24 protein-coding genes are annotated in these 49,422 nt (G+C 60.0%); 19 read left to right on the top strand and 5 right to left on the bottom strand.

Features of this window, described 5'->3' with window-relative positions; genetic code table 11:
• The coding region (locus tag HYZ49_03785; protein MBI3241395.1) for a hypothetical protein at window positions 1-3,242 on the top strand (3,242 nt) is incomplete at its 5' end.
• A gap of 25 nt (window positions 3,243-3,267) precedes the next feature.
• Here the strand turns inward: HYZ49_03785 and HYZ49_03780 are convergent.
• From HYZ49_03780 to ugpC, 3 genes are all read right to left on the bottom strand, one after another.
• Window positions 3,268-4,131 (bottom strand): arginase family protein, encoded by an 864-nt coding sequence (locus HYZ49_03780; protein ID MBI3241394.1) that lies wholly within the window; start codon window positions 4,129-4,131, stop codon window positions 3,268-3,270.
• A gap of 6 nt (window positions 4,132-4,137) precedes the next feature.
• Window positions 4,138-4,887 carry a 2,3-diphosphoglycerate-dependent phosphoglycerate mutase gene (gpmA, locus tag HYZ49_03775; protein MBI3241393.1) on the bottom strand — a complete coding sequence of 250 codons (750 nt, stop codon included), beginning with the start codon at window positions 4,885-4,887 and terminating at the stop codon, window positions 4,138-4,140.
• 99 nt (window positions 4,888-4,986) lie between these two features.
• The gene (gene ugpC, locus HYZ49_03770; GenBank protein MBI3241392.1) at window positions 4,987-6,087 is read right to left on the bottom strand and encodes a sn-glycerol-3-phosphate ABC transporter ATP-binding protein UgpC; all 1,101 of its coding nucleotides are present in this window, start codon (window positions 6,085-6,087) and stop codon (window positions 4,987-4,989) included.
• Window positions 6,088-6,246: 159 nt separating this feature from the next.
• Between ugpC and HYZ49_03765 the strand changes: the two genes are divergently transcribed.
• The 3 genes from HYZ49_03765 (at window position 6,247) to HYZ49_03755 (ending at window position 9,893) form a co-directional block, all read left to right on the top strand.
• Complete coding sequence (locus HYZ49_03765; GenBank protein ID MBI3241391.1) at window positions 6,247-7,518, top strand: YvcK family protein; 1,272 nt, start codon at window positions 6,247-6,249, stop codon at window positions 7,516-7,518.
• A gap of 87 nt (window positions 7,519-7,605) precedes the next feature.
• Complete coding sequence (gap, locus tag HYZ49_03760; GenBank protein ID MBI3241390.1) at window positions 7,606-8,619, top strand: type I glyceraldehyde-3-phosphate dehydrogenase; 1,014 nt, start codon at window positions 7,606-7,608, stop codon at window positions 8,617-8,619.
• Between the two features lie 77 nt (window positions 8,620-8,696).
• Entirely contained in the window at window positions 8,697-9,893 is a 1,197-nt protein-coding gene (locus tag HYZ49_03755; GenBank protein ID MBI3241389.1) for a phosphoglycerate kinase, read from the top strand.
• A gap of 5 nt (window positions 9,894-9,898) precedes the next feature.
• Here the strand turns inward: HYZ49_03755 and HYZ49_03750 are convergent, their stop codons facing one another.
• The gene (locus tag HYZ49_03750; protein MBI3241388.1) at window positions 9,899-10,546 is read right to left on the bottom strand and encodes a response regulator transcription factor; all 648 of its coding nucleotides are present in this window, start codon (window positions 10,544-10,546) and stop codon (window positions 9,899-9,901) included.
• Window positions 10,543-11,919: a sensor histidine kinase gene (locus HYZ49_03745; GenBank protein ID MBI3241387.1), complete on the bottom strand. Its 1,377-nt coding sequence runs from the start codon at window positions 11,917-11,919 to the stop codon at window positions 10,543-10,545. Before HYZ49_03745 ends, HYZ49_03750 begins: the two co-directional genes overlap by 4 nt.
• Window positions 11,920-12,640: 721 nt before the next feature.
• Here HYZ49_03745 and HYZ49_03740 point away from each other — a divergent pair.
• From HYZ49_03740 to HYZ49_03670, 15 genes are all read left to right on the top strand, one after another.
• Window positions 12,641-13,057, top strand: a complete 417-nt coding sequence (locus HYZ49_03740) for a hypothetical protein (GenBank protein MBI3241386.1) — start codon at window positions 12,641-12,643, stop codon at window positions 13,055-13,057.
• Window positions 13,058-13,278: 221 nt separating this feature from the next.
• Window positions 13,279-18,786, top strand: a complete 5,508-nt coding sequence (locus HYZ49_03735) for a choice-of-anchor D domain-containing protein (GenBank protein MBI3241385.1) — start codon at window positions 13,279-13,281, stop codon at window positions 18,784-18,786.
• A gap of 499 nt (window positions 18,787-19,285) precedes the next feature.
• Window positions 19,286-19,945 (top strand): hypothetical protein, encoded by a 660-nt coding sequence (locus HYZ49_03730; GenBank protein MBI3241384.1) that lies wholly within the window; start codon window positions 19,286-19,288, stop codon window positions 19,943-19,945.
• Between the two features lie 54 nt (window positions 19,946-19,999).
• Window positions 20,000-25,648: an IPT/TIG domain-containing protein gene (locus tag HYZ49_03725; protein ID MBI3241383.1), complete on the top strand. Its 5,649-nt coding sequence runs from the start codon at window positions 20,000-20,002 to the stop codon at window positions 25,646-25,648.
• Between the two features lie 244 nt (window positions 25,649-25,892).
• On the top strand, window positions 25,893-27,839 hold the full coding sequence (locus HYZ49_03720) for a GAF domain-containing protein (protein MBI3241382.1): 1,947 nt from the start codon (window positions 25,893-25,895) through the stop codon (window positions 27,837-27,839).
• Between the two features lie 48 nt (window positions 27,840-27,887).
• Window positions 27,888-28,544: a response regulator transcription factor gene (locus HYZ49_03715; GenBank protein MBI3241381.1), complete on the top strand. Its 657-nt coding sequence runs from the start codon at window positions 27,888-27,890 to the stop codon at window positions 28,542-28,544.
• A 442-nt stretch (window positions 28,545-28,986) separates the two neighbouring features.
• The gene (locus tag HYZ49_03710; protein ID MBI3241380.1) at window positions 28,987-29,307 is read left to right on the top strand and encodes a hypothetical protein; all 321 of its coding nucleotides are present in this window, start codon (window positions 28,987-28,989) and stop codon (window positions 29,305-29,307) included.
• Between the two features lie 238 nt (window positions 29,308-29,545).
• Window positions 29,546-30,103, top strand: coding sequence for a hypothetical protein (locus tag HYZ49_03705; GenBank protein MBI3241379.1), 558 nt, complete (start codon window positions 29,546-29,548; stop codon window positions 30,101-30,103).
• A 47-nt stretch (window positions 30,104-30,150) separates the two neighbouring features.
• Complete coding sequence (locus HYZ49_03700) at window positions 30,151-37,797, top strand: chitobiase/beta-hexosaminidase C-terminal domain-containing protein (GenBank protein MBI3241378.1); 7,647 nt, start codon at window positions 30,151-30,153, stop codon at window positions 37,795-37,797.
• Window positions 37,798-37,934: 137 nt separating this feature from the next.
• Window positions 37,935-40,064 carry a multicopper oxidase domain-containing protein gene (locus tag HYZ49_03695; GenBank protein MBI3241377.1) on the top strand — a complete coding sequence of 710 codons (2,130 nt, stop codon included), beginning with the start codon at window positions 37,935-37,937 and terminating at the stop codon, window positions 40,062-40,064.
• A gap of 47 nt (window positions 40,065-40,111) precedes the next feature.
• On the top strand, window positions 40,112-40,798 hold the full coding sequence (locus tag HYZ49_03690) for a hypothetical protein (protein MBI3241376.1): 687 nt from the start codon (window positions 40,112-40,114) through the stop codon (window positions 40,796-40,798).
• 38 nt (window positions 40,799-40,836) lie between these two features.
• A complete protein-coding gene (locus tag HYZ49_03685) occupies window positions 40,837-41,415 on the top strand; it encodes an SCO family protein (GenBank protein MBI3241375.1) in 579 nt (192 codons plus the stop codon).
• Between the two features lie 498 nt (window positions 41,416-41,913).
• Window positions 41,914-46,458 (top strand): choice-of-anchor D domain-containing protein, encoded by a 4,545-nt coding sequence (locus HYZ49_03680; protein MBI3241374.1) that lies wholly within the window; start codon window positions 41,914-41,916, stop codon window positions 46,456-46,458.
• 228 nt (window positions 46,459-46,686) lie between these two features.
• Entirely contained in the window at window positions 46,687-48,501 is a 1,815-nt protein-coding gene (locus HYZ49_03675) for a protein kinase (GenBank protein MBI3241373.1), read from the top strand.
• Window positions 48,498-49,277: a triose-phosphate isomerase gene (locus HYZ49_03670; protein MBI3241372.1), complete on the top strand. Its 780-nt coding sequence runs from the start codon at window positions 48,498-48,500 to the stop codon at window positions 49,275-49,277. Before HYZ49_03675 ends, HYZ49_03670 begins: the two co-directional genes overlap by 4 nt.
• Window positions 49,278-49,422: the final 145 nt, after the last annotated feature.

The raw sequence follows: 49,422 nt of genomic DNA, 5'->3' as shown, positions 1-49,422 counted from the left end.
TCCACCAGGATTTCGCCTACTACGAAGAGCGCGGCGCTGGGCACTGGTGGGGTAAGCCTGCCCTCCTGCCCGCGCTTGAAATGTTGCGCTACACAGCCCGCGCCGCCCTGAGCTACGAAGAAGCCTCGCGCTGGAGCCTGCCGCCGCTTGGCCTGGCCGGAATGATCAGCCCGCTTGTCTTCGGGCGTGGCGCGCGCGACTTCTGGCCGCCCTGGGATCGCGTCGAGTTCGGCTACATGGGCCTCACCACGCTTGCCATTCTCCTTCACCTCCGAAAACTCAGGAATTGGCCTTTTGGGATTTGGCTCTTGGGATTTGGGCTTTTTTCCCTCTTCATCGCCTTCGGCAAATACACGCCCGCCCACTTCCTCCTCTACAAATTCATCCCCGGCTTCGCCTCCCTCCGCGTCCCGGCCCGTTTCGTCCTCCTCACCAACTTCGCCCTCGCCGTGCTTGCCGGTTACGCATTGAGCAAGAGATTAGACGCTTCGCGTAGTAATTGGAGATTTGGGATTTGGCTTTTGGGATTTGGGATTTTGAGCGCCTCCCTCGCCCCTCTCGTCTTTGGCCGCCAACCTGCCTGGGCCGCCCTGTTCATCCCACTCGCCGTCCTCATCGCCGCCCTCATTCTCTTTCAACGCGCGCCGCGCCTCTTGCCCTTGCTCCTCTTCCTCGAACTCTTCGCCTTCGGCGGCTTCGTTGAAGTAGATCGCGCCGACCCGAGCGCCGGATACAAACATGGCCCCGCCGTAGATTATCTTCTCGCCCAGCCCGGCCCGACTCGCATTGACCTCGCCACCTCCAAATGGCAACCCGACGCGCCCGCCGTCTTCGGCCTAGAGTCGATCACCGGCCTCGCCAACCCGCTTGCTTTGGCTTACTACGACCGCTACTACTGGTCGGTTGGCTATCGTGGCTCGCCGCAATACAACTTCCTCAACGCCCAATTCGTCGTCGCCGACAAAGACTCGCCGCCCGCCGACTCCACCTTCGTTCCCGTCTTCAACGAAGACCCGGACGTGGACATCTACCTCAACACCAACGCCATGCCCCGCGTCCATTTGATCTACGATCCCGTCTTCGTCGAAGACCCCGCCGCCGCCTTTGCCGCCATCCATGCCGACGGTTTCAACCCCGCCTCCCAGGTCGTCATCGAACCTTCGCCTAACTACCTAACCACCAAACCACCTAACTCGCCATCCAACCTCTTCTACACCGACTACCAGCCCGGCCACTTCACCGTCGTCGCTCAAACGCCCGAATCCGCCTATCTCGTCATGAAGCCGCCTCAATCTCTACGCTCCGCGTCCAATTCTCTAATCTCTAATTACCAATTACTCTTCATCCTCGCCCTCGCCGCCCTCCTCCGCCTCGGCTGGCCCGGCCTCACCGAGTTCAAAGCCGACGAAGCCCGCCTGTTGGCCCTCGCCCTCGACATGGCCGAGTTCAAAGGCCTTGCCTTGCGCGGCATCGGCTCCTCGGTCGGCTTCCCCAACTTTCCAATGTCGGTCTGGCTGTATTCGATTCCGCTGTTTCTTTGGAAACATCCTTACTCAGCCACATTTTTTCTTGCCGGACTCAACACCCTGGCCGTTTACGTGACCTACCGCCTCACGCGCCGATACTGGGGTGAAGCCGCCGCCCTCGTAGCAACTTTGTTCTTCGCCGTCAGCCCCTGGGCCGTCATCTACTCGCGCAAAATCTGGGCCCAGAATCTTTTGCCGCTGTTCGTTCTGCTCTACATCGGCTCGGCCCTCGCGGCCTTTGTAGACAAGCGCCGTCACTTTTTACTTCTTCACTTTGTCAGTCTCGCCGTCGTCGTGCAAATTCACCTATCCGGCCTGGCCTTCATTCCACTCACCGGCCTGCTCCTCATCATCTTCTGGCGGCGAACACGCGAAGCCTGGCGCGAAATCGTATTAGGTCTTGCCGCCGCCGCCCTCACGGCAATTCCTTTTGGTATTTGGGTGCTCTCTCACGCCGACGACAATAACCAATTACTAATAACCGATCTCCTCTCCCGCCCAGCCCTTCTCGATTTCGATTCCCTACGTTTCACCTGGCTGGTGCTGACCGGCGGCGACATTCACTCGCTGGCCGGGCCAAAGGCGTTTCAAGACTATCTCAACTCGGTTCCCGACATCACCCTGATCCGCTGGCTGTGGGGCGGGCTGGCCGCCGCCGGGTTGTTCACCGCCCTTCGCCGCCGCCGCCCCGCCGACTTGATTCTCGCCCTGTGGCTCATCGTCCCCGTCCTCTTTTTCATTCGGCATTCCACGCCCGTCTTCCCTCACTACTTCATCCTCACCCTGCCTGCTGGCTACATTCTTGCGGGCGATTTCGTTCAGGCTGTCAACGATTTTTTCACCGCGAAGACGCAAAGACCGCGAAGATTTTTTTTGTTCTCTTTGCGCCCGCCTGCCCCGCTTCTTTTTGCGGGGTCGCGCCTTCGCGGTTCGATTATTGCCGGGGTGATCGTCATCTCTGCCGTCGCGCAGGCCAGTGCCTGGCTGGTCCTGCTGTTTTTCATCGGCTCGCACAACACACCGGGCGGGTTTGGCACGCCGCTCGGCCTGCTCCTCAACGCCGTGGACGGGGCCAGGCAGATGCAGGCCTCGCTGGCCGCCCCTGAGATTCTGGTGGTGGGGGGTGGCGACGACCCGGCAGTGGACGAGTTCCCGGCGGTGATGGATGCCTTGTTTCGCGGGACACCACACCGATTTGTAGACGGCAACGAAGCGGCGGTTTTTCCGCAGGGCGGGGCGGTGGCGATCATCCAGCCCGGCGAGTTCCGGGCGCGCGGACGCTATGAAGACTGCGCCGAGACCGAAGCCTGCATGGTTCTGCGCGACGGCGAATTGGGCATTGAACTGGTCGGTCTTGCAGCGAACACGGAAGTGGCAATCGCCAACCCGTTCCCCGAGCCGCGAACGCTGGCGAACGGAGTTGAATTGCTGGGCTGGGAATCACAACCGGCCTGGGCGGTGATCTGGCGCGTGGGCTATGTGCCCGCCGCCACCGACTATCACTTCTTCAATCACGCCGAAGGCGCGCAGGTTGATGGCGCGGGTTATCCGTCACGTTACTGGCTCGAGGATGATCTGGTGATCAGCTTCTTCGATTTATCGGCGTATGGTTTTCCGGTCCGGGTGGGAATGTACGAATACCCGTCGGTGGTGAATGTGCCGGTGATGGATGTGGCGGGGGAACCGTTTTCGGATGCGGTGACGGCGAGACCGTAAAACGACAAACGTAAAACGACAGCCTTCACGTTTCACGTTTGTCGTTTGCCAGGATTTCCAATAGCACCTTCATCCCCGTTTCAACCGTCTTGCCACTGGCGTCAAGAGTCGGGTCAACGGCGCTCAGGGTGAAAGCCAGCAAGGGCTTGGCGGCGATCAGGTCGCGAGCGATGCGAATCGCTTCGTCACTGCTCAGGCCGCCGGGGGCCGGGTAGTTCACGCCCGGCGCTTCATTCAAGTCCAACACGTCCACGTCGAAGTGAAGATAGAGGACGTCAGCGCCGGCCAGGGCGTGCAAAGCAGATGCGTGGCTTTGGCGAATCTGTTCGGTTGTCAGCACAGTGACGGTTGTGGTATCGAGCAAGGCCTTTTCGGGCGGGTCGAGGTCGCGCGCGCCGAGCAGAGCGCAGTGTTTGGTAGCAGCGGGTTTTGTAAGTCCGGCGTCGCGGCGCAGGGCAGCGTTGCCATAGCCGCAAATGGCGGCGTAAGGCATCCCGCCGATGTAACCGGAGAGGGTGGTCTCTTCAGTGTTCCAGTCGCCGTGCGCGTCGAACCAGGCCACGCCCACTTTCAAGTTGGATCGGGCGCGAGCGATGCCGCTCCACATACCGATGGCGTTGCAACAGTCGCCGCCGAGGATGACGGGTGTGTGGCCGTCACTCAAGGCCTGGGCCACCGAGTCGGCCACCCCGGCCTGGAGGCGGCCCAACCGGGTGAGCATGTCGCCTTCGCCCCAAACGTCAGCCAGAGTCACATCGCGGGCCACGCGCAGGCCGCGTTCGGCCAGTCGCGCCAGCAGGCCGGCCGAGCGTAGTGCGCCCGGCGCCTGGCCCATGCCGCGCAAATGTTGATCCTGGCTGAAGGGGACGGAGATGAGGGAGAGGGTCATATCCGGCTACTTCGCTTGGCCCTGCGCCGCCACTGCCTCTGCCGCTTTCTTCACCGCTTCGGCATCGCCCAGATAGTAATTCTTGAGCGGCTTCAAAGAGTCGTCGAGTTCGTAGACGAGCGGGATGCCGGTGGGGATGTTGAGTTCGGGGATGGCCTCGTCTGAAATGTTGTCGAGATACTTAACGAGGGCGCGGATGCTGTTGCCGTGAGCGGCGATGAGCACTCGCTGGCCGGATTTAATCGCCGGGGCCAGCGTGCTGTGCCAGTACGGCAAGACGCGGCCTAGAGTCTCTTTGAGCGATTCGGTGCGCGGCAGTTCGTCCGGTGTGAGGGCCGCATAGCGGCGGTCGTGGGCTGGGTGGCGCTCGTCGCTGAGGTCGAGCGGCGGCGGCGGCGTGTCGTAACTTCGCCGCCAAATCTTCACCTGCGCCTCGCCGTATTGCTCGGCCATCTCGGCCTTGTTCAGGCCCTGCAGAGCGCCATAATGCCGCTCGTTGAGTTGCCAGGCCCGGTAAACCGGAATCCATTCCAGTTCCATCGCCTCTAAAACGATCCACAGTGTTTTGATGGCGCGCTTGAGGACGGATGTGTAGGCCACGTCGAAGGTGTAGCCGCCGTCGCGTAAAAGCTGGCCGCCGTTCCGGGCCTCCGTCCGACCCAGGCCGGTTAAATCCACGTCGGTCCAACCGGTGAAACGGTTTTCCAGATTCCAATCGCTTTGTCCGTGACGGATGAGGACGAGTTTGTAGGTCATAAGGAAATTGATGGAAAGAGGGAAAGAAAGGAAACAGGTACACAAGTGTGCCGCAACCTGTGTACCTGTTTACTGTTTACTGCTTACCAATCACTGCATTTACCGAATCGCCCGCTCAGTCGCCTTATCGAACAGGTGCATGTTGTCCAGGTTTAGAGTCACCTGCAACTTGTCGCCGATGCGGGCCTTGCTGCGCGGGTCCACCCGGCCCACAAAGTTCTTGTCGCCGACGACGAGGTAAAGGAAGACTTCGTTGCCCATCAACTCGGTCACGTCCACCCTGGCCTCCACCGGGGCCTGATGAATGCCGGGCGGGGCGTAGTTGGGGTCGTGGATGTCTTCGGGGCGGACGCCCATGATCACGTCTTTGCCGACGTGAGACTTGTAAGGCCCATCCCGGCCTTCGGGCACGGTGACGTGGAACGCGCCGCAGTCCACCACCATTTTGCCATTATCCGACTTCACGCGGGCGTCGAAGAAGTTCATGGATGGCGACCCGATGAACCCGGCCACGAAAACGTTGTCGGGCCGGTCGTAGAGGTTTTGCGGGCTGTCAATCTGCTGGAGGACGCCGTCCTTCATCACGGCGATGCGGCTGGCCATCGTCATCGCTTCCACTTGATCGTGGGTGACGTAAATGAAAGTCGTGCCGAGTTGCTGGTGAAGCTTGGAGATTTCGGCGCGGGTCTGCACCCGGAGTTTGGCGTCCAGGTTGGAGAGTGGCTCGTCGAAGAGGAAGACGGCCGGGTTGCGGACGATGGCCCGGCCTACGGCCACGCGCTGGCGCTGGCCGCCGGAGAGTTGCTTGGGCTTGCGGTTGAGCAGTTGGCCGATGCTCAGAATGTCCGCCGCCTTCTTCACCCGGGTGTCAATCTCGGCTTTGGGCATCTTGCGAAGCTTGAGGCCGAAGGCCATGTTGTCGTACACGCTCATGTGCGGGTAAAGCGCGTAAGACTGGAACACCATGGCGATGTCGCGATCCTTCGGGGCCACGTCGTTGACGACGCGGTCGCCGATGCGGATCTCGCCGCCGGTGATCTCTTCCAGCCCGGCCAACATGCGGAGGGCGGTAGACTTGCCGCACCCCGAAGGCCCGACTAGCACCAGAAATTCCTTGTCGGCTACTGAAATGTTCAAATCGTTGATGGCGGTCACCTCGCCGAATTTCTTGGTGACATGGTCGTACGTTACACTTGCCATGTTTTCCTCTCTTTCTTCGCGAATATAGTGGCTTGATTATAAAGTTGAGAGGGAGGCATGTCAATTTGTTCATACTACAAACGTTCTTTGCTCCGGCTTGGTTATTCTGCTATTATTGCCTGCGAAATGTTAGACAGGATCAGGCAAACACCAAAACGGTTGATCCAAACCTATCCCTGGCTCAGGTGGCTCAAGCTCGACCTGGGCGTGAAGCGCTGGGTGCTCCTGCTCTTCCTGGGCATGGTGGCCCTGGGGCTGGGTATGGCGTTTGTGCTGGTGGACGTTTATCGTGAGGGCGCTCTGCCGCCGGCCTTGCACGTGCTCACTTTGCAATTCCTGCCGCACTGGGCGCGGGCGGCCCTGCTGGGCGTGCTGGGCGCGGGCGCCGTCGTCGTTGCGCTCTGGCAACTTAGCGACACTCTGCTCTCGCCGTTCGCCGGCGGCCAGCCCATCGTCAAAATGGTGGCCGATCATCGCCGCAAACATCGCGGACCAAAGGTGGTCGTCATCGGCGGCGGAACCGGCATGGCCACCCTCCTGCGCGGGCTTAAGCGCCACACCTCCAACATCACCGCCATCGTCACCGTCGCCGACGACGGCGGCTCGTCGGGGCGGCTGCGGCGCTCGCTGGGCGTCCTGCCGCCCGGCGACTTTCGCAACTGCATCGCCGCCCTGGCCGACGACGAAGCCCTGATCACCCAACTCTTTCAATACCGTTTCGGCGCCGGCGACGGACTCGAAGGCCACTCGTTTGGCAACCTGTTCATCAGCGCCATGGCCGAAGTGACCGGCTCGTTTGAAAAGGCGCTGGTCGAATCGAGCCGGGTGCTGACGATCCAGGGGCGGGTGATCCCGGCGACGATTCACGACGTGACTCTGGTGGGCGACCTTCGTTCAACCGAGACGGTGTACCGCGTGGAAGGCGAGTCGGCCATTCCAGCCGCCACCGGTTCCATCGAGCGAGTCTTTCTACAGCCCGACGACGTGCCCGCCTATCCCGAAGCCATTCAGGCTATCCTGGCCGCCGACCTGATCGTGGCCGGGCCGGGCAGTTTGTATACCAGCATCATTCCTAATTTGCTGGTGCGCGACATCGCCGCCGCCGTGCGCGCCAGCCGGGCGCTCAAAGTGTACGTGTGTAATGTAGCTACCCAACCCGGCGAGACGGATGGCTACAGTGTGCTCGATCACCTTCGGGCGCTGGAACTTCATGCCGGCGAGAATTTGTTCCCGGTCGTTGTCGCCAATGATCGGCAGGAGGGCGATCTTCTGCCGGGCCTGGGGTGGGTGAAGCTTGATCCGCCCGTCAACGGCTCGCGCCGGTTGGTGGCCGCCGACGTGGCCCAGCCCGGCAAACCCTGGCGGCACGACTCGACCAAGCTGGCGAATTTGCTGATCAAGCTGATCGAAGAAAACCTGGTCGCACTGTAAACAATCAGGCCACGAATTACACCAATGAACACGAATTTTTAAATCATTTCGTGAAATTCGTGGCAAGAAAATTGAAGGAGACTTATCATGGCAAAAGTAAAAGTTGGTATCAACGGTTTTGGCCGCATCGGGCGGCAGACCCTGCGGACGATCAACGAACGGCATCCTGACGAGATCGAAGTGGTGGCGGTCAACGACTTGTTTGACCCGGCCACCAACGCCCACCTGTTCAAATACGACTCGACCTATGGCCGCTACCCCGGCACGGTGGAAGTGGTGGACGGGGCGCTGGTGGTGGACGGCAAGACGATCAAAGTGACGGCTGAACGCGATCCCGGCGCGATCAAATGGAAAGAGATGGGCGTGGAAATCGTCATCGAGTGCACCGGCCTCTTCACCGACGCCAACAAGGCCAAAGCCCACATCGAATCGGGCGGGGCGAAGAAGGTCATCATCTCGGCCCCGGCCAAGAACGAAGACCTGACGGTTGTGCTGGGCGTGAACTGGGACAAATACGATCCGGCCAAACACAACGTGATCTCAAATGCCTCTTGCACCACCAACGGCCTGGCTCCGGTGGCCAAAGTGTTGAACGACAAGTTCGGCATCCAGAAGGGCTTGCTGACCACAGTTCATGCTTACACCAACTCGCAAAAATTGCAGGACGTGGGCGCGAAGGACGTTCGCGACGCTCGCGCCGCCGCCCAAAACATTGTGCCGTCGGAGACGGGCGCGGCCAAAGCCGTCGGCCTCGTCATTCCGGAACTCAAAGGCAAGTTTGGCGGCATGGCCTTTCGTGTGCCGACTGCAACCGTCTCGGTCGTGGACTTCACCGCCGTGCTTGACAAAGAGGTGACCAAAGAGGAAGTGCGCGCCGCGATGAAAGAATATGCGGACGGGGCGATGAAAGGAGTGCTGGAGGTGACCGACGAGGCGCTGGTCTCCAGCGACCTGCGCGGCACGACGGCCTCTTCGGTGTTCAGCGCCATGGACACGCTGGTGCTGGGCAACATGGTCAAAGTGGTGGCCTGGTACGACAATGAGTGGGGCTATGCCTGCCGCGTGGCCGACCTGGTGGCGATGGTGGCGAGCAAATTGTAGTCAAGTAGTCAGGTAGTCAAATGGTCGAGTGGTCAAGGCAAGACTACCCGACTACTTGACTACTCGACTCACCGACCATGAACAAGAAAACAATCCGCGATATTGACTTGAAAGGCAAGCGCGTTCTCGTCCGCGTGGATTTCAACGTGCCGCTCTCAAAAGCGCCGCAGGCAGACGGCAGTTATGCGGTGACAGACGACACGCGCATTCGGGCCGCCCTACCGACGATCCAGTATTTGATGGCGCAGGGAGCAAAGCTGATTTTGTGCTCGCACCTGGGCCGGCCCAAGGCCGGGCCGGAACTTAAATCGTCGCTGGCCTCGGCGGCCAAACGCTTGGGCGAACTGCTGGGCAAGCCTGCCGCCCTCGCGCCTGACTGTGTTGGGCCGGAGGTTGAGAAGATGGCGGCGGCGTTGAAAGCCGGCGATGTGCTTCTACTTGAGAACGTGCGCTTCCATGCCGAAGAAGAAAAGAATGACGAGGCCTTTGCCAAACAACTGGCGGCCCTGGCCGAAGTTTACGTGAACGACGCCTTCGGCTCGGCGCACCGCGCCCATGCTTCAACCGAAGGTGTGGCGAAATTTCTCCCGGCGGTTGGCGGCTTCCTGATGGAAAAGGAATTGGAGTATCTGGCCGGGGCGGTGACAAACCCGGCTCACCCGTTTGTGGCGATTTTGGGCGGGGCAAAAATCTCCGACAAGATCGGCGTCATCGAAAACCTGCTGACGAAGGCCGATAAGATTCTAATCGGCGGCGGGATGGCGAACACGTTTTTCAAAGCCCAGGGTCTCGAGATGGCTGACTCGCTGGTGGAAGAGTCGAGTTTGGATATAGCTAAAGCGTTGATGGCCAAAGCCGGGCACAAGATCGTTTTGCCGGTGGATGCGGTGCTGGGCGACAAGTTCGACGAAGAGGCCGCCTCTCAAACAGTGGCGGTTGCCCCTGGAGTCCCGGCGGGTTGGCGCATTCTCGACATCGGGCCGAAGACGGTCGAACGATTCGGATCAGAACTCAACGGGGCAAAGCTGGTGGTCTGGAACGGACCGATGGGCGTGTTCGAGTTCCCCAAGTTTGCCGTTGGCACGAATGCCGTGGCGAAGCTGGTAGCCGAAAGCGGGGCGACGACGGTGATCGGCGGCGGCGAGTCGGTGGCGGCGGTGGAGGGGGCCGGGCTGGCCGATAAGATGAGCCACATTTCCACCGGCGGCGGCGCAAGTTTGGAACTGTTGGAAGGGAAAGTTCTGCCGGGCGTAGCGGCGTTGCTGGATAAGTGAGGCGACTATTGTTTCTGGGATAGCAGAGCCGCCTCGACGCGGTTGCGGACGTGAAGCTTTTGCAGAATGTTGGTCATGTAGTGCTTTACGGTCTTCTCGGTCAGGTGGAGTCTTTGCCCAATCTCTTTGTTGCTGAAACCTGCGGCAACCAGTTCAAGGATTTGATGTTCTCGTTCGGTGAGTTCGTCAAACTTGTTGGCCGCAGGTTTTTCTGTTGTAACCGTCTTGGCGGCTTTTGTTTCGGCCAGGAGGCTGGCGGCTAAAGCCGGCGTGACGTAGCTCTGGCCGGCGACGACGTCACGCATAATGCGGATCAACTCACGCGACCCGACCCCTTTGAGCACATAAGCAGACGCGCCCGCCTTGAGGGCCTTCACTACGTGGCCTTCTTCTTCTGAAACGGTGAGCATGATGATCCGGGTGGCCGGGCAGTCGGCGGCAATGGCTTCAACGGCAGATAGACCGCTCCCCGGCATGTCAATGTCCAGAATGATCACGTCGGGTATGAGGTTTTGCGCCAACCGGATTGCTTCACTGGCGTTGGCGGCCTGGCCGACGATTTCAAAGTCAGCCTCTTCTTTGAGAATCGAAGCGACGCCCTCCCGGAAAAGGGGATGGTCGTCGCTGAGAACAATGCTGATCTTGTCGGTCATTCTTTGATTTCTTCCGGACGAAGCAGGAGGCGGGCGATTACTCTTGTGCCTTGCCCCGGGGCGCTTTCGATCCGGAACATTCCCTCCAGGCTTTCAATTCTATCTCTCATCCCGGCCAATCCCAAGTGGTGTTCAAGGTTCTTGAGTTTAGTGATGTCGAAACCAGGCCCCTCATCACAGACCTCAACGCTGAGCAGGCCCACGTTGTATCTGGCCGTCACCTGCTGACCCGCCCCGCCGGCATGATAGAAGGCGTTGTTGAGCGCCTCCTGAATAAAACGATACACCGCAATTTTTATCGGCAGGGGCACTTGAGCCGGAAGGCGGTTCAGGTTCAGGTTCACACTGGTGCCGGTTTTGTGCTCGTGGGCGTGGACGGCGCGGGCCAGGGTGTCGGTAAGAGAGAGCGCGTCAATCTGCGGCAGGCCCAGGCCGGAGGCAGTGGCTCTCACTTCTTGCAGGGCATGTTGCAGGGAACGCTGGATCGTTGCCAAATCGCTATCAGTAGAGCCGTTTTTGGAGGCAGGGTCGGCCAGGTGTCCGGTAATTCGGTCGAGGCGCAGGAGGGCCAGGCTGATGTCTTGAGCCGGCCCGTCGTGCAACTCGGCCCCGATGCGGCGCAGGAAGTGTTCGTTGAGCATAGTGGCGTTGCTGGTGGCGCGGCGCACCCGGTCGTATAACTCTTCATTTTGCGCCAGGACGTTTGTCAACTGTGACACCCGATTGTTCAGTTCGCTTTGCTGGCGGTTGATGACGCGGTTGGCCCTGAACATGAAACCCACCAGAAGAAGATAGACGGTCGTCATCACAATGCCAACTGCCGCCCAGCTTCGGCGCTGAGCGGCGGCAATGTCTTTCTCAAGCTCATAGGGCGTGAAATAAACCTCAGCAGAGGCGATGACTTGACTGGCATGGTCGCGGAAGACGGGGATATAAATCTCGAATAGCCGCTTGTGGTCAATCCGTTCCAGTTGGTTTTCTTCCAGGCTTAAGTCGCTGATTTCAGCAGTTATATTACCTTGAAGAGAGCGGGCCAGGTCCTCTTCGACAGGGAAAATCCGGCCTATTAATGACGGCGCAGAGGCGTACAGAATGCGACCGTCAGTCCCCCACACCTTGAACGAAACAATTTGCCAACCCTGCACTTCAGTGTCCGACAGCTTGCCGAGTGTGGCAACGTGCTCCGGGGTCAGGGTCTGGCCATCGCCAAGTTCCTGAAGGGCTGGGCTGATAAAACTTTGTATATAAAGGGCGGTAGTGGCCCCCGCCTCTCGAATGACGCTTTCCCTTATTTGCTCCCCCACCCACCAGCCGATTCCTAACGACCCCAGAATCATCACAATCAGGCTGATGATTGAAAATCTTTGAGCCAAACCTGGGTTTTTCACAATAGATTTTGTTTCTGAAGGAAGAGTGGGATATTTGTCACCCGACTATTGTACTCAAATTTTGACTAATGTAATCAGACTTTAGTCAAATTTTAGTCATGACAATACTCATGTTTTCTTAATAAACCCCGGCTTGCCACCCCTCTGAAACTTTTGAGCATTTGTACTGGGCACGCGCAGTACACGATCACATTTTCGACGATCACGATGATCTGCAAAAGCACGTCATGCCGGCTTTGAGTTGATACACAAAGCCGGGCAGTTTTGTTGAACTCTGCTCATTTAGCTTAGCACGGCTTCCAGCCGCAACCAAAAGGCTTTAGGACGCAGACCCTTGCACCGCCCGCAAGGGCAGGTGTGAATGCGGACGCTTTGCGCCCTGGCAACTTCGCGGCTTCGCGTTAAAAAATCCTCGTTACACCCGGAAGAGCCAACATAGTTCAACCTCACATTGGCTTGCCAGTCTTAGTGCCTATCCGAATAACCAGAGGGACCCTTATGGTTTCCGAAACCCTAAGGGTCTTTCGGATAGGCTCTTAGCCTGTTATCAGACTAAAGTCTGAAAGTGCTTACTTTGGTCGTAGCCAAACACAAGACTATGGCTAGTTATGTAGGACCCTGCATTCTGATACTCTCTTTATTGGGAGTAATAAGATTGTATTGCTCCACAATTGGCGGCTACGTTTTGAAGTCCTGGAATTTGGGCATGCAAACGCATCTTACTTTGAACGGGTTGGCTCAGGCGGGAGCGGCATTGGAAAAAAAGACGAACCCGGGGGGACGACGGGTGCTTATTGTTGGAACAGGGTCAATGTTTGAGCACGGCGTGGAAAGCCTGCTCACCCGTGAAGCCAATGTTCAAGTCTCAGAAATTACGCATACCCGCGAAGACTCATTCATCCAGGATGTTTTGCGGGTGCAACCGGATGTGATCGTTTTTCACGAGATGGGGTCGTTCAATTCTGACCGGATTTTTGAGTTGCTCAAAGCCCTCCCAGAGATGAATACCCTGCGCGTGATCATTCTGCGTTCGGCCAATGCGGCGATTGACCTCTACGAAAAGAGGACGCTGACCGCAACCCAGGCTCAGGATTTCGTCAATCTTGTTTGCCGGTGGGCTTGATAGAGGAAAGGCAGGGCAGGATATTGAGGAAAAAATAGATTTCAAAACGAAGTTATGCCGGCGAGGCGGGCCGACAGGAGTGGAGCTCGACTGGCCCGGCAAATCAAGAAAGTCCTATCTGAGAAATTATCAACGGTGCCTGGCGCTTTGCGGGGAGAGCTTCAGCAAAGAGCCTGGCAGTGATATCCAATAATTTTCATGGGAAAGTGAGGAAGAAAGAAATGTTAGATAATATTCATCAAGGGCTTGCCCGTATTTCTCGTAAAACCTATCGGCAAGTCAAACCGGCAATGCGCGCCTCGGTGGCCATGCTGATGACGCTGGCGATTCTCATGTCGAGCGTCGGCGTAAGCCCCTCGCGGGCCGCGCCGGCCGCGGCCAACATCGTCGGAGCAGGGTTCGTAGTCACCCCCGCCGATCTGGCCTTCATCCTCAAGCAGATCAAGATCGCTGAGGCGCACGTCGCGGCAGGACCAGGCCCGTTAACGGATCCGGCCAATTGCCAAGCCATGATCGGGACCGGCCCGGACCAGATCGTGAACCCACTGCTCTCCTTCGGTCTGCGGACCGTGGACGGGTCGTGCAATAACTTGCAGATCGGCCAGGCGACCTACGGCGCGGCGGACCAGGCATTCCCGCGCCTGACCACCCCTGTGTTCAGGGATGCGGAAGACAATCTGTTCGCCCCGCCGGGAACCCCGACTTCTTACGCGCAGACATCTGGGATGGTCTTCGACTCCCAGCCGCGCGTAATCAGCAACCTGATTGTTGATCAGACCTCGACCAACCCGGCTGCAGTTCAAGCCGCTGGCTTCCCATTGCGCAGCCAGGGGGGGAACCCTGTCGTTCCGTGCGCGACGGTTCCTGGTTCTGACCCGCCGGTTGATATTTTCCCGGCGACCCCCGTGGGTTGCGTACCTGCGTTCCAAACCTTATTCATCGAGAACGTGACCACAGACGTCGGCCTCTCGCCGCCCTTCAACTCGATGTTCACGATCTTCGGGCAGTTCTTTGATCACGGCCTTGACAAGATCACCAACGGCGGTAATGGCGTGGTCTTCGTCCCGTTGAAGGATGACGACCCACTGGTTGCCGGACCCGATCACATCTTCGGCACCATCGATGACTTGGATCCCGGTTTGCGGTTCATGGTCCTGACACGGGGTACCATCATGACCGGTCCTGACGGTTTCCGCAGCGCACCCAACACCGACACTCCGTTCGTGGATCAAAGCCAGACCTACACCTCGCATTCGTCGCACCAGGTCTTCACCCGTGAATACGTGAATAACATCAATGGCGTGCCGGTTTCAACGGGTAAGTTCCTGTCCTCGCCCGATGGCGGCCTGCCTACCTGGGCGATGGTCAAGGCCCAGGCGGCGACCCTGCTCGGGCTCCAGTTGACCGACGCCAATGTCGGCAACATCCCGATGATTGCCGCCGATCAATACGGCAAGTTCATCCCCGGCCTGTTGCGCGGTCTTCCTCAGTACGTGACGGCTAGCGGTCTCGTCGAGGGCGACACAGCCGCTCCGGTTCCTGTGCCGGCGGATGCGTTCTTTATCAATACTGCCTTCTTGAACGACATCGCCCACAGCGCCGCCCCGACCTTCTCTCCTCCCGGCGTGCTGTTCCCTGACACGGACCTTGTGGTTGGATCGAGTTTGGCCACGACGGTCCCTGCAGGCTCCTACGATGATGAACTGCTCGACATCCATGCGATCTGCGGCGATGGCCGTTGCAACGAGAACATTGCGCTCCAGGCCGTCCACCAGATCTTCCACAACGAGCACGACCGTTTGATTGACAACATCAAGGGCGTGCTTGTCGCTGACACAAGCGGAGTTACCACCCTTGCCGACTGGCAAGACGCTCTTGGCGCGTCTGGCTGGAACGGCGAGCGCCTCTTCCAGGCGGCCCGCTTCGTCAACGAGATGGAGTACCAGCACCTGGTGTTCGAAGAGTTCGCCCGCAAGATCCAGCCTGGGATCAACCCCTTCCAGCCATTCGCCTTCAACCAGACGGACGTCAACCCGGCCATCGTGGCTGAGTTTGCCCATGCCGTCTACCGCTTCGGCCACTCAATGCTGACCGAAGACATCGCCCGCACCAACGCCGACGGGTCGCACAACGACATCCCCTTGCTCGACGGGTTCCTCAACCCGGCGGCCTATCACGATGGCGGCACTGCTGGCGTGCTCACCTCCCAGGAGGCCGCCGGCGCCATCATCATGGGCATGTCAGACCAGGCCGGCAACGAGATTGACGAGTTCGTGACTGAAACGCTTCGCAACAACCTGTTGGGCCTGCCTCTCGACCTGCCCACCATCAACATGACCCGCGCCCGCAGTGAAGGCATCCCGTCGCTGAACAACGTTCGCAAGCAGATTTTCGCGGCCACGAACGACGGTCAGTTGGCGCCCTACACGGAATGGGTGGACTGGGGCCAGGCGCTCAAGCACCCCGAGTCGCTGGTCAACTTCATTGCGGCCTATGGCCGGCATCCCAATATCACCGGGCTTGATCCGGACGGCGCAGGCCCAATCCTGGCCGGCGATCTAAAAGCCAGGCGTATGGCGGCTGACCAAATCGTCAATGGCACGGTTCTCCCCGGGCCGGATGGCATCCTCGGCCCCGATCCGAGCACTGCCCTTGACGATATCCCTGCCAATGGTGGGGCCGAGCATCCTTTCATCGGCGACGATCCCCTCACCCCCCTCTTCGATGAAAGCCTTGACGATACCCCTGCACTCCCCGGCCCTGATGGCATCCTCGGCCCCAATCCAGCCACAGCCGCTGATGACATCTTCCCGCCCACCGACAGCGCCGACTTCATGTTCAGCACTGGTGCCTGGGTGAACGCTCCGGGCAACGTGTCCATCACCGGGGTTGACGACATTGACCTGTGGGTCGGCGGCCTGGCCGAGCATACCAACCTGTTCGGCGGTTTGCTAGGCTCCACCTTCAACTACGTGTTCGAGAAACAACTGACCGATCTCCAGAACGGCGACCGGTTCTACTACCTGGCCCGCACCCCGGGCATGAACCTCCGGGCCCAGCTCGAAGGCAATTCGTTCGCCGAGCTGGTGATGCGCAACACAAATGCGCACACCCTGAAGGCTGACGCGTTCGCGACAGCCGACTGCAAGTTCGAGGTGGGCAATCTCCGCAGCCTCGGCTACCCGGCGGCCCCGGGCAGTTTCATCACCGGCCCGGGCTCGGTCAATGATGACCCGGCCTCGGACTGCGACGAAAACCGCCTGCTTCTCAACAGCCCAACCTGGGAGATCAGGTACCGCTTGATTAACTCGGTAGACCCGTCCGGTATCAACGGGCAGGCCGTCTACAACGGCACTGATGCTGTCGACCGCATCTTCGGCGGCGACGACAGCGACACCTTCTGGGGTGGCCTGGGTAATGACATCATCGAGGGCGGCGACGGCGCTGACGTACTGCTTGGCGGTGAAGGCAATGACATTTTCACCGATAATGCCGGCGACGACGTGATGAAGGGCGGCCCCGGCAACGACGCTATGGACGGCGGCCCCGGCCTCGACCTCCTCCTGGGCGGTGAGGGTAAGGACTTCACCAATGGTGGGGCCAATACCAACGAGACCTTCGGCGGACCAGGAGACGACTTCATGATCGCCGGCCAGGGTGAAGACGCCATCTTTGGCGACAGCGGCGATGACTGGGAAGAGGGCGGCGACCAGCCTGACCTCTTGATTGGCGACAGCTCCACCCTGTTCTTCGACGACCACAACCTGCCCGGCCACGACATCCTGATCGGTCAGGGCGGCGACGATGACTACGACATGGAAGGCGGTGACGACATTGGTGTGGCTGGCCCTGGCGTCGAGAAGGTAGCTGGCGCCTCCGGGTACGACTGGTTGATCGGCCTCGGCGATCCACAGCCCCAGAACACCGACCTGGCCCTGGTGATCGCGGTCGAGGGGCAGCCCCCGGCGAACGAGGTCAGGGACAAGTTCAACGAAGTCGAAGCCCTCTCCGGCTGGAACCACGACGACATCCTGCGCGGTGACAGCGTGATCCCCAGCCAGGTGGGCGGCGGCGGCTTTATCGGCTGTGACGCGCTCGACCAGGCGGGCCTTGACCGCATCGCCGGCCTCGACGACCTGGTTCCTCCGCTGTCCACGCCGTTGGCCGACGTTCTCGCCCGCTCCTTTACGCACCATTGTTTGCTGACCGGCGACTTCGTCTGGGGTGAGGGCAACATCCTCCTCGGCGGCGCCGGCAACGACCTGCTCGAAGGCCGCGGCGGCGACGACATCCTTGACGGCGACAAGTACCTGAACGTCCGGCTGAGCATTCGTAACAGTCTGGGCGCTGAGATCGGCTCGACCGACCTCATGGAACACGCGGCACTCTCAGGGAACTTCGGCCCCGGCACGGCAGGAATGACTCTGCAACAAGCTGTGTTCGCCGGCCTGGTTGACCCTGGCAACATCTTTGCCGTTCGCGAAATCCTGTCGCCAGCAGTACTGGGCGCCGACTGCACCGACTCATTTCCGCTCAACTGCGACTCGGCGCTGTTCTCAGGCCCGCAGTCTGAGTACACCATCACCTTCAATGGGGACGGCAGTGTGACGGTCGCCCACACTGGTGGTGGTGGCGGCGGCGGCCTTCGCGCCAACGACGGCACCGACACGCTTTGGAACATCGAACAGCTTATCTTCTGTGACGTTCCGGGCCTTCTCAACGGAACCTGCGATGTCTTTTCTGCGCCGTTCCCGCTGACGCCGGCCCCGGTGGCGACAGTAGTCTCGCCCACATCGCTGGGACTGGACTTCGGGACAGTGGCGGTCGCTGGTGGCCCCTCGACTCCGCAGACCATCACCATCCAGAACACCGGTACTGCTAATCTCTCAGTCACCAGCGTCACACCCGGTGGCACTGACTCGGCAGACTTCACAGTTGTGAACGGCTGTATAACAGTGGTGACGCCGACCTCCACATGCACTATCGGCGTAACCTTCGATCCCACCACAATCGGCGCGAAGTCGGCTAACATCAGCATCGCCCACAACGCGGCCGGGTCACCCATCACGGTCAGCCTGACCGGCATCGGCGGCGCGCCAATTGCTAGTGTGGCGCCCGGCTCGCTGGCCTTCGGCTCAGTGACCACCGGAACCATCTCGCCGGCGCAGTCCATCACGGTCAGCAACACCGGTAACACCAATCTCGTGGTGTCCGGCATCACACTGACTGGCGATGCGGGGCAGTTCACGATCGTATCGAATGCCTGCGGGACCGTCACACCTGGCGGCTCCTGCAACATTGACGTGGCCTTCGCGCCCACCACAACGGGCGGGAAGTCGGCTGCGGTCGTCATCGCCCACAACGCAGCCGGGTCGCCCTCTATCGTAACCCTGGGCGGAACCGGCGTGGCGGCCCCGGTCGCCGGCCCGACCATCACCCTCCCGGCCAATACCAACTTTGGCACTCGCCGGGTCGGAACGGTTCGCACCCAGACGGTGACGGTAAGCAATCTTGGCCCTGGCGTCCTGACGATTACCTCAGCCTCCACGAGCGCGCCGTTTACGGTCACGTTGGGAACCTGCGCCGCGCCGGTTGCGGCGGGAAGAACTTGCAAACTCAGTGTCACGTTCGCTCCGACCGCGGTCGGGGCAGTCAGCAGAACGTTGACGGTGGTGAGCAACGCTTCCAACAGCCCGACGAACGCGCTTGTCTCTGGAGTCGGGAGGTAGTAAATCAACATGACTTGACTGCGGGGGCGGAATCTAATCCGCCCTCGCAGTCACGAAATCAGTAATCAACGATCAATGAGGCCACCCAACCCTTGCACCAGGTTGGGTGGCCTCTTTCAGCGCAAAACGCTACTCCGAATGCTATAACTAGTTCTTCGGTCTATACCCGCCTGCGACTAAAGTCTTAAGACGTTGACCAAAGTTAGTGTGTAACAAAAGACCATTGCTCGTTATGCAATGGCTTGTATTCTGATATTGTTTATTTGGATTTACTAGGTGGTATTGCTCAAATTTAGAAACAAACAGCCAGCCGAGGGACGTTGGGAGCGAATCTCGACTGGCTTGGGTGAAGATCGGCGTGTTTGCGCGCCCCTTCCGATTCGGTTTTACTAAAGTCTGTCAATAAGAGTTTATACAAGAATATTTTCGCTCCCGCCGGGTTGCTAATCCGCCGCGAGCGCTGTTTGCCTGTCAGCGCCAAAAACGTTGGGGGACTCGAATGGTTCAATTGTTGCGCAAGACAAAACATACTGCCACCCACACGACCAATAAGCAAATGCTGGCCGCTCAAGAGCCTGGGGCCGGCCGGGTGCGCGCGCTCCTGCCGCTGATTATTTTTCTGGCGCTGGTCACGACCCTGGTCTTTGCCGGTCTTCTTCAGGCAGGCAGGATGCTTGCCGATGGCGCTAACAGGCAGTCCCAGGCGGACTCCGGCTCATTTACGGTTGGCCAATCCATCCCGACTAGCTTTGGCGTTGTTGCCATAGAAGGCATCGAGAACCTGACCGGTTTGACCTCTCAGGACCTTTCCGGGGTGACGCATGGCATTCAAAATCTCGTCCTGGCCGATCAGGCGCAGATACAGGTGTCCATCTTGTTGACCAACCACTTGAATAGCGCCATCTATTACTCGCCGACCCAGTTTCGCTTGTTAGTGCAACAAAGCCTCGACCCGGTGTTGCCGTCCGGGTCTACCATCGAACCTGGCATGTTGGACGCAAATTCCAGTATTGAAGCCACTCTTAGCTTTGTCGTGCCGCGGAACGGCGACAAGCTATGGATCAGGTATGACGATCCGGGCGGCGCCAGTCCAATTCTCGTAGATGCCGGGCGGGTGGATGAGGCCCCGGCCAGTGTTCTCGACGATATTCACCATTAAAGTTCTGGGCGTTCATCACAAACGCATCTCTATCATTCTGAAAAGGTGGCTGACATGAAACCCTACTCTGATATATCCCATTATTTTTGGCGCACGCGCGCGAAGTTTTCGGCGGTGGTGGCGCTCACCCTGGCCCTGTCTTATGGCGGCGGCTTGTGGTTGCAGGTGTTGCACAGCGCCATTGGCGCTGTCGAGCGCAACGAGCCGCCGCCGGTGATTCACTGGTTGCGTGATTCGATGCTCATGATGCCCTTGATCTTCGTGGCTGTTTGGGCGTCAATCCTTCTCGCCCGGCGGGCGTTGATGTTGTTTGGCCGGGGCGCTTCCCGGTTCATGTCGGGCGCGGCGGTGGTGTCGGTTATTGCCGTCACCACCAGCGCCGTCATAGCCGTAGCCAGCCCGGGGCACAACGTCGTCTTTCAAGCCAATCACCACGTTGGCGGCGAGGAGATGCCGTTACTGGCTCACATGTGGTTGGAGGGGTTGCTGGCCCTGGTTGCCAATCTGGCAATTTCGGCCATCGTCTACATTGTGTTGCGCGGGCGTTTATGGACGGCCCGGTTGCCAGGACGCAGCCGCCCGGTTTGGACGCCGATCGCCGCCCGGCGGTTGTTGGCTGTGGGGCAGATTGGCTTGTTGCTCCTTTCAATAATAGGCGCGTCTCCGAACAACCTGGTCACTGCCGCCCCGGCTTCGCTGGCCGGCGGCGCCAACGCCCCTTGCCCGGCTGGCGCGCCGTTGAAGACCTTCGACGTTTCGGCCATTGATGTCACAATGTGGCTCAACCGCTTCGGCGACCACGACCCGAACGCCCAGATGCTGGTGTTGAACAGCATGATTCCGGCAGTGCAGGCTCAGGTAGCGGCTGGCCCAAGCTCTCTTTCGATTGGCTTGCGCGACGACCCGATCCAGCCGTTGGCCATCCGCGCCAATCAGGGCGACTGCGTGATCATCAACTTCACCAACGCCACCGCCCAGCCCGCTCCCGGCGCTACCAGCAATAACTATGGTCTGCACATTGACGGCCTGGCCTTCCAGATCAGTTCGTCCGGCGACGGCATTGGCAACAACCCCCTGTCGTCCGTTCCGGCCGGTGGGACGATCACTTACACTTACTGGATTCCCAACGATCCCACGCTGGAGGGCGCACACTACATTCACCCTGGCCCTGGCAACCGCCAGGCCGTGGCTCATGGCTTGTTTGGTACACTCAACGTCGAGCCGCCCGGTTCCGTTTACTTGAACATGACGACCGGCCAGCCCCTGCTCTCCGGCTGGGAAGCCATCATCGTCCCCGGCTCGGGCAAGTCGTTCCGTGAGAATGTCAAAGTCTTCCATGAGATCGGCAATGAAAGTGAGCGCAACATCCCGGTTGACATCAACGGCAATTCCTTGCCAACCCTTGACCCACACACCGGCGCTTATCGGCCAGGCTCGCGGGCCATCAACTACCGCTCCGAGTCGTTCATGGATCGCCTCAACGTTGCCGAGGACCAGAAATCGGTCGTCTACGGCTCCTACACTTTTGGCGATACCACCAACATCATTCCCCGCGGCTACCTCGGCGACCCGACCAAGTTCCGTCTGGTGCATGGCGGCAGCGAAGTCTTTCATGTCTACCATCTGCACGGCGGCAGTGACCGCTGGCGCTTCAACCCCAAAGCCGATCCGACTTACGACTACAGCAAGACCGGCCTGGACAAGCATCCGGTTGAAGTCCAGTCTGAATCGGCGCGCCTCGACTCACAGTCAATAGGCCCTGGCGAATCCTTCGATCTGGAAATTGAAAACGGCGCTGGCGGCGCGCAACAGGGCGCCGGCGAGTTCCTGTTCCACTGCCACATTGCTCACCACTACTTCTCGGGCATGTGGGGCTACTGGCGTGTGTACGACACCCTGCAACCTGACTTAGCGCCTTTGCCCGACCGCGCGCCCCTGCCTCAAGCCGTCAACTCCTCGGCCCTGATTGGCAAAACGATCAACGGCCAGACGATCACGGCTCAGAATCTGGATGCCTGGATTCGGCCTCAGCTTCCGACTCAGGGCGTGACCCACGACATCAACGTTGCCACGCGCGACACGGCTGATCAGGACGCCTCGGTGTGGGACTGGGCGGTTGACAATTCGACCGGCCTCTACCTGGGCGAGCCAGACCGGCTGACACCTAACTGGCCGGACTATGCCAATGTGGTTCCCGGCCATCCGATGGCTTTGATGGTTGACCAAACGGTTCAAAGCACTTACCTGCTCAACGGTAGTCCGGTCACGTTCAGCAGTGGCGGGTATATCGGCGACCGGCCCAAGATTCTGTTCAATCCAACCAACGGGCGGCCCGCCTGGCCGCTGTTGCGCCCGCATATCGGCAAGCGCCCACCGTTCTCGCCGAACGGCCACTCTGGCGCGCCGTATCTCGGCGAGTATGGCGGCACGCCGCCCGACCCGGCGCTCTCGATTGACCCCTGGGCCAACCGCTCCGACGGCATCTGCCCGGCAGGCGCGCCACTGCGCACCTTCAACGTCGTCGGCCTGGCTGTGCCAATACAAATCACCAAAGCAGGCCAGATTGACCCACTCGGCGCATTGGATGTGCTGGCACAAGATAAAGATGCGGTCTATGCCAATAGCAAAGTTTACGCGGGTGTCCAGCATAACGAGCCGTTGGCGATTCGTGGCAACATTGGAGATTGTCTTGCCGTTACCTACGTGAGTGAACTCACGGATGGCGGCAACGAAGTGCCCTACTCCAAGACCAACATTCACATCCACCACGTCCAGTTTGACACGCAAGCATCCGACGGCGTGATCTCCGGCTTCTCGTTCGAGCAGTCCATCCGCCCGTACAAGATCGTGGATCCGCAGTTGACCGCCGCCGCCAACCCCGGCGAGGCAGTTCTGCATCTGTCCAGCGTGGCCAAGTTCCAGAACGGGGTGTGGATCGCCATTGGGATGGGCACAGAAGGCATTGAGATTCGGCAAATCACGGCGATTAACAACGCCGCTTCAACCGTCACCCTCAACAAGCCCGTGGCTAACGCTCACCCCGCAGACGAATGGGCCGGCGTCGAATTCGTGCAGTATCGGTGGTACCCGGACGTTGAGTTGGACAACATCTTCTTCCATGACCACGTCAACGGCATTCACGGCTGGAGCCATGGCATGGTGGGCCAGTTGGTGATCGAGCCATTCGGCTCGACCTATCATGACCCGGTGACCGGCGCGGAGATCAAGTCCGGGGCCATCGCCGACATCCATACCGATCCTAACTGCGTTCCCAATCCCGACAACCCCAACCTGCCGTCCAACACGACGAACCAGTGCGCGTTGATCCCCGGCGTGATTGACGGCAGTTTCCGCGAATTCGTGCTGTGGACGATCAACGATCACGACCCGATCGAGGCGACGCTCAACTTGCGCGCCGAACCCTGGTCGGATCGCAGTCTCGATCCGGCGCTGCGCTTCAGTTCCAACAGCCCGCAGGGCGACCCGTACACGCCGCTGTTCCGAGCCTACCTTGGCGACCCGGTCGTCATCCGCAACATCAACGTCGGGCAGGGGACGAATGTCCTGCACATTGACGGACATCGCACCTTCTGGGAGCCGCGCTACCGCGACGCGCTCGGCGTTGAGTCCAGCCCGATTGACGCCTTCCATTCGACCGTGTCTGAAAAGTACACACTGATTTTGGATGGCGGCGCCGGCGGCCCGAACCACGTCCCCGGCGACTATATCTACCACGACGGCGAAAATCGCCGCTTCCAGAGCGGCGCCTGGGGCATCCTGCGAGTGTTGCCCGGCCCGGTGAGTGACCTTCAGCCACTACCCAGCGTCAACATCCCGGCTCAACAGCCCACTTGCCCGGCAAACGCGCCGATCCACACCTTCAATATCAGCGCAGTGGATCTGCCCAGCACGTCGGCGGGCGGCGGCGACAAAGGCCGCAAGGCGGCCTTTGTGCCGAACACGGATGTCACCGCCGTTTTGAACAAGACCAAGTTCCCCGAACCGCTGGTACTGCACGTGGCGGCCGGGCAGTGTGTGAAAGTGTCGCTCACCAACCGGCGCAGCACTGCCAGGGTTTCCTTCCATCTGGGCGGCCTGTTGCGCGACATGAACTCAACCGGCATCAACGTCGGCTTCAACCCCGAGCAGACGATTGGCAAAAACGCAAGCCGCACCTACACCTTCTATGCCGACAATCCCAAACTTGAGAGTGTGTTGATCTCCGACTTTGGCGGCGACAACTCCGGCTGGGACGGGTTGTACGGGGCGATAGTAGTGGCTCCGACAGGCGCGACCTTCAAGAACCCGACGACCGGCCAATCCACCGATACCGGCTCGCAGGTGAACGTTTTCGCGCCGGGCCAGGCGCCTTACCGGGACTTTACCCTCCTGCTGGCCGATCAAGACCCGAGAATCGGCCAGAACACCATGCCTTACCCGGCAGATGTTGACGGCCCGGCGTTGATCAACTACCGAACTGCCGGAATACGACAGGACGACGCCAACATGTTCAGTTCGCTGACCTACGGCGACCCGACAACACCGCTCTTGCGCGCCTACGCCGGCGACCCGGTGAAGGTTCACGTGCTTGGCGCGCCGGCCAGTGAGCAAGTGCATGTCTTCACTCTCGGCGGCATGTCCTGGCCCGGCGACATGTACGTCCATAATGCAAGCCAATGGCAGAATCGGGCTGTTGGGCCGTGGGAGAAAATAGACATCCTGGTTTCTGGTGGGGCAGGCGGCGTTGCCCAGGTTCCGGGTGATTACTTCTACGGCGACATTCGCCGCCCGTTCACCCAGGCCGGTATGTGGGGCCTGTTCCGGGTGTTGACGAATACGTGCGCGACCAGTGGAATTGCAGGGTTGCCATGCCTTACTTCACCTGCCCCAGCCCCAGCGCCAACGGTGACAGGACTCAGCCCGACCTCCGGCGCGGTCGCCGGCGGCACCTCGGTCGCCATCACTGGCACGAACTTCAGCACCACGCCCGGCGCGACTACAGTCAGGTTTGGCGCGAACGCGGCGACGAATGTCTCCTGCCTCAGCACTACGGCCTGCACCGCCACCAGCCCGGCCGGCTCCGGTGTCGTGGACGTGGTTGTAACTGTTGGCGGCCAATCGAGCGCCATCAACAATAGCGACCTGTTCACCTACGTCACCTTGCCGCCGACAGTTACAGGGGTTTCCCCCAACTCCGGCCCGGCGGCGGGTGGCACGGTCGTTTCCATCACAGGCACAAACTTCACACCCGGCGCGATCTCGATTAAGTTCGGCGCGAATGTGGCTACTGGCGTCTCCTGTAGTAACGCCACGAACTGCACCGCCACCAGCCCGGCTGGGTCGGGCGTGGTGGACGTGGTCGTGACCGTTAACGGCCAGTCCAGCGCCACCAGCAACGCCGATAAGTTCACCTACATAGCGCCCCCAGCCGCGCCGACGGTGACGGCGATCAAGCCAAACAAAGGCCCGGCGGCGGGCGGCACGGTCGTCACCATCACCGGTACGGGCTTTAGCACGACAGCCGGTGCGACGGGCGTCAAGTTTGGCGCGAATGTAGCTACGAATGTCTCGTGTACCAGTACCACTACCTGCAAGGCCACCAGCCCGGCTGGGACTCGCAGGACAACGGTGGATGTGATCGTGACCGTCGGCGGCCAATCGAGCGCCATCAGTAGCGCCGACAAGTTCACCTACACTCGCTGATACCAGGATGAGCAGGCGAGCAGCGGGCAGGTAACATAGCTGAAGTAAGCGACCTGTCAATAACAACAAGAGTAATGCGTTTTCTGTAACCTGCCCGGGCTTGTAAGCCCGGGCAGGTTTGGTGCTAACAGGTGATAACCTGCTCTTGAATCCTGGCAAAAAAGTGAGACAATCTGATCGGCCAATCTACATGGGAATGAGGTGGTTGTTTTAGCAGAAAACACATTGCGTTGGAAAAGATATTATGAAGTACTTGCGGCGCTTGAAACCCAGCCTCTTAGTTACATTTACCCTCGTTAGCTTTCTGGTCACCTCGATAATCGCCGGCGCTCTGGCCTTGAGCATCGAGCGGCAATTGGAGCGGCTTACGCTTCAACAGGAAGCTGAAATCGCCGGCGACCAGGTTGCCCTGGTTCTTAATCCGAACCTGAATGCCGGCGACCTGGCCGGCCCCCTTGACACGGTCCGATATGCTCAGATAGACGCGTTAATTCGAAGCTCGATCCTTTACAGACATATTGTCCGCATCAAAATCTGGAATCGTGACGGCCTGCTTATCTACTCGGAAGAAAAAGACCTGGTCGGGCGGCAGTTCCCGATAGACAGCACCCTGCAAGAAGCCCTGGACGGCGGCATTACGGTGAATATCTCCACCCTGGAAGAGGCGGAAAACGAATTTGAGAAGGGGCGCTTTGGCCCGCGACTGCTCGAAGTGTATACGCCTTTGCGCCCTCATGACTCAACCGAAATTCTTGGCTCGTATGAGTTCTACAGCGACATGACCAACCTCGAGCGGCGCCTTGCCGAAATGCGTTACTTTGTCTGGGGGCGGGTCATCCTGGGTTTCGCGATCTTGTACGGTGTGCTGTTTACGCTGGTGCGCGGCGCATCGCGCGAGTTGATCCGCCGCAACCAGGAAAATGCCCGGCTCTACGAAGAGACGAAACAACGGCTGGCCGAGCGCCAACAGGCGGAGGAAGCCCTCCAGAGAAGCGAGAAGATGCTGGAGCGGAGAGTCGAAGATCGCACCCGCGAGATTCAGCGGCAGCGCCAGGTGGCCGAAGGCCTGCGCGACATCATGACCGTGCTCAACTCCAAGCGCGCGCTGGACGAAATTCTGGACTACATCGTGGATCAGGCTGGCCAACTGCTGGGCATGGCCGCCGGCGCGATCTACCTTCAGGGTGAAGACGGCCTGCTCCAAATCAGCGCCTCGCGCGGGGTAGACCCTCAAGTTGTTGGACTAAAAATACCGCCCGGCGCGTTCCCGATAGGGCAGGTCGTATTGAAGCGCCAGCCGGTGACTGTTTTCGACGCGAGTCCTGCCATGCCGGAATTGCCCAGCGGCGGGCTTGCCTTGTCTGCGCCGGAGAGCATTGCACTGGAAAGCATGTTTAAACGTTTCCCGGCCTGGCTGGCCGTGCCGCTCGTCGTCAGGGGTGAGGCTTGTGGCGCAATTGCCCTTTTCTACTACGAGCCGCAAGAATTCTCCGACGAAACGATCCGGTTGATCACCGCTTTTGGCGATCAGGCGGCGCTGGCTATTGAGAATGCCCGGCTGTTCGCCGAGGTTAAAGACAAAGCGGCTATTGAGGAACGTCAGCGGCTGGCGCGTGAACTCCATGACTCGGTGAGCCAGTCTCTTTATAGCTTGACGCTCCTGTCCGAAGCCGGACGCCGCCTGAGTGAAGCCGGGGATCTGAAGAGCGCCGGGCATTACCTGACGCGCCTGGGCGAGACGGCTTTGCATGCGCTCAAAGAGATGCGGTTGTTGGTTTACGAACTGCGGCCATCGGCCCTGAAAACTGATGGATTGGCCGAAGCTTTGAGACACCGGTTGGACGCGGTCGAAAAGCGGGCCGGCATGAAAGCATCTATAATATTGAAGGGAGTTATTGATCTTCCATTCCCGGTGGAAACAGAACTTTTTCGGATCGCCCACGAGGCCCTGAACAATACCTTGAAGCACGCGATGGCTACTGAAGTGGTAGTGGCGTTGTGCATCGAAGACGGGCATGCCGAATTAGAAGTGGCGGATAATGGCAAGGGTTTCGATCCCGATGCCCTGAGCGATACCGGCGGCTTGGGGCTGATCAGTATGCGAGAACGGGCTGAAAGACTGGGAGGGTCGTTGATGGTTGTCGCCAGGCCGGGAGAGGGAACACGAATCAAGGCCAGGATCGGACTCTGATTAGCCTGAACATGGTGTTCGCCCGAGGAAGTTATCAAGAAGATTAACATGTCTGAAGTTATCCAAATTCTTATTGCCGATGATCATGCCATTGTCCGGGAAGGCCTGCGGGCGCTCATTGCCACCGAGCCTGGGATGGAGGTGGTGGGTGAGGCCGCCGACGGCGTCCAAACCGTTCAACTGGCTCTCACCCTGCAGCCGGACATTATTCTGTTGGATTTGGTAATGCCCCGCAAAGACGGCCTGGCGACTATCTTTGACTTGAAGCAGGAAAGCTGTGAAGCGCACATCCTGGTTCTGACTTCTTTTTTAGATGATGACCAGGTCTTCCCAGCCTTAAAAGCCGGCGCATTAGGTTATTTGCTGAAAGACACTGCGCCTCATGAGTTGCTTCAAGCGATCCGGCAGGTGCACAAAGGAGAGGTCTCGCTGCACCCGATCATCGCCCGTAAAGTGATCAACGAACTCAACCGGCCCCCAACTTTGCCTCTGACCACCAAGCCACTGACGCCTCGAGAGTTGGAGGTATTGGTACTGGTTGCCCAGGGGTTACCCAATCAGGAGGTTGCCGAGAGATTAGCTATTAGCGAGCGCACTGTACGCACTCATGTTAGCAACATCTTAGATAAATTGCACCTGGCAAGCCGGCTTCAGGCAACACTTTATGCCCTGCAAGAGGGGCTAGTTGACCCGAAGGCAAACTGACTCTCCTGGACACCTACGCCAAAAAAGGCCGCTTAAGCGGCCTTTTTTGATTAAGGCTGCGATTTGCCGCCGGAAATTGCCCCAACGGCGAAAAAGGTGACGTGGCGTGGCCTTTAGCTGAACAACGGAACTTGCCCTCCTCTGCCATTTCCGCCTAAGTCATTAAGCCCATATCCCCCCTCGATGAAAGTCCAAAGGCGTTGACCAAAGTCCGCGTTCGATGAAAGACTATAGCTCATTATGTAGCGGCTTGTATTCTGATATTGTTTACCTGAGTTATCAAGTGATATTGCTTCATTATGGCGTTGATCGCCCTGATTAAAATCTCGAAATTTCGACTTGGAAAATGCAGCTCATTTTGAACGAATTAGCCGATCTTGGGATGACATTGCAAAAAATGGGGCCCCGGCGATGGCAAGTGCTTGTTATAGGAACAGGGTCTTTGCTTGAACAGGCAGTGGAAAGTTTGTTGGCTCCTCAGCCCGACATTCGAGTCTCAGAAGTGATCTACGCCCAGGAAGATACATTGATCCAGGCAGTGTTGGATGTGCATCCAGATGTCATTGTATTTCACGAAAACGGGTTGCTGAATTCGAATCGGATCTTTGATCTGTTGCGGACACTTCCAGAAATGGAAACACTGAGGGTCATCATCCTTCGCTCGTCGAACGCGACGATGGACTTCTATGAAAAGCGGACGGTCAACGCGACTCGCGCCGAAGACTTTGTCAATCTGATTCGCGGGCAGGCGGCCCACCCGTAAGAGGATTTTGAGGGGACACCACTAGCTTTAGCCGACTAATGAAATAACAGACCTGCCAGGGCGCACTGAAAGCAAATTTTGGCAGGGAACAGCGCAGGCACGCCTGTCTGCGGGCCTCTTCTGATTCTTTTTTCCGGGCGCCGGCAGGCGGGGTAAATGGGGACAGTCAATGACAGGGATTTCAACACAACAATTGTATAAGCGCAATCCGTCGCGAGCGGCAACTTCGGCGCAACGGATGAAACCTTTTCTGGCGCTGGCGGTCGTGGCCGTTTTGGCCGCCGGTGTGTGGGGCCTCTTTTCCCCGCGCCTGGCAAGCGATTCGGGCGCGGCCACCAGCATCGGCGAGTTTGCCCGCGTGCCGGGCGGGCTGGTGCGCGTGGACGGCGTGACCCCGGAGCACATGGCCGACATGAACATGCAAGGGTTCGCGGCCACCGGCATGTCAATGTCGGCGATGGGGATGGACACGGCCCCTGAAGGCTATCGCCGTTTTTCGCTGGACGTGACGCTGGTGGGGCAGGGCAAAGACGGCCTCCGCTTCTCGCCGGCTCAGTTTCGGGTGGCGGGTGAAGGCATCGAAGACGCTTTCCCGATCCGCGCCGAATTGGGTGACGGCTGGGTTCCTTCAGGAAACGTGCTGAACGGAAGCCTTTTGTATCAAGTGCCAGAGTCGGCCTCCCGGCTCCAACTGGTTGTGGAGAGTGGAGCGCGCCCGGCCCTGATTCTGTTGGAACTGCCGCCGGCTGAACCTCACAACGATCACACCGGCGCTGAAGCCGGTTCAACCCCTTGAAAGTTTTGTTGTTTTGATTGCGGTTTGTTGACGCAAGGAGCTTACCCATGTTTTATGCTAATGTGACTTCAAGAAAATATTTTGGCCGCCAACAGAGCGGCTTGCAACAGGCGGCGCTCTATGCCGCTGTTGCCCTTTCGCTGACGAGCGCCCTGGCTCACGGCTGGGTGATGCCGGAGCATTTTGCCGAATGGTGGGGCTACGGGTTGTTCTTCGCCGTCACAGCGGCGGCGCAAGCGCTTTACAGCGGTTTGTTGCTGGCGCTCGTCGCCAGCGACGGCCTCTCCGAAGAACTGCCTCTGCGCCGTCTGCGCCAGCCGATCCTGTGGCTCGGCATCGCCGGCAATTTGGCTTTGCTGGCGCTCTATATCGTCAGCCGGACGGCGGGCATTCCGTTCGTGGGGCCACATGCCTGGCACGCCGAAGCCGTAGGCCGGTTGGATTTGCTCGCCGCCATTGCCGAAGTCGGCCTCATTGTCGCCCTCATCGAGATGAGCGGAGCTTGGCGGCAGGCCCGACGGCTTTTGGCGGCGGCCGGCGTTCAGGCGTTTGGCGTTGGCCTGGCCCTGCACCTGGTACACATCTCTTTGCACGGCGAGTTTGAGATCAACTCCACCCTGCACTGGCTATTGATCTCTACGCTTTCAATCCCGGCCTCACTGTTGGCGGTTTGGGCTGGCGCGGCGCTGGTCGGGCGCGCTTCGCGCCCGGCTCTTGATGGCGTTTCTTTGCGCGTGCTGTGGGCGCTGGTCACGGCCTTCTTCTATGCGCTGGTCAACGCGCCGATGAATGAAGCGCATGGCCGGTACTTCGCCTGGACGCAAATTCACGCTCACGCGCCCGCGCTGACCAACTTGCTCGGCGACGGCGCGGCGACTCTCGGCGTGAGCTTCCTGCTTCTGCTGGGGTTGGCCGCCACCTTTGGCGCCCCGTGGGAGGTTGCCCGACGCTGGTCGTCTCAGGCGGGCAATAAGCTGATGAATCGGGCGATGACCGTGATCGCCACTTTTGTCGTCCTCGCCGGCCTCATTGCGCCGACCCAGTTGACGCCCATCGTGGCGGCTTCACCCATCAACCCCACTTGCCCTGCCGGAACCCGCCACTACGATGTGGCCGCCATCAGCGTCCCCATTCCCTACAACCGCTGGGGCGACGTGAATATGAACGGCCAGGTTTTTGTCTTGCAGGGCGACAAGGAAGCCGTGCGCAACTGGTACACCCCGCTCAACGCCGACGCGGCTCTAGACCCGGCGGGCAACCGCCGCCTGCGCCCGCGCCCGCTGGCTCTCCGGGCCAATATTGGCGAGTGCGTCGAAATCAACTTTACCAACGAACTGAATCCGGTGAACGATGAAGGCTTGCCGGTGAACCCCCGCGCCTCCATGCACGTGATGGGCGCATCTTACAACGTTCAAACTTCGGACGGTAGTGCGGTGGGTTACAACGCCGACACGACAGTTGCCATCAATCAATCCATCACTTACCTCTGGCGCGTTCCGGCGCAGGAAGGCTTGTTCCTCATTCGCGACAACGGCTCGATGGCCGGGTCGGAGGCCGACGGCGGCAGTAACTCGCACGGTCTGTACGGGGCGCTGGTGGTCGAACCGGCCGGTTCAACCTGGACAGACCCGGTGAGCGGCGCGCCGCTCTACACCGGAACCACGACCCAGAGCGGTGAACTGTACATCAACGCCGACATTCACACGCCCGGCCAACCATCGTTCCGTGAAACCGTTCAGCTTTCACAAGATGAAATTCCGGGCAGCATCGGCATGGGCTTCAACTATGGAAGTGAGCCGTTGGGCAACCGCGAAGTGAATCGTTGCCCCGACTGCGTCAGCGAAGAGACGTGGCTTTCATCGTGGCCCTTCGGCGACCCGGCGCTGATCAAGCTCGCCAGCGGGCTTGGCCCCTGGTTACAACCCGCCGCCGGCGTTGACCCCGAAGACTGCGGTCTGGCCGACTCCTGCTACATCTCCAACGTTTTCCATTCGTACTCCGGCGACCCGGCCAAGATTCGCTACGGCCACACCGGCCCCAAAGAGACTCACATCTTCCACCTGCACGCGCATCAGTGGATTGCCGAGCCGTTCGACGTGGGCACGGCCGGTTCGATGCCCACCCAGCCGGACGCGACTCATCGAACCGAGTCAACCACGATTGACTCGCAAACCATGGGCCCGGGCGAGATGTTCACCGCCGACATTCTGTTTGGCTCTGGCAGTAAACCCGGCACCATCGGCGACAGCATCTTTCACTGCCACCTCTACCCGCACTTTGCCGCCGGCTTCTGGTCGCTGTGGCGCGTCCACGATGTGATCGAAGACGGCGCGGGCGTGACTCCTGACGGCATCAAAGTTCGCGCCCTTCAGCTTTTGCCTGCCGGCTCGAACACTCGCGGCACGCCGCCCCTGCCGACTCCTGAGAACCCCGGCTACCCGCGCTTTATCCCCGGCACTTACGGCTGGCGCGCCCCTCAACCCCCGCTCGGCATCAGCGAGCCAAACGGCAATGTGGACAATCCCGTGACCCTTGCCCGTGAAGACCTGACCCCGGCCACCCGCATCGTCGCCGGCCAGGCGCTCCCGAACGTCACCCCACTGGAGGCCGGTCTCCCCGGCGCATCCCTCAAACCCGGCGCGCCGCTGCGCGATCCTTGTCCTGTCGGCTCGCGCGAAATCACCTACAACGTCTCGGTCATGCAGTGGGACGTGGTGTACAACGAAGCCGGTTGGCACGATCCGCAGGGCCGGTTCCTGGTTCTGAATGAAGACGTGGACGACATTGTGTCGGGCGCGAAAAACGCCGAGCCGATGTTCTTCCGCGTCAACGCCGGCGACTGTATCAACTTCAACCTGACCAACCTTCTGCCCAACTGGGTCGGCAACGACGCCTTCCTTGAGTTGAACCAGACCAACATGGTCGGCGAGCACATCCATCTGGTGAAGTTCGACGTGCTGGCTTCGGACGGTTCCAGCAACGGCTGGAACTATCAACAGGCCGCTTACACTCAGGAGCAGATGAACTTCGATCACGCGGTGCTGAACGGCACGCAATCCTGCACCGCCGATGAAAGCACAGGTGCCTGCCGCATTCCCATGCCCGCTAACTGGGATCCATCTTATCAAGGCATTGAACCCGGCCAGACCATTCACGAACGCTGGTACGCCGACTACGAGCTTCGCACCATCTTCACCCACGACCACCACTTCCCGGCCATTGACCAGAACCGGGGCCTGTTCGGCGGCCTCATCGTCGAGCCTGCCGGGATGGACATCCGCGATCCGCAATCAGGCGAATACTTCCGGCCCATCAACGATCCGGCGCACGGCGCAGTCTGTGGTGTTGCCTGCAATGCCAACGCCGATGGAACCAGGTTAGACATCATCGGCCCCGGGCCGAAAGACGACTTCCGCGAGTTCAGCCTGGCTTATCAAGACTTTGTGCCGCTGGTGCTTCCGGGCGGCAACCCGCAAAACCCGGCGGACATTCTCAACCCGCCGTTTGTCCCCGAAGCTTTCCCGGATGACGATCCGGGGATAATGGGCCTCAACTATCGCAACGCGCCGTTCGTTTTGCGCGACACGCTGAACGGCCAGCCGGTTGACCCGGCCTATCGCTTCAGTTCTTACCTCTTTGGCGACCCGCAGACTCCGCTCTTGCAGGCTTACGGCGGCGACGCTGTGCGCTTCCGCCTCATTCAGGGCGCGCAGGAAGAACAACACGCCTTTGTGATGAACGGCATGCGCTGGCGGCAGGAACCGGACGATCCGCAATCGCCTTATCAAGCCAGCCAGTCGCTCGGCATCTCCGAAGCCTTCAACTTTGAAATCCCGGCCATGAACTGCGGCGTGGAAGAGGAGTGCGTCGGCGATCATTTGTATGGCGGCACGGCGACCGACGATCTCTATCTCGGAATCTGGGGCATCTTCCGTGTTTATGGCAAGGGCAACCCGCTTCTGCTTCCACTGCCCGACAACGCGCCCAGCAAGTGGGGCGGCGCGCCCAACCATCAACCTACCGGCGCTCCGCCGCCTCCGGCCAACAAGCCCGGCACGCCTTGCCCGCCCGGCGTCCCCACACGCAAGTACAACGTCATCGCTATGGAAATGCCGCTCGTCTACAACGAGTTTGGCGATCACGATCCTTATGGCCTGATCTACGCCCTGGCTGAAGACGAAGCCGCCATTCTGGCCGGAACCAAAAAGCCGGAGCCGCTCGTCATCCGCGCCAACGAAGGCGAGTGTATAGAAGTCACCCTCAGCAATCACCTCACCAACAACTTCCTGAGCCACAATAGCGTGCCGGATGGCGACCCCAGCCTGCCGCTTGAGCCACCCACTGGCACGCCCGCCGGCCTGCGCGTCTCCCTGCACCCGCAGTTGGTGCTCTTCGACGTGCGCGGCTCCGACGGCGCAACCGTCGGCTACAACCGAGACCAGACGGTCGGCCCCGGCGAGTCGATTCTCTACCGCTGGTACGCCGACGATGTCAACCCCGGCGAACTGGGCGCGATCAATCTCTTCGACTTTGGCGACGTTCGCGGGCATCGTCACCACGGCCTCTTCGCCGGACTCAACATCGAGCCGTACGGCGCGACCTACCACGACCCGCTCACCGGCCAGCAAATTCGCAGTGGCGCCTCCGCCGACATCCGCGTGGCCGGCATGGCCGACTTCCGCGAGTTCACCCTCTTCTTCCAGGACGGCCTGAACCTGCGTGACGCCGCTGGCGCCGTCATTCCCGATCCCGCTGGTCACCCGCCGGTGCATCCTGGTGGGCCGCCCGAACCTCCTGGCCCGCCCGAGCCGCCTGGTGGCGGCCTCGACGCCGAAGACCAGGGCGAGAAGGGCTTCAACTACGGTAGCGCCTCTTTCATGCGCCGCCTGGGCGTCGAGCCGATGGCCGCCGACCCGCTCGAAGGCGGGCCGCTGGCCCACGTGTTCAGCTCGGTTGAGCATGGCGACCCGTGGACTCCGATCTTCCGCGCTTACGCAGGCGACCCGGTTCGCATGAGAGTTTTGCAAGGTGCCGACAAGCCGCGCCAGCACAGCATCCAACTCTCCGGCCACGCCTGGTTCAACCAGCCGGGCGACCCCGGCTCGACATTGATCGGCACGCAAGGCGGCTTCACCGTAGGCCGCGCCTTCAACATCATCCTGCCCAGCGCCGGCGGCCCCGACGGCTTCGTGGGCGACTTCCGCTACAACTGCGGCGTCTTCTTCCACCACCTGTCGGGCGGATTGTGGGGCATCATGCGCGTCTACGAAGCGCCGGACGTGAACGGCGTCTTCCACCCGGACGCGCTCCTGGCCCAAGACAACCCGCATCAACTCAACTACCACCCGATCATGCCGCTCGAACTGTCCGAAGTGAGCGCGCGGCTGTTCGACGACAGCAACCTGAACGGCGCTCGCGGCCCGGCGGAAGTCGCGGCGGCAGATACGTCCGTTGAAATTCACAACATCGGCGGCGCACTACTTGGCTCGACGACCACCTCAAATGGCTGGGCCACCTTCCAGGCCAAGCCTGGCGTTTACGACCTCGTGGCCGCCGCCCCCGCCGACTGGCAGTTGACCACGCCCTCAACGAACCGCGTGGACGCCAGCGCCGAAAACGCGCACCTGATCTCCGATTTCGGCCTGGTGCAGTTGGGGGACATGGCCCTGCGCATCTTCGCCGACGAAAACGGCAGTCAACTCTTCGACGAAGGCATGGAAAACGGGCTGGCCGGTTGGACAGTGACTCTGACCGGCGGCGGTTCAAACCGGACGGCTACCACCGATGTTACCGGCTTCGCCTTCTTTGGTGGACTGAAGCCCGGAAGCTACACGGCCAAGGCCACCGCGCCCGCCGGCTGGTTCCCCACCCGCAACCAGCCTGTGCCTGTGACCCTGCTCGAAAACGCCAGCCTGCAACCGCCAGCCGAGATTGGCATTGGCTTTGCCCGCAAAGCGGGCCTGAGCGCCAAGCTCTTCAACGACAGCAACGGCAACGGCATGCAAGACGCCGGCGAGAGCAGTCTCGGCGGCTGGCGCGTGACGGCTGTTGGCGGCCCGGTTGGCCTGATGCCCGTCACCGCCTCCGGCGCTACCAACGCCAGCGGAGTCTTCACCTTCGACAATCCTGATCCGGCGATTGACGGCCTCCTGCCCGGCGAGTACACCCTCAGCGCCCAGTATCCAAGCGACTGGTCGTGCTCCAGCGCCTCAACCTTCACCACCGGCAATGGGCCAGATCAAACAACATCGCCTGTGGCCGGCGCCGGCGGCATCTTTGCAACCACGCTGATCGAGCAAACCACGCAAGTGGTAACGCTGGCTAACGCCAACCCGAACGTGTGGGTGGTAGCCGAGCCATTCAACGACACCAACCGCGACGGCATTCGTCAGTCCGGCGAGTCTCGGCTGACGGGCTGGACGGCCAACCTGTATGCCGCCGACGGCACAACCTTGCTGGCAACCAAGCTCACCGGTGAAGGCGGCAAAGCGGTGTTCTACCCGTTTGCGCCCGGAACCTACGTCGTGAAGATGACGGCCCCGGCCACGCCTCCCGGCGGACTGGCCTGGACAGGAACCTCGGCTGGCTCGGTGACTTCCACCATCATCGCCGGTGAAACCGGCGCGGCCAGGTTTGGCTTTGTTCAACTCAACAGCTTGGGTGTGATGGTCTTCGAAGACGTGGACAAAGACCGCATCTGGGATACCGACGAAGCGCCGCTGGCGAACCGCAACGTCCGGCTCTACGCTCAGAACGGCACTACGCTCCTGGCTCAGGGCGTGACCGACGCCAATGGCCGTTACGCTTTCGGTGTGGCGGCTGGCACGAAGTATCAACTGCAAGTGCTTCTGCCCACCGGCTGGACGGCCACCACGCCGCTCAACTCGGCCGGCAAGGCCACCACCAAAATCGCCGTCACTGCGCCGACCACCAACACCGGCCTTGAAGTGCAGTTCGGCCAGCACAACCCGGCCAACGCCATTCCGGCCTCGCCTACCTTCACCCCGGCGGGCGGAACTTACACCTCCGCCCAGTCGGTGACGATCAAGGCCGCCACCGGAACCACCATCCGCTACACCCTCGACGGCTCCGACCCGACTTCGTCGTGGGGCGCGATCTATGGCACCAAGCCGGTGAGCATCGGCCAGACGATGATCCTCAAAGCCATTGCCGTCAGCGCCGCTGGAAAAGTCAGTGCTGTGAAAGAGGCAACGTACATCATCAACCTGCCCCCGCCGGTGACGGCGGCCCCGGCCTCGCCCTCGGCCATCACCATGACCCAGGGAACCGCCGGGCCTGGCGATGTGAGTTCGCTGGCCGCTAGCGACGGCAACTTCCTGTCGTTGAACTCCTCTGCGGCAGGCGCGCCAACCGTGAATGGCTACGTCTCTTACATCGTTCCTGCGAGCCAGCGCAAGCTTCTTGGGCTGACGATGGACTACGAGATCGGCTCCGACTTTGACGGTTTCGACCGCGCGGTCTACTTGTACAACTACCAGACGGCGAGTTGGGAAATGCTCGAAACCGCGCCGCAGACTCTGGCCGCTCAACGAGTGACGATTGTGCCCGGCGGCGACCCGAAGCGTTTCATGTCCTCCACCGGGCAGATGCGCCTGCGTGTCCAAGCCAGCCACTCCGGCGCTTTCCATCTGCAAGCTGATCTGGTGACGTTTACCATCACCTACCAGCCCTGATTGCTTGAAACTGCCAGGCTTTTGCGTTGACACAAGACGCCAGAGCATTGTGTTCGACTACAGACAAGACTCGACAAAGCCCGGCTCCTTGTTAGGGGAGCTATAACAAGGAGCCGGAAAGAATAAGGAGCAATCCCATGTCCAAGAAAAAGATTAACCAGACCCAGTTTTCCCGCCGAGACTTTTTGAAGTTGGGGGTGGCGGGAGCAGCGGCGGTCACCCTGACCGGCTCGCGGTTGTTCAAGGTCGTCTCCACAGCAAAGGCGGTTGACACGTTCTACACCGAAGCCTATCCAACCAGCCCGTTAATCCTCTCCCCGTTTCAGGATGTGTTGCCCATTCCGAAGGCTTTGGCCCCAGTGGCAAAGTCAGAAGTCAATAGCTGGGCGAACCCGCCAGGTTCAAGCGTTGGCCAGCAGAATTCCTACGGCAGTGAGGCCCATCAGATTTGGCCGAACAAGATCGGGTATCCCGACCCGCTTGTCTACAAGATCGAACTACGGGTGAACACCCATAGCTTCACCACCTCCCAGGTGCTGCCTATCGGTAAAGATGGCAGGCCGACGGCGTCGTTCGATGCGAGTGGCAACTCTTATCAAGCCGGTTCAGTCAGGACTTTGCCAGCCAGCACCATCTATGGATTCAACGGCACGTTCCCAGGTCCTCGCATCAATGCCGAGTATGGCAAGCCGGCCCTCATCCGCTTCGTGAACCACCTGGACGAGAACCCAGATAACCTCGACCGTCAGGACTTTGGGGCTCCCGACTATTCGTTCCTTACCCATCTGCACAACGGCCACACGGCGCCGGAGAGCGATGGCAACCCGAACTACAGCATGAGGTATGGGCCAAAGGATCACGGCTACCAGCCCGGAACGTGGTGCGATAACCTTTATCTTAACTGGCCTGCAGGCGGAGATGATCGCGAGAAACAGTCGTTCCTCTGGTTCCACGATCATCGCATGGATCACACCGGGGCTAACGTATATAAGGGCATGGTCGGTCTTTACCCGATCTATGATCCCAAGAACAACATGGATATGGGCGACGAGACCAGGGGGCTGCGCCTGCCCGGCGTCCGGACGAACAACCCGGATGGCTCCTTCGACGTCGAATACGACATCCCGCTCGCCTTTTATGACTGCCGCCTCGACGACGGAGTCACCTTACACAACGATGTCCACGATTCCGAGTTCCCGACCGCTAACCCCCAGGCCCATCCGGAGTGGTGGGGCAAGACCTTCTTCAAGCACTTCCCCAGCAAAGGCTTCGTCGGGGATATTTTCACCGTCAACGGGACGGCCTACCCGGTGCTGGAGGTCAAGCGGCGCAAGTACCGCATGCGCTTCCTCGATGCCTCGATCGCCCGAATCTACGAATTCAAGTTGATGGCCTCAACCAATGGGCCTAAGACAGCGGCTTCGCTTGGCTACTCCGGCGATGAACTTCAGGGACAGTACCGCATCCCCGATGGGCAACAGTGCATGAAGTTTATCCAGATCGCAAGCGACGGCGGCCTGATCCCGGCCCCGATCACCCGTGATTCCTTCGAGTTGTGGCCTGCGAAGCGCCGTGAGTTTATTATTGACTTTACCAAGTACATGGACGGGACACCGACCACGAAGGGCGACGTGATCTACCTGACGAACGTGATGAAGATGGGAGATGGCCGCATGTGGGCCTCCTCCTCCCGCTTCTCACCGGACCCGAACTACAAGATACCGGTTCTAAAGATCGTGATCGGGGACGACGCGCCGGATGATAGCCTGATCCCCACAACCCTGCGCCCAGTGCCGAATTTCCCTTCGGTGGATTGGAAGAAACTGCTGGATAACCGCAAGATATTCGAGGTACAGCGAGGCAGTTTCGGCGGGGAGATCGAATGGCTGATCAACGGTATGCCCTTTGACCCCGCTACAGTGGCGCGGAGCCTCAAAAACCCTGCCGGCAAAACACCGCTCGCTCAACAAAAATTGGGAAGCTTCGACGCCTGGGAGATTCGCAATGGCGGCGGCGGCTGGGTTCACCCGTTCCACCTTCATATGGAAGAGCACCGAGTTCTCATGCGTAACGGGAAGGCGGTTCCCCCGGTGGATCGGGGACACCCTGACGACAATTCAAGAGAGGATGTCATCGCCCTGGACCCAGGTGAGTCGGTGATCGTCGGGAGATATTTCCGCGACTTTGTCGGCCCGTACGTGGCCCACTGCCACAACCTGGCGCACGAGGACCACGCCATGATGTTCGGGTGGGAGGTGGTTCCGTAGGCGCCGGTCAGGGTGTTATTTGTTTCATGTATCGGGAGGCGAAGAAGTTGATCCACGAAGTCGCACGAACGCTTCGCGACACTAAAGAATCCTTCGTGAAACTTCGTGCTCTTCGTGGATCATTTTTGGTTGCGGCTGGAAGCCGCGCTATGATACTTGACACGTTACCCAAGAAATCCGTGCTCGCAGTTTTGATTGCCTGTGGCGGTATTGTGTGGCTCAACGAGTGGCACCAATTTGCCTACAGTCGCAGTCCGATTAATTTTCCGCCTGTTTCGAATTGGTTGCGCGATTCGATGTTCGTTCTGATCCCTGTTGCGCTGGCGATTTGGATCGGCATCGCGCTCAGCCAATGGCTCATTGATCGCTTCGGCGGGCGAATGTCTCCCTCAGCGCAGTCTATGTTGACAGCCGCCATTCTGGGGGGAGCGACCTCTTTCGCCATCATCCTGATGGAAGCCGGCAAGATTTTTCAGACCGGCATTGGCACTGAATTCGCCTTTTTGGCAAGCATTTGCCGCAGTCTTTACCCGGATGGCAATCTGTTGTTGAGTATTCTGCAGGGGATATTTCCAAGTACTCAAGCATTCCGGTTTCATATCTTACTGCAGGATGGATTCAATCTGGCGCTGGCTAACCTGACGATCACCATTCTTGTGATAATAATTTTGGAAGGGTTTGTAAGAGGCAAAATTGTTTTTGACCATAAGATGGGGCGAGTTGGCGTCAGCTAGACAGGATAATTTCAATCACAGTCTTGTTAGAAGGTTCCATGCATCCTCGTGTTTTTCCATTCAGAATTACAGCGCTGGCAATACTCCTGATCATTGCAACCGCATCCTGCTCGGCGCTAAAACCTTCCCTCAAGGGCGCTGTCGTTTCGCCAACTGTCACTGCCGCTGATATTAATTTGACCGATCATAATGGACAGCCTTTTCAACTTAGCCAATTTCGCGGCAAAGTCACACTGATCTTTTTCGGCTTTTCAAACTGTGTTGCTGAATGTCCTGCGACAATGGCCATAATAAAGCAAGCTCTTGAGACGGTCGGCGACGCCTCAAAAGATGTAATCGTTGTAATGGTCAGCACCGATCCTGCGAATGATACGCCCCAATCAATGAAAGAGTTCATGGAGAAATTCAACCCGGCATTTCTTGGTTTACTCGGCACGCCCAATGAATTAGCGAAGGCCTGGCAGGATTACGGAGTAGCGGTTCTGGATGGTTTTGGCACGCACTCAAGCTTCACCTATGTAGTAGATAAGAAAGGCGATCTGCGTGAAATCTTTTCGCCCGACACATCATCCGATGATATTGCAGCTGATCTAGAAGTTCTGCTGGCAGAGAATTAAAGTTGCCAGGCGTAACGCTTGGCGAAAACGGCGCGCGCCTGCTGATCGGCCAGATTGAAGCCGATTAGTAACAGGTACGGCGAACCCGCAAGATAATCGCTGGGCAAGGCCGGCATTGGCGTTCCCCTGGACGGAAATAAGGCCCCCAAAACTGAGGCGGTATTGCTCCAGGGGGTTTTGGCGTCGGAATTTAGCCTCACCGCTTATAGCCAAAATTGTCTACGTCAAAAGCCGGACGGCATTGACTAAAGTCAAGATTCAACCTGAGACCATTGCTCATTATGTGGCGGTTCGTATTTTGGTATTGTTATTCACGAGCTATTAGCTCAACTATGTCCGTTTTAGAGAATCGGGGGATTCAGTTGAGCCTGGGGCCAGACAGCAAACCCCAATCTTTGGGAAGAGAGGATGAAAGACATGATAGTTAATTTCTGCCAACGGCTTGCCATTATTTCCAAAAGGACTTACCGGCAAACCAAACCAGTTATACACCGTTCAATGCTTGTGTTGACGGTCGCGGCGATGCTCTTTAGCCTGGCTCAGTTTAATGCCACAGCAGCGCTCGCCGCTCCGGCGTTCGCCGCAGTGACTCCAGCCGCGGTGTCGCCGACCCTGAACCAATTCGGCTTCCCGGATTGGTATCAGGACACCACAGGCACACGTCTCGACTCGTGCCTGGATATCAATGACCCGTTCTGCGTGGTCTTGCCCAACCCGGGCGTGTTCGACCCGGCGCTCCCGATGGACATGCCGGATAACTTCCCCGACGAGTTCTTCTACTCGGTGATCGACTCCGACAAGCTCACCACGCCCGGCTGTAATGGCACCCGGCCCGGCAAAGCCTTCCTGCGCATCGCAGTTGAGGGCGCGTTCGTCAATGGACTGCCTGCGGATAACGAGCAAATGGTCTTCGGAAGAGTTCGCGTCCGCATAACCAGCGGCCTGTGCCCGAATACCGCGTATACCTTCACACACCCCTTCGGCACAATGACGCTGACCACGAATGAATTCGGTGGAACCCGGGTGGTTGACGGAACCCAGGATATCGGTTGCGCGCCCGTGTCACCCCAGACTTGTGACTTCTCCCTTGCTCTGCGCGGCCCGGTAAACCAGAGCTTTCTGCGCTGGGACCCCGCCGTCGCTCCCGCCGCGCCTGTCGGCTACCTCGGTGACGCTATCACCTTGCACACAATCACCGGCGCAACCTATGAACCCGGCGGAGCCGGCACCGGCTTTGCCAATTACTTCGCCATTTCTGACGCTGTTGGCGAGGTGTTGCGCTCTGACCAGTTCACGGTGATGGGCCGGGAAGCCGGCCCGGTTCTCGCCAACACCGCTCTCGTTGACTTCGGCGGCCAGAACATCAACACCGGCCTAAGCCCGGCCCGGCTTGTGACACTGACCAATGTTGGCGTCAACCCGCTGACCATCAGCGCCATCTCCGCCACCCCGGCCCTGCGCTTCGTCGCCACCGATCCCAATGCTTGTATTGGCCGTGCCCTGGCCCGCGATGAATCTTGCGCCGTCGCTGTTCAATTCGACCCAACTGTTGTTGGACAACTGGCTGGCGCTTTGAGCATTACGCATAATGGCATTCGCTCGCCGTTCATTGTGGCCCTGGCCGGCACCGGCACCAACCCCGGAAATGAAGCCATCCTTACCCCCACGCCTCTGTCACTCAACTTCGGCAGCGTGCGCATTCGCACTCAATCACTCGCTCAGCGCGTACGGGTGAAGAACACCGGCGTAGCTCCGTTGCAAATTTCGAGCGCCGCCTTCATGGACACCATTCAATCTGGTGATGCGGCCCAGTTTGTGAAAACCTCCGACAAGTGCACGAACGTTGTCGTCCAGCCTGCCAAGACCTGCGATATCAATGTGGCCGTGCGGCCCACAGGCAACGGTCCATTGAACGCCGTCCTGCATCTCGTGGCAAACGTCAGCGGCGGGCCTGTGGATATCACCCTCACCGCAATCGGCACGGGCGGCATCGCCGCAGTCTCCGCCGTGATTGACCAGGCGACCGGCTACCCCACCTGGTACCAGGACGAGAACGGCCTGCGCATCAGCGAGTGTATTGACCCGAGCGACCCCTTCTGCGTCGTGCTGGCTGACGAGTTCTACGACCCGTCCCTGCCGTTGCAGGGGAGGACCGAGTTCGCCAACTTCCCCACCGAGTTCTTCTACACCGTAGCGGACTCGGACCTCATCACCACCCCCGGATGTGCGAACAGCAACCCGCCCATCCCGGCCGGACGCGCCTTCATACGCTCGGCAGTGGAGGCGGCCTTCGTCAACCCTGCGCCGACCGACGGCGAGCAGATGGTCTTTGGCCGTGTCCGCATCGTGGTGCGCGGCGGCTTGTGCCCGGACACCACCTACACCTTTACCCATCCCTATGGGCAGACGCTTCTGACCACCGACGATCAAGGCTCCATCAAGCCGGCCGCCGGCACCGTTGACATTGGTTGTTTCCCGGTCGCGCCTGACCTGTGCAACTTTGCCGATGCTCTGCAAAGCCCGGTTCTTGCCAGCTTTGTGCAATGGGATCCGGCGGTGGCCCCTGCCGCGCCTGCGGGTTACATCGGCGACGCAGCAACACTGCACCGCATCACCGGCAGTCCAGTCAACAACAACTTCTTCCGCATTGATGGCCCAACTTCGGTCGGCGGCGCGAGCGTGACGATCGGCCAGACGACGCTCTTCACCGTGATGGGCAAGCTCAACGGCCCGCTCGTGGCCAACCCCAGCAGTGTGGCCTTCCCGCCTTACACAGTGGGCGTCGCTAGCGGCAACGAGCAGATCACGCTCACCAACGAGGGCATCACCTCGCTGACCATCAACAGCCTGGTTCTGGGCGGCCCCAACGCCGGCGACTTCATCCCCGACGGTGGCTGTAACAACGCCTTCTTCGGCGGGACGATGGTCCTGGCCGCGGGCGCCAGTTGTAACTTCAACGTGCTGTTTGCTCCGACCGCCGCCGGCAGCCGCGACGCATGGATCACCGTCAACCACACCGGGCGCAACACCGGCTTCAGGATCACGATGAACGGCGTTGGCCGCGTCGCGAGCGGGCCGGCGATCTCGGTCAGCCCGGCTTCACTTGCCTTCACCGATCTTCACACCGGCCAGGTCAGCCAGTCCATGTCAATCACGGTCTCGAACCTGGGCGGCCTGGAGCCGCTCGTGGTTGGCCTTCCCACGGTCAACAGCGCAGAGTTCCAGCTCGAGAACAACTGCATTGACCCGGTAGCCATTGACGGGACCTGCACCATCAAGGTGCGCTTCGCGCCCACCGTCGGCGGCCTCTCCAGCGGGACAATCGACATCCCGAGCAACGTCGTCGGCGCAGTGACCACCGTCGCCGTCAGCGGACGCGGCTTCGCCGGCGCGCCTGCAGTGTCGGCTACGATCCGCTCCGACGGGTTTGCCGACTGGTACCAGGATGACAATGGCGTGCGCGTCGAGCCGTGCCTCAACGCCAGCGATCCCAACTGCATCGTGCTCGCCGACGCCGGCTTCGACCCGGGGCTGCCGCTCGTCTTCCCCACCAACTACCCGAGCGAGTTCTTCTACCAGATCGCCGACTCCGACCTGGTGCCCACAGACGGTTGTGGCGGCACGACAGCACCCGGCACTGCGCACCTGCGTATGGCGCTCGAAGGCTCCTTCGCCGGCGCCATCCCGGAAGTCGGCCAGCAGATTACCTTCGCTCGCATCCGCATCGTCGTAACTCGCGGGTTGTGCGCGAACACCTCGTACACCTTCACCACGCCGTACGGGATCGTAGGCCCCTTCCTGACCAACACAGTTGGCGGCATCCCCGCCAACGCCGGCACAACCGACATTGATCCCCCGATCCCCAGCCCAGTGCTGAACAACGGCCTCCTGCGCTGGGACCCGGCCTTCGCCCCGGCAGCGCCCGCTGGCTACCTCGGCGACGCCATCAGCTTGCATCGCATCGTCGGGTCACGCTACATCGTAGTTGGCGAGACCGAGCCGGCGAACTACTTCGCCATTGATGGCACGGCCATGCGAACCGACTTGTTCTCCGTCTCGGGCAAACTCGCCGGGCCGATCATGAGTGCGCCGGCGAGCCTCGACTTCGGCAATGTGAACGAGCTTTCCGTCAGCCCAGACCAGACGGTCACACTGACGAACGTCTCACCTGACAGTGTTTCTAACTTCGTCCCAACGCTCTCTGGCCCGAATGCAGGTGACTTCCAGGTCACCGGCGGAACCTGTGGAGTGGGCGCGATCGGACAGGACCAATCTTGTACCGTAACCGTCCGCTTTGCCCCGCAGGCAATCGTGAACCCGTCTGAGCTTAAATCCGCCACACTCACGGTTGCTCACTCCGGGCTGAACTCGCCCGCCACAGTGGCGCTCTCCGGCACGGCGATTAACGTGGCCCTGCCCGCCGTCACTCTCAGCCCGACAAGTGTGACCTTCGCCAGCCAGAATGTAGGCACCGTTAGCGCCTCAGTGAACGTCACAGTCACAAACTCAGGTACCGCGGATCTCCACGTGGCCTCGGCGACGCTGATCGGCGCAAATCCGGGCGACTTCCAACTCACGAACAACTGTGTCCTGGCCGTCATCCCCGGCGGCGCCTGCACCCTGCAGGTTGCCTTCGCCCCGACTGCCGGCGGCGCAAGGACGGCTCAGATCCAACTGATTGACGACGCCCCGACCAGTCCGCAACTCGTCAATCTCTCCGGCACCGGCGTACAAGCCAGCCTGAGCCTCTCGCCAACCTCACTCAGCTTCAGCGCCGGCCTGGGCGGCAGTTCGACGAAGTCGGTCAACATCACGAATACCGGAACGGCGAACCTCACGATCCTAAGTCTCACGATTAGCGGTTCAACCACGTTCACCGTCGCCGGCCATAACTGCGGCGCCGCGATCCTGCCTGGGAAGAACTGCACCGTGAACGTGCGCTTTGCTCCGACCTCCCGGATTAACTTTGTCGGCACGCTCGTCATCACCAGCAATGCCTCCGGGTCACCGCACTCGGTCGCGTTGTCGGGGACGGGGAAGTAAGCCACACACAAACGATCACCTCCTGCGACCTGTTCCTAACCTGTCCGGCCTTGCAAGCCGGCAGGTTGGAACAGGCCGACGAGCGGTGATGCCAAAAGAGAACAGATGCCAATTGCATCTGTTCTCTTTTTTTACGCCAAATTCAACCATGCCGCTGAAGCGCCAGCCACGATTTGGGCTATAATCTCGCTTGCATATTTCTCAATCAGCTGAATGGGATAAAGACAGATGACTCTCAGCATTGGCGAAAACGTTGGCCCCTATCGCGTGATGGCCCAACTGGGGCAGGGCGGCATGGCGACCGTGTACAAGGCCTACCATGCCAGCCTGGATCGCTACGTGGCGATCAAAGTGATGCACACCGCCTTCAAAGAAGACCCCACCTTCCTGGCTCGCTTCCAGCGCGAAGCGCGGGTGCTGGCTAAACTTGAGCATCCCAACATCGTGCCGATCTACGACTTCGCCGAGCACCAGGGCCAGCCGTATTTGGTGATGAAGTACGTGGAAGGCGACACGCTGAAAGCGCGAATGGCGAACGGCGCGCCCTCCAGCGACGAAATTCTCAAAGTGGTGGACGCCGTCGGCGCCGGACTGGCTTACGCCCACAAGCAGGGCGTCCTGCATCGCGACATCAAACCCTCCAACGTCATCATCACCCCCGACGGCCAATACTATCTTTCCGACTTCGGCCTGGCCCGCATTGCCGGGGCAGGCGAGAGCACCCTCTCGCAGGACACGATGCTGGGCACGCCCAACTACATCTCGCCGGAACAGGCCAAAGGCGTGAGCGACCTCGACGGGCGCACCGACATTTATTCGTTTGGCGTTTTGTTATACGAGATGATTGTCGGGCGTGTGCCCTACAGCGGCGACACGCCCTTTGCCATCATCCACGATCACATTTACACGCCCCTGCCATTGCCCAGCTCCGTCAACCCCAGCGTGCCAGAGCCGGTAGAACGTATTCTGCTTAAGGCGCTGGCGAAAGAGCGTGATGATCGATTCTCGGACGCCTCGGCGCTGGTGACGGCGTTTCATCAGGCGCTTGAAGGAGCAGGCGGCGCGCCGGTTGCCCCGACTCCTGCGCCCCCCTCCGGGCCGGTGTCGGCGTCCAGCACCGCCACCCGGCGCGCGCCCACCGCCGCGCCGACGGTTGTGGCGACGGCCAAACCTGATTCACCACCAGCCACCCCGGCGCAAAAAAGCAATGCCTGGGTTTGGATCGTCGTCGCGGTTGCCATGTTGGCCGTTCTCGGAATCGGGGCGATGTTGATCGTGCCGCGCATTCTGCGAAACCGGAATCAGTTGCCGACTCAGGCGGCCCTGATCACCCAACCGCCGCCCCCGCCGGCGACGGACGCTCTGTCGCCCACAAGTGTTCCCGTTACCGAGCCTCCACCGACACATATTCCGCCGGACAATGATCGTCTGCTTCAACTCTTAAATGCTGTAGCCGCCAACCCGAATGATGTCGGCCTGCATCTCGATCTGGGTCAGGCCTACTACGAAGAAAAGCTCACTCAGGACGCGACCCGTGAATTTCAAACTGCCGCCGAGTTGAGCCAGTACGATCCCAAAACCTACAATGATATTTTTCAGCGCCCTTTTGTGCGCGATGATCCGGTGTTCCTGCTCAACGTGCTCCTGCCCGGCCTTGAACAGAATCGCGATAGCAGAGAGTTGTGGCTACTGGTCGGGCCACAGTTGGATCGCTCTGCGCCGCTTGACCATGCCGAGCCGACTCTGCTGACTTATGTGGCGACGTTCCCCAAAGAGATCGCGCCCAAAGCGGCGCTGGCTGAGTATTACATCCTTCACGGCCAGCCGGTGAAAGCCAGGAAGCTGGTTGAAGAGACGCGGCGCGATGCGCCGGATTCTCCGACTACCCATTTGATCAGCGGCGAACTTCTGGCGGCAGAGGGCCGAATTGACGAGGCCATCGCCGAACTGCAAAAGGTCGTGGATGACCCGAAGGCCCCCGAGTTTTTGCGCCGCCGCGCTGAAGATCGCATCAATCACCTGAAAGGAACTCCTGCCCCTTGACTCGCATCCCTATTCTTGCCGGTAACTGGAAGATGAATAAGACTCCTGTCGAGGCGGCTGAACTGGCCGCCTCGTTTGCCGCTACGCTGGGCAACGTGGCCGCCGCCGAGGTGGTGTTGTGCCCGCCCTTTGTGTCCCTGCCTGCTGTGCAAGCCGCCACTCGTGGCACGCGGCTGGGGCTGGGCGCGCAAGACGTGCACTGGGAAAAGTCCGGCGCGTTCACCGGCGAAGTGTCAGCGCCAATGCTGGCTGGCTGGTGTACTCACGTCATCATCGGCCACTCCGAGCGGCGGCAATATTTTGGCGAGACGGACGAGACGGTGAACAAGAAGGTGAAGGCGGCGCTGGCCCACAATCTCACGCCCATCATTTGCGTTGGCGAACTGTTGGCTGAGTATGAGGCCGGGCAGACCGGCGCTGTCGTGGCACGGCAAGTGCGCGGCGCGTATGATGGCCTGACTGCCGAGCAAGCGGCGAAGACGGTGATTGCTTACGAGCCGGTGTGGGCGATTGGAACGGGCAAGGCCGCCACCGGGGCCGGGGCCAACGCCGTCATCGGCCTCAACATTCGCGGCGTGGTCGCCGACCTCTTCGGTTCCGCCGTCGCCGACGGCCTGCGTGTGCAATACGGCGGCAGTGTCACACCCGCCAACATCGCCGAGTTCATGGCTCAGCCCGACATTGATGGCGCGCTGGTGGGCGGGGCCAGCCTTAAGCCCGCCGACTTTCAGGCGATTGTCGAGGCGGCTATTAGGGCCAAGGCTCTTGATTTGTGATGTAACTCACCTTACGCAAAAACAGCGTAAACTTGGCGGATGAAGAATGAAAAATTGCTTGATTTATACAGCGACTATCTGATTAGCGCCTTCGGGCAGACAACCGCCACCGGTTTATCGGCCTTACTGAACGGCGAAATCAGCC

The organism is Chloroflexota bacterium (assembly GCA_016197225.1).
GTDB lineage: Bacteria > Chloroflexota > Anaerolineae > Anaerolineales > VGOW01 > VGOW01.
This window is presented reverse-complemented; position numbering and strand designations above follow the sequence as displayed.

What these genes read in the sequence shown, in the direction of transcription:
- HYZ49_03780 (MBI3241394.1), bottom strand. Translation starts at nt 4,131, where the DNA reads ATGACCCTCTCCCTCATCTCCGTCCCCTTCAGCCAGGATCAACATTTG.
- gpmA (MBI3241393.1), bottom strand. Translation starts at nt 4,887, where the DNA reads ATGACCTACAAACTCGTCCTCATCCGTCACGGACAAAGCGATTGGAAT.
- ugpC (MBI3241392.1), bottom strand. Translation starts at nt 6,087, where the DNA reads ATGGCAAGTGTAACGTACGACCATGTCACCAAGAAATTCGGCGAGGTG.
- gap (MBI3241390.1), top strand. Translation starts at nt 7,606, where the DNA reads ATGGCAAAAGTAAAAGTTGGTATCAACGGTTTTGGCCGCATCGGGCGG.
- HYZ49_03755 (MBI3241389.1), top strand. Translation starts at nt 8,697, where the DNA reads ATGAACAAGAAAACAATCCGCGATATTGACTTGAAAGGCAAGCGCGTT.
- HYZ49_03750 (MBI3241388.1), bottom strand. Translation starts at nt 10,546, where the DNA reads ATGACCGACAAGATCAGCATTGTTCTCAGCGACGACCATCCCCTTTTC.
- HYZ49_03740 (MBI3241386.1), top strand. Translation starts at nt 12,641, where the DNA reads ATGCAAACGCATCTTACTTTGAACGGGTTGGCTCAGGCGGGAGCGGCA.
- HYZ49_03735 (MBI3241385.1), top strand. Translation starts at nt 13,279, where the DNA reads ATGTTAGATAATATTCATCAAGGGCTTGCCCGTATTTCTCGTAAAACC.
- HYZ49_03730 (MBI3241384.1), top strand. Translation starts at nt 19,286, where the DNA reads ATGGTTCAATTGTTGCGCAAGACAAAACATACTGCCACCCACACGACC.
- HYZ49_03725 (MBI3241383.1), top strand. Translation starts at nt 20,000, where the DNA reads ATGAAACCCTACTCTGATATATCCCATTATTTTTGGCGCACGCGCGCG.
- HYZ49_03720 (MBI3241382.1), top strand. Translation starts at nt 25,893, where the DNA reads ATGAAGTACTTGCGGCGCTTGAAACCCAGCCTCTTAGTTACATTTACC.
- HYZ49_03715 (MBI3241381.1), top strand. Translation starts at nt 27,888, where the DNA reads ATGTCTGAAGTTATCCAAATTCTTATTGCCGATGATCATGCCATTGTC.
- HYZ49_03705 (MBI3241379.1), top strand. Translation starts at nt 29,546, where the DNA reads ATGAAACCTTTTCTGGCGCTGGCGGTCGTGGCCGTTTTGGCCGCCGGT.
- HYZ49_03700 (MBI3241378.1), top strand. Translation starts at nt 30,151, where the DNA reads ATGTTTTATGCTAATGTGACTTCAAGAAAATATTTTGGCCGCCAACAG.
- HYZ49_03695 (MBI3241377.1), top strand. Translation starts at nt 37,935, where the DNA reads ATGTCCAAGAAAAAGATTAACCAGACCCAGTTTTCCCGCCGAGACTTT.
- HYZ49_03685 (MBI3241375.1), top strand. Translation starts at nt 40,837, where the DNA reads ATGCATCCTCGTGTTTTTCCATTCAGAATTACAGCGCTGGCAATACTC.
- HYZ49_03680 (MBI3241374.1), top strand. Translation starts at nt 41,914, where the DNA reads ATGCTTGTGTTGACGGTCGCGGCGATGCTCTTTAGCCTGGCTCAGTTT.
- HYZ49_03675 (MBI3241373.1), top strand. Translation starts at nt 46,687, where the DNA reads ATGACTCTCAGCATTGGCGAAAACGTTGGCCCCTATCGCGTGATGGCC.